This window comes from Paenibacillus sp. 4624 (assembly GCF_050435065.1).
GTDB lineage: Bacteria > Bacillota > Bacilli > Paenibacillales > Paenibacillaceae > Paenibacillus > Paenibacillus amylolyticus_D.
Genome location: NZ_JBNDJR010000008.1, coordinates 284,420 through 341,435, shown reverse-complemented (window position 1 = coordinate 341,435; position 57,016 = coordinate 284,420). Strand labels below are relative to the sequence as shown.

65 protein-coding genes and 1 pseudogene (2 of these 66 cut by a window edge) are annotated in these 57,016 nt (G+C 44.9%); 12 read left to right on the top strand and 54 right to left on the bottom strand.

Translation table 11 applies throughout. The annotated features are described in order from the left end of the window. From ABIE27_RS19980 to ABIE27_RS19870, 23 genes are all read right to left on the bottom strand, one after another. Positions 1-1,460, bottom strand: partial view of a terminase large subunit gene (locus ABIE27_RS19980; RefSeq protein ID WP_429351334.1) — the 5' portion only. 247 nt of this gene lie to the left of the window's left edge; only the first 1,460 of its 1,707 coding nucleotides appear in the window; the start codon lies at positions 1,458-1,460; its stop codon lies off the left edge, out of view. Positions 1,461-1,486: 26 nt separating this feature from the next. Next, complete coding sequence (locus ABIE27_RS19975) at positions 1,487-1,840, bottom strand: P27 family phage terminase small subunit (RefSeq protein WP_429351296.1); 354 nt, start codon at positions 1,838-1,840, stop codon at positions 1,487-1,489. Positions 1,841-1,956: 116 nt separating this feature from the next. After that, a complete protein-coding gene (locus tag ABIE27_RS19970) occupies positions 1,957-2,265 on the bottom strand; it encodes an HNH endonuclease (RefSeq protein ID WP_221786579.1) in 309 nt (102 codons plus the stop codon). Between the two features lie 257 nt (positions 2,266-2,522). Further along, positions 2,523-3,068, bottom strand: coding sequence for a tyrosine-type recombinase/integrase (locus tag ABIE27_RS19965; RefSeq protein ID WP_429351295.1), 546 nt, complete (start codon positions 3,066-3,068; stop codon positions 2,523-2,525). Positions 3,069-3,112: 44 nt separating this feature from the next. Beyond that, entirely contained in the window at positions 3,113-3,412 is a 300-nt protein-coding gene (locus ABIE27_RS19960) for a hypothetical protein (RefSeq protein WP_429351294.1), read from the bottom strand. Positions 3,413-3,435: 23 nt separating this feature from the next. Continuing rightward, positions 3,436-3,573, bottom strand: coding sequence for a hypothetical protein (locus ABIE27_RS19955; protein WP_247901735.1), 138 nt, complete (start codon positions 3,571-3,573; stop codon positions 3,436-3,438). Between the two features lie 145 nt (positions 3,574-3,718). Continuing rightward, the gene (locus tag ABIE27_RS19950) at positions 3,719-4,228 is read right to left on the bottom strand and encodes a sigma factor-like helix-turn-helix DNA-binding protein (RefSeq protein WP_429351293.1); all 510 of its coding nucleotides are present in this window, start codon (positions 4,226-4,228) and stop codon (positions 3,719-3,721) included. Between the two features lie 4 nt (positions 4,229-4,232). Next, positions 4,233-5,603 (bottom strand): replicative DNA helicase, encoded by a 1,371-nt coding sequence (dnaB, locus tag ABIE27_RS19945; RefSeq protein ID WP_429351292.1) that lies wholly within the window; start codon positions 5,601-5,603, stop codon positions 4,233-4,235. Continuing rightward, a complete protein-coding gene (locus ABIE27_RS19940; RefSeq protein ID WP_429351291.1) occupies positions 5,587-5,952 on the bottom strand; it encodes a hypothetical protein in 366 nt (121 codons plus the stop codon). The genes dnaB and ABIE27_RS19940 overlap by 17 nt, the downstream gene beginning before the upstream one ends. Further along, a complete protein-coding gene (locus ABIE27_RS19935; protein WP_429351290.1) occupies positions 5,949-6,671 on the bottom strand; it encodes a DnaD domain protein in 723 nt (240 codons plus the stop codon). Before ABIE27_RS19935 ends, ABIE27_RS19940 begins: the two co-directional genes overlap by 4 nt. Beyond that, on the bottom strand, positions 6,668-6,946 hold the full coding sequence (locus ABIE27_RS19930) for a hypothetical protein (RefSeq protein ID WP_429351289.1): 279 nt from the start codon (positions 6,944-6,946) through the stop codon (positions 6,668-6,670). The genes ABIE27_RS19935 and ABIE27_RS19930 overlap by 4 nt, the downstream gene beginning before the upstream one ends. Positions 6,947-6,960: 14 nt before the next feature. After that, positions 6,961-7,488 carry a hypothetical protein gene (locus ABIE27_RS19925; protein ID WP_429351288.1) on the bottom strand — a complete coding sequence of 176 codons (528 nt, stop codon included), beginning with the start codon at positions 7,486-7,488 and terminating at the stop codon, positions 6,961-6,963. A gap of 32 nt (positions 7,489-7,520) precedes the next feature. Further along, positions 7,521-7,811, bottom strand: coding sequence for a hypothetical protein (locus tag ABIE27_RS19920; protein WP_429351287.1), 291 nt, complete (start codon positions 7,809-7,811; stop codon positions 7,521-7,523). 6 nt (positions 7,812-7,817) lie between these two features. Further along, a complete protein-coding gene (locus ABIE27_RS19915) occupies positions 7,818-8,834 on the bottom strand; it encodes a DUF3102 domain-containing protein (protein WP_429351286.1) in 1,017 nt (338 codons plus the stop codon). Next, on the bottom strand, positions 8,831-10,354 hold the full coding sequence (locus ABIE27_RS19910; RefSeq protein WP_429351285.1) for a PcfJ domain-containing protein: 1,524 nt from the start codon (positions 10,352-10,354) through the stop codon (positions 8,831-8,833). The genes ABIE27_RS19915 and ABIE27_RS19910 overlap by 4 nt, the downstream gene beginning before the upstream one ends. A 15-nt stretch (positions 10,355-10,369) precedes the next feature. Then, the gene (locus ABIE27_RS19905; protein WP_429351284.1) at positions 10,370-10,699 is read right to left on the bottom strand and encodes a hypothetical protein; all 330 of its coding nucleotides are present in this window, start codon (positions 10,697-10,699) and stop codon (positions 10,370-10,372) included. Positions 10,700-10,760: 61 nt separating this feature from the next. Continuing rightward, positions 10,761-11,468: a hypothetical protein gene (locus ABIE27_RS19900; RefSeq protein WP_429351283.1), complete on the bottom strand. Its 708-nt coding sequence runs from the start codon at positions 11,466-11,468 to the stop codon at positions 10,761-10,763. A gap of 31 nt (positions 11,469-11,499) precedes the next feature. Continuing rightward, positions 11,500-11,877, bottom strand: a complete 378-nt coding sequence (locus ABIE27_RS19895) for a replication terminator protein (protein ID WP_429351282.1) — start codon at positions 11,875-11,877, stop codon at positions 11,500-11,502. Positions 11,878-11,882: 5 nt separating this feature from the next. Further along, positions 11,883-12,071 carry a hypothetical protein gene (locus tag ABIE27_RS19890; protein WP_429351281.1) on the bottom strand — a complete coding sequence of 63 codons (189 nt, stop codon included), beginning with the start codon at positions 12,069-12,071 and terminating at the stop codon, positions 11,883-11,885. Between the two features lie 110 nt (positions 12,072-12,181). Continuing rightward, the gene (locus ABIE27_RS19885; RefSeq protein ID WP_429351280.1) at positions 12,182-12,496 is read right to left on the bottom strand and encodes a hypothetical protein; all 315 of its coding nucleotides are present in this window, start codon (positions 12,494-12,496) and stop codon (positions 12,182-12,184) included. Then, positions 12,483-12,653, bottom strand: a complete 171-nt coding sequence (locus tag ABIE27_RS19880) for a hypothetical protein (RefSeq protein WP_429351279.1) — start codon at positions 12,651-12,653, stop codon at positions 12,483-12,485. The genes ABIE27_RS19885 and ABIE27_RS19880 overlap by 14 nt, the downstream gene beginning before the upstream one ends. 120 nt (positions 12,654-12,773) lie before the next feature. Continuing rightward, complete coding sequence (locus ABIE27_RS19875; protein WP_429351278.1) at positions 12,774-12,944, bottom strand: hypothetical protein; 171 nt, start codon at positions 12,942-12,944, stop codon at positions 12,774-12,776. A gap of 56 nt (positions 12,945-13,000) precedes the next feature. Further along, positions 13,001-13,231, bottom strand: coding sequence for a hypothetical protein (locus ABIE27_RS19870; RefSeq protein ID WP_429351277.1), 231 nt, complete (start codon positions 13,229-13,231; stop codon positions 13,001-13,003). A gap of 172 nt (positions 13,232-13,403) precedes the next feature. Between ABIE27_RS19870 and ABIE27_RS19865 the strand changes: the two genes are divergently transcribed. Together ABIE27_RS19865 and ABIE27_RS19860 are read left to right on the top strand one after the other, a co-directional pair. Further along, positions 13,404-14,012, top strand: a complete 609-nt coding sequence (locus tag ABIE27_RS19865; RefSeq protein ID WP_429351333.1) for a LexA family protein — start codon at positions 13,404-13,406, stop codon at positions 14,010-14,012. A gap of 17 nt (positions 14,013-14,029) precedes the next feature. After that, positions 14,030-15,469: a recombinase family protein gene (locus ABIE27_RS19860; RefSeq protein ID WP_429351276.1), complete on the top strand. Its 1,440-nt coding sequence runs from the start codon at positions 14,030-14,032 to the stop codon at positions 15,467-15,469. Between the two features lie 20 nt (positions 15,470-15,489). Here ABIE27_RS19860 and ABIE27_RS19855 read toward each other — a convergent pair. The 7 genes and pseudogenes from ABIE27_RS19855 to ABIE27_RS19825 all read right to left on the bottom strand — a co-directional run. Then, positions 15,490-15,864, bottom strand: a pseudogene (locus ABIE27_RS19855) (manganese catalase family protein); the annotation flags it as partial. Positions 15,865-15,886: 22 nt separating this feature from the next. After that, positions 15,887-16,162, bottom strand: a complete 276-nt coding sequence (locus ABIE27_RS19850) for a spore coat protein CotJB (RefSeq protein WP_123064982.1) — start codon at positions 16,160-16,162, stop codon at positions 15,887-15,889. Next, entirely contained in the window at positions 16,134-16,424 is a 291-nt protein-coding gene (locus ABIE27_RS19845) for a spore coat associated protein CotJA (RefSeq protein WP_090920510.1), read from the bottom strand. Before ABIE27_RS19845 ends, ABIE27_RS19850 begins: the two co-directional genes overlap by 29 nt. A gap of 270 nt (positions 16,425-16,694) precedes the next feature. Continuing rightward, positions 16,695-18,041 carry a hemolysin family protein gene (locus ABIE27_RS19840; protein ID WP_123064983.1) on the bottom strand — a complete coding sequence of 449 codons (1,347 nt, stop codon included), beginning with the start codon at positions 18,039-18,041 and terminating at the stop codon, positions 16,695-16,697. A 46-nt stretch (positions 18,042-18,087) separates the two neighbouring features. After that, positions 18,088-19,224 (bottom strand): radical SAM/CxCxxxxC motif protein YfkAB, encoded by a 1,137-nt coding sequence (yfkAB, locus tag ABIE27_RS19835; RefSeq protein WP_429351275.1) that lies wholly within the window; start codon positions 19,222-19,224, stop codon positions 18,088-18,090. Between the two features lie 228 nt (positions 19,225-19,452). Continuing rightward, positions 19,453-20,574: an HD-GYP domain-containing protein gene (locus ABIE27_RS19830; RefSeq protein WP_123064985.1), complete on the bottom strand. Its 1,122-nt coding sequence runs from the start codon at positions 20,572-20,574 to the stop codon at positions 19,453-19,455. 76 nt (positions 20,575-20,650) lie between these two features. After that, on the bottom strand, positions 20,651-22,081 hold the full coding sequence (locus ABIE27_RS19825; RefSeq protein WP_429351274.1) for a bifunctional metallophosphatase/5'-nucleotidase: 1,431 nt from the start codon (positions 22,079-22,081) through the stop codon (positions 20,651-20,653). A gap of 118 nt (positions 22,082-22,199) precedes the next feature. On the opposite strand from ABIE27_RS19825, the gene ABIE27_RS19820 reads away from it, so the two are divergent. Further along, positions 22,200-22,940, top strand: a complete 741-nt coding sequence (locus ABIE27_RS19820) for a molybdenum cofactor biosynthesis protein (RefSeq protein ID WP_429351273.1) — start codon at positions 22,200-22,202, stop codon at positions 22,938-22,940. Between the two features lie 126 nt (positions 22,941-23,066). Continuing rightward, the gene (locus tag ABIE27_RS19815; RefSeq protein ID WP_429351272.1) at positions 23,067-24,113 is read left to right on the top strand and encodes an HD-GYP domain-containing protein; all 1,047 of its coding nucleotides are present in this window, start codon (positions 23,067-23,069) and stop codon (positions 24,111-24,113) included. 86 nt (positions 24,114-24,199) lie between these two features. On the opposite strand, the gene ABIE27_RS19810 is transcribed toward ABIE27_RS19815, so the two are convergent. The 10 genes from ABIE27_RS19810 to ABIE27_RS19765 form a co-directional block, all read right to left on the bottom strand. Beyond that, a complete protein-coding gene (locus ABIE27_RS19810) occupies positions 24,200-24,340 on the bottom strand; it encodes a hypothetical protein (protein ID WP_167375722.1) in 141 nt (46 codons plus the stop codon). Between the two features lie 147 nt (positions 24,341-24,487). Further along, entirely contained in the window at positions 24,488-25,201 is a 714-nt protein-coding gene (locus ABIE27_RS19805; RefSeq protein ID WP_429351271.1) for a M23 family metallopeptidase, read from the bottom strand. A gap of 222 nt (positions 25,202-25,423) precedes the next feature. Next, entirely contained in the window at positions 25,424-26,398 is a 975-nt protein-coding gene (locus tag ABIE27_RS19800) for an acyltransferase family protein (protein ID WP_429351270.1), read from the bottom strand. Between the two features lie 343 nt (positions 26,399-26,741). Beyond that, complete coding sequence (gene sufB / locus ABIE27_RS19795; RefSeq protein ID WP_090920114.1) at positions 26,742-28,139, bottom strand: Fe-S cluster assembly protein SufB; 1,398 nt, start codon at positions 28,137-28,139, stop codon at positions 26,742-26,744. 20 nt (positions 28,140-28,159) lie between these two features. Next, positions 28,160-28,591 (bottom strand): Fe-S cluster assembly sulfur transfer protein SufU, encoded by a 432-nt coding sequence (gene sufU / locus ABIE27_RS19790; protein WP_090920111.1) that lies wholly within the window; start codon positions 28,589-28,591, stop codon positions 28,160-28,162. Further along, entirely contained in the window at positions 28,581-29,801 is a 1,221-nt protein-coding gene (locus ABIE27_RS19785; RefSeq protein ID WP_123064990.1) for a cysteine desulfurase, read from the bottom strand. The genes sufU and ABIE27_RS19785 overlap by 11 nt, the downstream gene beginning before the upstream one ends. Next, complete coding sequence (gene sufD, locus ABIE27_RS19780; RefSeq protein WP_123064991.1) at positions 29,798-31,102, bottom strand: Fe-S cluster assembly protein SufD; 1,305 nt, start codon at positions 31,100-31,102, stop codon at positions 29,798-29,800. Before sufD ends, ABIE27_RS19785 begins: the two co-directional genes overlap by 4 nt. A 24-nt stretch (positions 31,103-31,126) precedes the next feature. Further along, positions 31,127-31,909, bottom strand: a complete 783-nt coding sequence (gene sufC, locus ABIE27_RS19775; RefSeq protein ID WP_090920103.1) for a Fe-S cluster assembly ATPase SufC — start codon at positions 31,907-31,909, stop codon at positions 31,127-31,129. A 444-nt stretch (positions 31,910-32,353) separates the two neighbouring features. Beyond that, positions 32,354-32,932, bottom strand: coding sequence for a DUF1802 family protein (locus ABIE27_RS19770; RefSeq protein ID WP_123064992.1), 579 nt, complete (start codon positions 32,930-32,932; stop codon positions 32,354-32,356). Positions 32,933-33,085: 153 nt separating this feature from the next. Then, positions 33,086-33,547 (bottom strand): Dps family protein, encoded by a 462-nt coding sequence (locus tag ABIE27_RS19765; protein WP_090920097.1) that lies wholly within the window; start codon positions 33,545-33,547, stop codon positions 33,086-33,088. A gap of 298 nt (positions 33,548-33,845) precedes the next feature. Here ABIE27_RS19765 and mtnK point away from each other — a divergent pair, with 298 nt between their 5' ends. After that, the gene (gene mtnK, locus ABIE27_RS19760) at positions 33,846-35,063 is read left to right on the top strand and encodes an S-methyl-5-thioribose kinase (RefSeq protein WP_123064993.1); all 1,218 of its coding nucleotides are present in this window, start codon (positions 33,846-33,848) and stop codon (positions 35,061-35,063) included. A 23-nt stretch (positions 35,064-35,086) separates the two neighbouring features. Further along, on the top strand, positions 35,087-36,151 hold the full coding sequence (gene mtnA / locus ABIE27_RS19755) for an S-methyl-5-thioribose-1-phosphate isomerase (RefSeq protein ID WP_123064994.1): 1,065 nt from the start codon (positions 35,087-35,089) through the stop codon (positions 36,149-36,151). Positions 36,152-36,380: 229 nt separating this feature from the next. Here mtnA and ABIE27_RS19750 read toward each other — a convergent pair whose 3' ends face one another. Beyond that, positions 36,381-36,683 carry a YunC family protein gene (locus ABIE27_RS19750; RefSeq protein WP_123064995.1) on the bottom strand — a complete coding sequence of 101 codons (303 nt, stop codon included), beginning with the start codon at positions 36,681-36,683 and terminating at the stop codon, positions 36,381-36,383. A 276-nt stretch (positions 36,684-36,959) separates the two neighbouring features. Here ABIE27_RS19750 and ABIE27_RS19745 point away from each other — a divergent pair, with 276 nt between their 5' ends. Then, complete coding sequence (locus ABIE27_RS19745) at positions 36,960-37,559, top strand: hypothetical protein (protein ID WP_123064996.1); 600 nt, start codon at positions 36,960-36,962, stop codon at positions 37,557-37,559. A 153-nt stretch (positions 37,560-37,712) separates the two neighbouring features. Here ABIE27_RS19745 and ABIE27_RS19740 read toward each other — a convergent pair whose 3' ends face one another. Continuing rightward, on the bottom strand, positions 37,713-38,099 hold the full coding sequence (locus ABIE27_RS19740; RefSeq protein ID WP_123064997.1) for a DUF423 domain-containing protein: 387 nt from the start codon (positions 38,097-38,099) through the stop codon (positions 37,713-37,715). A gap of 183 nt (positions 38,100-38,282) precedes the next feature. On the opposite strand from ABIE27_RS19740, the gene ABIE27_RS19735 reads away from it, so the two are divergent. Together ABIE27_RS19735 and ABIE27_RS19730 are read left to right on the top strand one after the other, a co-directional pair. Beyond that, a complete protein-coding gene (locus ABIE27_RS19735) occupies positions 38,283-38,759 on the top strand; it encodes a hypothetical protein (protein WP_123064998.1) in 477 nt (158 codons plus the stop codon). Positions 38,760-38,870: 111 nt separating this feature from the next. Beyond that, a complete protein-coding gene (locus ABIE27_RS19730) occupies positions 38,871-39,719 on the top strand; it encodes a DegV family protein (protein WP_429351269.1) in 849 nt (282 codons plus the stop codon). A 142-nt stretch (positions 39,720-39,861) separates the two neighbouring features. Here ABIE27_RS19730 and pdaA read toward each other — a convergent pair whose 3' ends face one another. After that, a complete protein-coding gene (gene pdaA / locus ABIE27_RS19725; protein WP_123065000.1) occupies positions 39,862-40,641 on the bottom strand; it encodes a delta-lactam-biosynthetic de-N-acetylase in 780 nt (259 codons plus the stop codon). A 100-nt stretch (positions 40,642-40,741) separates the two neighbouring features. After that, positions 40,742-41,149 (bottom strand): hypothetical protein, encoded by a 408-nt coding sequence (locus tag ABIE27_RS19720; RefSeq protein WP_123065001.1) that lies wholly within the window; start codon positions 41,147-41,149, stop codon positions 40,742-40,744. A gap of 148 nt (positions 41,150-41,297) precedes the next feature. On the opposite strand from ABIE27_RS19720, the gene cysC reads away from it, so the two are divergent. Continuing rightward, positions 41,298-41,936 carry an adenylyl-sulfate kinase gene (cysC, locus tag ABIE27_RS19715; protein WP_123065002.1) on the top strand — a complete coding sequence of 213 codons (639 nt, stop codon included), beginning with the start codon at positions 41,298-41,300 and terminating at the stop codon, positions 41,934-41,936. Positions 41,937-42,047: 111 nt separating this feature from the next. Here the strand turns inward: cysC and ABIE27_RS19710 are convergent, their stop codons facing one another. From ABIE27_RS19710 to ABIE27_RS19670, 9 genes are all read right to left on the bottom strand, one after another. Continuing rightward, on the bottom strand, positions 42,048-43,853 hold the full coding sequence (locus ABIE27_RS19710; protein ID WP_240036915.1) for an ABC transporter ATP-binding protein: 1,806 nt from the start codon (positions 43,851-43,853) through the stop codon (positions 42,048-42,050). Positions 43,854-43,873: 20 nt separating this feature from the next. Next, positions 43,874-45,070 (bottom strand): nucleotidyltransferase domain-containing protein, encoded by a 1,197-nt coding sequence (locus ABIE27_RS19705; RefSeq protein ID WP_429351268.1) that lies wholly within the window; start codon positions 45,068-45,070, stop codon positions 43,874-43,876. Continuing rightward, the gene (locus ABIE27_RS19700; RefSeq protein WP_123065005.1) at positions 45,060-45,542 is read right to left on the bottom strand and encodes a lasso peptide biosynthesis B2 protein; all 483 of its coding nucleotides are present in this window, start codon (positions 45,540-45,542) and stop codon (positions 45,060-45,062) included. The genes ABIE27_RS19705 and ABIE27_RS19700 overlap by 11 nt, the downstream gene beginning before the upstream one ends. A gap of 4 nt (positions 45,543-45,546) precedes the next feature. After that, the gene (locus ABIE27_RS19695) at positions 45,547-45,846 is read right to left on the bottom strand and encodes a lasso peptide biosynthesis PqqD family chaperone (RefSeq protein WP_123065006.1); all 300 of its coding nucleotides are present in this window, start codon (positions 45,844-45,846) and stop codon (positions 45,547-45,549) included. Then, positions 45,815-46,789 (bottom strand): aldolase, encoded by a 975-nt coding sequence (locus ABIE27_RS19690; protein ID WP_123065007.1) that lies wholly within the window; start codon positions 46,787-46,789, stop codon positions 45,815-45,817. Before ABIE27_RS19690 ends, ABIE27_RS19695 begins: the two co-directional genes overlap by 32 nt. Positions 46,790-46,930: 141 nt before the next feature. Beyond that, positions 46,931-47,068 carry a paeninodin family lasso peptide gene (locus ABIE27_RS19685; RefSeq protein WP_123065008.1) on the bottom strand — a complete coding sequence of 46 codons (138 nt, stop codon included), beginning with the start codon at positions 47,066-47,068 and terminating at the stop codon, positions 46,931-46,933. 41 nt (positions 47,069-47,109) lie between these two features. After that, entirely contained in the window at positions 47,110-49,041 is a 1,932-nt protein-coding gene (locus ABIE27_RS19680; protein ID WP_123065009.1) for an asparagine synthase-related protein, read from the bottom strand. Then, positions 49,038-50,306, bottom strand: a complete 1,269-nt coding sequence (locus tag ABIE27_RS19675; protein WP_429351267.1) for a sulfotransferase family protein — start codon at positions 50,304-50,306, stop codon at positions 49,038-49,040. Before ABIE27_RS19675 ends, ABIE27_RS19680 begins: the two co-directional genes overlap by 4 nt. A 358-nt stretch (positions 50,307-50,664) precedes the next feature. Then, the gene (locus ABIE27_RS19670; protein WP_429351266.1) at positions 50,665-52,005 is read right to left on the bottom strand and encodes an MFS transporter; all 1,341 of its coding nucleotides are present in this window, start codon (positions 52,003-52,005) and stop codon (positions 50,665-50,667) included. Positions 52,006-52,261: 256 nt separating this feature from the next. Between ABIE27_RS19670 and yhbH the strand changes: the two genes are divergently transcribed. Further along, positions 52,262-53,428 carry a sporulation protein YhbH gene (gene yhbH / locus ABIE27_RS19665; protein ID WP_123065012.1) on the top strand — a complete coding sequence of 389 codons (1,167 nt, stop codon included), beginning with the start codon at positions 52,262-52,264 and terminating at the stop codon, positions 53,426-53,428. Then, complete coding sequence (locus tag ABIE27_RS19660; RefSeq protein WP_123065013.1) at positions 53,425-54,861, top strand: SpoVR family protein; 1,437 nt, start codon at positions 53,425-53,427, stop codon at positions 54,859-54,861. The genes yhbH and ABIE27_RS19660 overlap by 4 nt, the downstream gene beginning before the upstream one ends. An 87-nt stretch (positions 54,862-54,948) precedes the next feature. Here ABIE27_RS19660 and ABIE27_RS19655 read toward each other — a convergent pair whose 3' ends face one another. After that, a protein-coding gene (locus ABIE27_RS19655; RefSeq protein WP_123065014.1) for a bifunctional diguanylate cyclase/phosphodiesterase crosses the window boundary here: on the bottom strand, positions 54,949-57,016 show its 3' portion. It continues 416 nt past the right edge of the window; 2,068 of the gene's 2,484 nt are visible here — the last part of the coding sequence; its start codon lies off the right edge, out of view; its stop codon occupies positions 54,949-54,951.

Here is a 57,016-nt window from a genome sequence, read left to right as displayed (position 1 = left end):
CGGAATCCCTGCGATTTACGCCAGAAGTATTGCGGCTCATCAATCATCTTGAATCCAGCCTTCCGCATACCTGTGAAAAACTCTCGGCTGAACTTTCGGTCAAATCCAACCTGTTTAATGTTGAATCCAAGCTTCTTCATATCGATAAACCAATTGACGATATCCGCATGGTTAACAACGGGGCTATTGCACATATCCAACCACCCATCATCCTGCCAGCCAAACAGCGGAATATTGTCTTCCTCCGCTTTTGATGTCGCGGCGACAATCGGGAACCAAGCATGTGTGATAATGATGTCCACATCACCATACGTCCCGTATAACGCAGAAGCAGTCAAGTCATGGAATTTGGATAAGTCAGCGCCGCCGTACCATTCAATCGGCAGTTTAGCCAGTTCTTCCATTGTCCATTTGTACTTCCGATTCGATGATTTGAACTCATCAATGTTGAAGTATGCCTTCATGGCTGCTGTATACACGTTCAATGACTTGGCGAAGAAGTCTTTCCGCTGCTGCGGATCGTTCTGCGCCTGAAGAGCATCGTTCAAAATGTCTTCTGGACGAATGGAAACGCCATAAGCCGGATTAGCCATTTGATGAATCAACGGATTCGTATAATCCACTTCACCCGTTTCAGGGTCTTGGTCGGCTTTAGAGATGAACACAAAATAAGCCTCGTCTTTCACCGTCCCGTCCAGTATCTTCTTGCAATACTGGAGACGCTGATAACAGAAGCTTGTCATGTTGTCGCCTGCCGTGGTGATCCCAATCATAAGCTTGTTGGTGTATGCCTTCATGGCTTCCTTGATGATGTTATATTGCTTCGGCGACTTATATGCGTGAATCTCATCTGCTATCGCAATGTTACAGTTCAAGGAGTCCTGACGATCCGGGTTAGCGGCCAATGCCTGAATGTACAGTGAACCATCTGCAAAGTCACCTTGAATGCTATGCTCCTGGTTGTTGTCTATCACACGGAAGTTATCCTTCTCTCCCATCGCGTCCAAGTTGTAATTGATGAAATTGAAACTCTCCAAGGATTGTTTCAGTGCCGCGGCAACAATATACACCTTGCTCCCGCTTCGGCGATTGAGCAGCCCAAGCGCCCACGCTAAACCTGCGGCGAAACTAGTCTTAATGTTCTTCCTCGGAATAAAAATGAATGCTTCCTTATACCGCCTGATCTTCGTCCCTGTTTGATAGAACCCTAACAGGTTGTACACCATGAATTTATGGAACGGTTCCAACAAAAAGGGCATCCCCCGCAACGGCGTGCCATCCAGCATTTCACCTTGGGCATGAACAAACGTACTTTCGATGATATCAATGACGAACTCAGCATCATCGGGGTTAAACTCATACGCTGGATTATCCAGATCACGAAAAAACCTCTCTACACCCTGAATCAATTCCCTGCACGCAATTCTGTGACCGTCCCGGATATTTTTGGCATAGTCCATGACCACTTCATAATTGGGGTGTTGGATCACCTACGACCACCCAGCATTCCTGCCAGTTTCGATTGTCCTTTCTTGTTATCGGTTGTCACCGTCTCAATGGATTTCGGATTAAGACAGAGCCGATCCGAATAGGTCAAAATATCTTTACGCAACGTTTCCAACGTGGCGACAATCGGCGCTTTCTTCGCTCCCCCTTGGGCAGTGATCACTTCAAACTTATAACCACTTTCCTCAAAGTCGCGGTTCAGCTTTTCATATTGCGCGACCAGCTCCGCGTAAATTTCGATTACACGACCATATTCCTTTTTGTACACGCCGAGCTTCTTCATTTCGGCTACAGTCTTCCGTTTAATCTTTTCTTTTTCGGTTGCCTCCGCCACGTCCTCACCTCCCCAAAAAAACTTTTGGAGACCCGCTCTATTGGAAAAGGCTCCCCTGCCCGGTCCCTGGGCTGCCGGAAACTAATCCTCCGGGTGGGGGGGATATCTCAAAAATATTAATTTCCCTTTCCTTGCCATTCCTCGAACTTGTCTCTCACTCGCTCTTGCCAAGCAAGACCAAGCGCTGTTAGCTCATGGGTCACCCTGTCATGCATGGCGTTATGTTGCTTGTCAGAGAGCGATACCAAATTCCAGTTAACCAGCGCCAGCTCTGGGTAAAACTCGATTGGGTAAATGTGATGTACCGTGGTAGCCGGTTCGGTCTTACCGTACCTTCTGCTCTCTTGGCACACGTATTCATCCCTACGTAAAATGACCGCCCGCTTCCTCTTCCACTTGGTGGATTTATAGAACCAACTGTTCATAATCCCTCCATGCATAAATATTCGTTAGATTTTGTTATTAACTTTCAGCCGTTAAGCCGCATCACTGAGGCAATCTTTCTGCTGAAATCAATAGAATCTCTGCTTCTGAAACCCTGATTTTATTCATTTTCTGTATAAAAGTGAATTACCCTTATCTTAAATTGTGGGGAACTCGTCAACGCCCAACAAACCCTTATGCACCAAGGCTTTCCGGCTTCGGTCATTTACCAGTTCCACACCCTCATTTTATGGGTAACTCACAGTCTGAACTTCCTTGTTGACAAGTTGATTGTGTCTTGTGTAATTCCAATGTAACGAAGTGTTACGTTCGGATCAGAGTGGTTGAAAATCTTCTGCAACTCTGCCACATCCTTAGTTTCTTTATAAAAATGATATCCGTAGGTTTTTCTAAGAGTATGGTTCCCGATCCCTTCAAGCCCATAATCCTTTGTGATTTCTCTCATGATCTTGTAGGTCATGGATCGGCCAAGCGGCTTATTGATCCCTTCCCTACTCTTAATCAAGAATTCATCATCGGGTCGGTCACCAATCAACCTTAGCAATTCACGCCTAACTGTGTGATTCATCTCATATTCCTTTTGCTTCCGCGTCTTCTTCTCCGTAATGTAGATCAACGGTTTCTTTAGATCACGAACACGTAGCGGAAGTATATCCGATATTCGGAAGCCGATATTGATCCCGATCACAAACAGAATGTAGTCTCGCTTGTTTTCCTTCTGGATCAGTTTACGTTTGATATCTTCAATGACTGCCCTATCTCGGATGGGTTGAACATATTTCATATCACCACCTCACAAAATCCCAAGCGTTTGGGAATACGGTCAGATTAACAACTACTCCTTGCAACTGCTCGCATCGGCTTGCGATTCAGAACTTGATGCTTCATTGGCAACGCTGGTAGTGACGCTGGCAATTGAAGCGGCTCTGTCTCAAATGGATCTTCACCCAGTTCATTGAGTTCCTTAAATTGCTCCGCCAGATCAACGAACCTTTGGGTATCCAAACTAAAATTAATGAAGGCATTGATTACCTCGCGCAGCTCATCGCTAAATCGATTTATGATTGACATAATAGATTGCAGCTGTGCTTCAGATACCAAACTGAATCTCTCATCAGTACGATTCATTTAACGCAACCTCCCTAGCCAAACTACTTCCTGCATTCAGGTGTCAAACACAATTGAACATTCCCTGTCCACGTACCCCACACACACCCACGGCACTTATCTGGTTGCAATTCTGACTTCACTGGAATAGGTGGAGGACGCTTCACTGCTTTGATCGCCATAGGATTACCTCCCGACTGGTACAACAAAAAGGACATCGATTGTCGATGCCCTTTTGCGTGATTGTTCCAAACTATTAACAACTCCTTTTTTATAGTTCTTACCTATAGGTGGCTTTCGCGGGACAAATTTCACCGCTTTTAGCGGCTATCGGATCAAAAACAGGCTGCTCTCCAAATCTTTTGATATTTTCTTTTGTGCGCGGTCAATGTATTCGGTAACGGAATCTTTCGTTATGTATAGCATGTCGGCTATGGTGCTGTGAGAAAAACATTCCCCATGTGCCAGTACATAACACTCACGTTCCCGATCACTCAAACGGGACAGTGCATCTTCTATCTGAAACCTTTGCCAGTCCGTTAAGTTGCTTGGGCTGCCCGCTTTGGAATTACTGACGTAAGCCTGCATTTTAAGTGGATCAACAAGCACTTCTCGTTGATAAGCGGCAAGCCGCTCAACACCACGCTTGTTTCCTGGTCTTCTTCCTGTTGAAAGCCACTCTTCAACAAATTCACACTCGCTGATGATGTCAGAGATGATTTTTTTATCATCAGCGTCAGCACGCTTGTACAAACGTCTGGCAATTCGAATCGCCCTGCGGCAACTCTTTGGAGTTGTTTCGCCTAAATCGTACAGCTTACCCATATATTCTTTCATTTGATCACCCCTGTCTGTACATATCTGGTATGTCTTGCTTGTAATTTGTAGTAAGTGCTTGTGGAGTTCTTTCATAATTAGCAAATTTGTTGAACTGTTTCAGGAAGACCAGTTCCACTGTTCCGACAGGGCCATTGCGCTGCTTGGCAATAATGACTTCTATAATGTTCTTTTTCTCAGTCTCGGCATCGTAGTAATCTTCACGGTGCAAAAATGCAACGATGTCGGCATCCTGTTCAATCGCTCCTGATTCCCTCAAATCTGACATCATCGGCCGTTTGTCTTGGCGTTGCTCCACTCCCCGGTTAAGCTGAGACAAAGCAATGACTGGAATGTGCAGCTCGCGCGCTAATTGCTTCAACTTGCGTGAAATGTCGGTTACCTCTTGCTGTCGATTTTCCTTCCCTTTATCCCCACTGATCAATTGAAGATAATCAATCACAACCATGTCCAAGCCAAACTTTTGTTTGAGTCTTCTACATTTGTTGATGATGCCTTGGGCCGTTAGCGAAGCAGAATCATCAATGAATAAGTTCGTTTCTCCTAAAACCCCTATCGCTCTTGTGGCCTTATCCCAATCCTCTGCGCGAAGGAATCCTGTTCGGATACGGTTTGCATCTACATTTTCCTCTGCACTGATCATACGAAGTGCGAGCTGAGAAGAAGACATTTCTAAGCTGAACACGGCCACCTTCTTCTTCCCTTCGTTTGCTGCATGTTGAGCAATGTTTAGTGCAAAAGCCGTCTTACCAACCGATGGACGCGCGGCCACAATGATTAAGTCGCTATTTTGAAAGCCGGATGTCATTCTATCCAGATCAATGTATCCTGATCGTATACCCGTTACTTCGTCACCTGAGTTCGCAAATCGCTGTTCCATAATGTCGAAGGCTTCCATGAAAACTTCACGAGCTGTCCGAAACTCTTTACCTTTCACAGCTTTATCCGATAGATTGGTAGCTGCCGTTTGGACAGCGGATAAAGCCATCATGCCATTGTCAGATTTCCAAGCATTACGAAGTTGTTCCTCCAGCGATAGGATGGTTGTCCTATGCAAGTATCTGTCATGCATAATTTCCGCATGGTGCGTTATGTCCGCTGCCGTTGGAACGCTTCTCGACAGCTTTGCAAGATAGGTTACGCCTCCGACACTCTCCAATTCCCCTTTTTCTTGTAACTTTGCAGTCACGGTTACAAGGTCGATTGTTTTCCCTTCATCGGACAATTCCTTAATCGTTTTATACGCCTTCTCATGTTGACTCGCGTAAAAATGGTCTGGCGACAACACTTCTGCCACGTTCAAGTAGGAAGATGAATCAAGCAATATCGCACCAAGTACCGCCTGTTCTGCTTGTAGGTTATGAGGTAGTTCCATTTCGTTTTTCAAGCAAATCACGTACCTTTCTGCGCTGTTCTGCTGACGGGCCAACTGCGTCTTTGCTAAGTTGTTTGTTCTCTTCAAGTATCCGTTGGCCAGACTGTTTAAGCCCTGAATGGTAACGATCACTTTCCGTGGTAACTGGCCTTTTTGCTAATGCTCCTGGATGTGGCGGATACTTGTTGTCTGGATCGGCAGCGTATGCTTTCAGATTATTTTGAGCAAGTTGAAACGAGATATCTTTCAGAGCTTCATTCCAGCTCTGGAGCTTCGAAGGATTGCCTGTAAAGGCCGGGTAAAACTCTATGATTTTGTCGAATAACATACCAACTTCGCTGATTTTCATTCTTCCATCCCTTCCGCCATTTCAGCAAAGCTCACCTTTGTGTCAGGCTTTGTTCTCGTTTTACTCTTCCGATTATCGAAATCCCGATCTATTGCAATTGCCTGTTCCAACGTGCGGACACCACCGACAAAATAATCGTTTAAAATCTTGGTAATAAGCTTGAAGTTATAACCTTTGGATGCCATTCCTGCACGTTCAATGGCTCGTACAACAACCTCTTCTGCCATGCCGTCATTGTCAATGTAATCTCCAAGCTGTTGTGCTTGAAGTGGGTTACATTCAACGCCAAACACTCGCTTGTGAGCTGTATAAAATGATTCGTACTCAGAAGTAGTAGAAGCAGAAGAATTAATATCTTTAGATAATCCTGAACCCTTTACTCCGTCATTTACTGCACCTTTTACTCCCTCTTTTACCGCACCTTTTACTGTATTATTTACAGTAAGGTGCACTAATTGATATTTCCCAGCTTGTTGCTTGCCTTGATTCTTATATATAAGTCGTCCTTTTTGGATGAGTGCGTTTCGATGCTTAATTAGTGACTTTTCAGAAACGCCTGTCTTAGCCATCAGTGTCAGATTTGCTACAGTAAACCACTCTGGGCATCCGCTCTTATTTGCTATCACCAATAGGTGAAACCACAAAGTTTGTGCGGATGGCTCCAATGGGTTTGTTTCGAGCCAATCTGTGAAGGCTGTCATTTCTGCAATGTAGTTCATGACTTTTCACCTTTTCCTTGCTTATACTCACTGACCCAAGCAAATCCTCTACGCTTTCGCCATGGGTCTTCTATGATGTATGATTTTCCTAGTGGTACAAATGGATCTGATTCGATCCGTAAGGGGCCGAATTTAGTCTGTATTTCCTTCGTCACTCCCAATGGAGACGAAGGAGAAACGACCATTTTCAAGTGCTTGATCCGGCTGCCGTATCGTATTACACGGTAAAGAGCATTTTCGATCATCATCTGAGCTTTATCAGATATTCGGATCATAACAATGCCCCTCCTTAGTCAATAGGTACAATTAATGGTGTCCAGTACGTATGATATCCGGGCCAATCCAAATCTAATGGTGTTCCACAATAAGGAGGCTCATTTACAGGCATTTGCCACCAAAGTACGTCACCGTCATCCTCATGCCATTCAAAAATTGATCTTGGCTTTCCATAGGTCAACAATTTTGATGTGATCTGTCTCATTTCTTCCAATTCGTTTTTCAGGGCATCTTGTTTCACTGGGCCTTCGGATACTTTCAATCGTGTTTCAAATATTAAGTGATTAATCGCTTGGGCATTTGATGATAAATCATCTGTTAAAAGTTGCTCAATTCGATTAAGTGAGTCTGAAAGAAGTTCAATCTGAGAATTTGTTTCCTTCAACGTATCAAGAACATCGTCAATGATCGTCTCTGCATCAACTGTGAGAGGCATACCCTCGCTGCTGATCCGCTGGAACAACACTCGATCTTCTGGAGAACGTAACACTTCTGTTCCGTCTACTAAACGAAAAACATCGTATCCTTTAGGCGTTTCCATATGAGCATCATCCTATCTTCGGAATTGGTAGACTATAGCCACATCCGAGAACGGCGGTAGGTTAATCCCCATCCACCATCCTGGAGTGGAATTTCATTTGTAACCTCAAGTTCATCAGGAGAGTAAGGCATTGTTACGCACGCCGGATCAAACTCTATGACTTGTTCTCCTTTGCGATTGATTCGATATTTAACTGGCTTATTCTCATAGCACCAAAGCATTTCGAAATGAACCTGATGGGCTACGACAAGTTTCCCTTCGTCTCGTCCACTGATCACACGACAGACCGTGCCGCGCTTGATTTCAAAGAAAAAGAAGAACATCTTTCATCACAACTTCGATTTCATCTCATCGCACAGCTTGGAAATACGCTCTGAAATGGCTTTCTTCTGTTCCTCGTTCTCTAATTCAAAAACCGATCCTATTAAGCTATTGAAATTACTGAGTAGCGATTCGAAGTGTACCTTGACCTTGATCGCGGCCGTATTGTTGTTTTTGCGCAACTGCTCTTGCAGTTCGGCGACTTGTTTTGCTGAGTCCTCTTCACGTTTACGTGCCTGCTCTGCCAGCTCCTGTTCTCTTTCCTTAATCGCTGCGTTGACCTTGGCCGCAACCTCTTCTTCCTTTGCTTTCATTTCGGCTTCCATCGTCGCTACTCGCTGCTGTGATTCCGAGAGAGCTTTTTCCGCCTTGCGAAGTTCTGTCTTGGTCTTTGCATCCGTGCCTGTTGCCTTTCCTGGCTTTTTCGCTTCTTCCTGAGCGGTGGCTAAATCATTCTCCAGTTTCTGACGTTCTTCGAGCAATTTCTGATACTCAACACGAAGGATTTCACGCTGACGCTCTTCCTCTAACCTAGCAACCTCATGAAGCTTTGCACGTTCTTGTTCCTCGGCAAGCAGGCGTTCCGCTTCCTTCTTCTCTTTGATGGCCGCTTGAAGTTCACGAGCTGACATTTCAGCAGCATTGTTTTCTTCCACGAATGACTCCCGTTCTTCCGCAGGAACAGAGAGCAGAGCAACCGCCTGACTGTATGACAAAGTACTTAGCGTTTGAGAATTAGCATATTCCACAGATATTTTCATGAAGTTATTGGCCGATGATTGACTGTAATTCACATGCTCTTTCAGCCACGTTCCCCATTCTCCGTGCGCAACCAGTTCCTTCGCTTCGGTCAACCTCTGGCCGATCTCGATTGCTGACTGTAAAACATACTGACGGGCTTGCTGATCGATACTACGAATCTCAGCAGCGATGATTTCTGCTGTTCGGTTTGAAATGATTGCTTCCTTTGCTGGCACGATCTCGCTTACAACCTCTTCTTTTTTCGTGCTTTTACGGGTTGTCATATCGCAACAACTTCCTTTCTACTCTTTTTTTTCTTAGCTAACACCGAACGTTTGTAGTGATCGATAAAATCTCTTACTTCATCAGTCATAGGATCGTTATCCCATCCTCTACACTGAACAATTTGTTTCTTTTTGATCTCAACCGTGTAAAAAGGTTTTTCAGGCAGTTCAATCTTCCGAATAAGAAAAATATCTGATTCACCTTTGGCGTATCTCTCGGCGTAACCACCGACACAATGAATTAAAGATTTTCCTTCTTCAAAAAGATCGAATGATGATTCCGCTGGTCGTATCATTAAATCCTTCCACATGAAAGTAAGCTCTTGCAGGGAAGGGAGCCTTGACTTGATCAATTCGTCCAACTCTTTGTTTTCTATAATCTTAATTTTCTTTGTTGTTTTCATATGAGCTTCGTGTAGATCGTTAGGGAACAGATATCGTTCTTCCTTCAAGTCCATTCCAAGTTCGTTACATTGTTTTCTATAATCTCGCCAGTCAGATAGGACTGAATAAACTCCCATTTTGGAATAACGATCCTTTCTTAGCTGCTTAAGAAGGTACTTGATAACAATATGTTCTGGAGCAAGTTTCAAAGCTTGCTGATAATATGTTTGGGATATCCCGTTCCGAACGTCTGCTAGAATGCATGCTTGACTGAGGGTTACTCCCTTATCTCTGTTAAGTTGATAAAATCGAAGCTGATTTGGAGACATCGACAAATCGTTCGTTTTAATCTCTTTGAGTTCCGACTTGCTGAGACGTAACACCTTGAGAAGAGAAGAACCGCGCCAGTTAATTGCTCCATGCGTTGATTCACCCTTGAGTTTCGCCCAAATCATATTTCCGAATCCTGATTTGGTTAAGTATTCGATGCAAGGATATCGTGCTGCTAAATCGAAGAAATCAGTCATGTCGGTGGCATTGTAATAACCACGTTTGACATACTTTTCCCAAGTGGAATATTGAAAAAAAGTTCCTTTGACCGCCTTCCGTATGTTGCTTTCGGACATGTACTTTCTCCATGATCCATTCCCAAAGCTTATTTCGAAAGCCGAGTAAACCGTTTTGGCTTTCCTCTGTGCACCTGTATAAAAAGTGCTTCGTCCTGGTTCAAACAAGTACATGTCAGAACAGTTATACATGGTCGTTACATTTCTAAAGTCCTCTCCATATGAACGATAAACGGAAATGACTCTGGCCGTAATTGCTTGCGGATTTATGAGGGATTTCTCATACCAGACAAGAACAGCTTTGTCTTCCATGTACTTCCGGCTCATCCCCGCTGCTCTTGCCTCGCACTTGGATTTACAATGAGGACAGACAACCTCTTTCAGCTTGTGTTCCAACTTTTTCTTGGAGTTATGTGTCTTATTGCAGTGTGTGCAATAAGCTTGTTGTACACCAGCGACTGTTTTATAAAATAAATATCTACTCCGTAGCAATACAGTGTTGGTCACATATTTTTCAAGGGCAGCGCTAATTTTAGACGGGAAATGTAATTCAAATTCTGAATAATCCATAACGTCCCCTCCGTTTTAAAGCAAATCGTCTAGCGAGGCATTTAAAATCGAAGGAGCCTCGTTTGATTTTTCTTCTTGTACAGGAACACCGAAATACTTCAACGCAATTTCAAAACCTTGCTGATCTGTGAGGACACCAACACCATTAGACTGCTTCTTTTTCGCTTCTTCCTTCATAGCGTTTAAACTTCCTGCAATGTTCTTCCCGTCCGTCAGTACAAAGGCCGCATGTTCCGGGTGACTTCTTACATAACTAGTTAAAAAAGAACCGACATGCTGAACATAATCGTCTTTTGCATTCTCGCCCATTTCCTTTTGTAGCTTTTGCAATGCTTGCTGGATCACTGCCATTCCTCCTATGAATAACCGGGAGGCTTGTCCTCCCGGCATATGTGTTATGAAAAACCTAACCGATAATTACAACCTTGCCTTCTTTAATCAAATCTTCAAGACGTTCGTCCAAGTAAAGTTTGATATCAGCTATTGCGCGCAGTTTCCATTCGCCACCATCTGCCTCAAAGAGTGCAGCAGATGGCCCATCTTTCATGCGGAATACAAAAGCTGATTCGGGTTGCGGAACCTCCACGAAGGTACGGAATGGTTTCAGGTGAACCGGGTTTGGTAGCTGAACATTCTCAAATGTAGCGACACCTGTTTTAGCCGTAACCTGTTGGCTTGTCCCATTGTCACCATAGCTAGTTACCTGCTCGTCCTTTACATTACCTACAATTGCCAACATCGCGTCTCGTGCGGTTGTAGGTACAAAACAGCTTTGAAGCAGAATGTTGAAGCTCTCAACATCGTAATACCGACCGTAGCTAATATCCGGCAACAAGGCATTTGCCTCAAGAAGTAAATTCCGTTGCAGATCACGGTTATACCCTGTGACTACGCTGACTTGCGTAGGTGACTGGATATGCACAATCACCGGGAATTTATCGTCGAAATTACTATCGATATAGTCCACAATACCTTGAAGATTTCGAACCTTCATTGTTTCGGTAGTCGCTTCGCTTACACGACGCAAGTCAGAGCTGGTAAAAACCTGATCTCCGATCTTCTCTGTCTGAACTCCGGCTAAACTCAAAATTTTATCAATGGCTTCTCTGATCATGTAACATCCTCCGCTATTCAATTTTCATAGATCACTTGTACAGTCCAACTACTTTTGGATTAGGGCTTGTCCCTGTTCCGTCAACGACATCGCCTGCATCGTTCATTGCCATCTGGTTTTTATCGTTACTCAGGTTTAATTCCTTCATGACGGCTTTGCCTTCTTTATCAAAGTCAAAGACGAATTGAGTCGGTACGCCTTTGGCTGGAGCCAATGACGATTTAACCTCGATATCCGTTTGACCCATTTGACGAGCTTCGTTCGGCTTGATCTTGAGTGTAATGGTCACTGTACGAACGGCCTCGGCCTTCGTGTTCGGGTCCATTACGTTCTCCGCAACTTTCGCCAGCTCACGGTTGATCCGTTCGGCCATTGCGCCGCCTGCCAGATTGTTAATGTCCACTTTCATACATATCACCTCCTCTCCCGTGGTGATTTCTTAGGACGTTTCACAATCTCAGTTACATCTGATTCAAAAGCGAGAATAGGTTTGGAGTCTTTCGGAAGAATGCGGATTGACGTTCTAGCCGCTCCCCAAACTTCGGTTACTTCTCCAACCTCACCAGATGAGAGCTTGACAGTATCGCCTTTTAGTACAATCATGCGTGTGCCCCCTTATCAGAAGGCGGAATATGTGTTATACTGAGCACGAATATTTTTTTCAACACCTGAAATCGTCCGGCTCCTAACCCGGATGATTTCTTTTTTTGTGTTCATATGCTAAAGCGCAACTTTATTGCTTCAATTGCAATCGCTTTGTTGTTGGCATCCAAGTAATCCATATCCGACAAATCAATTTTGGCAGATAATCCATGAAGGTGCAGAGCCAGATTGAGCATGAACTTCTCCGATTGTGACCATGGTTTAGAAATCTTTTTTAATCCAGCGGAATTAATTACACCTTCCTCTAAATCAACATAAGGTGCAGCCGCGTATTTTAACTTTTCATTTTTCAAAAAAATATGAATCGTTCCACGCCAATGACGATCTTGCATGAGATGAGCTGGGACAGTTTTAGGTTGATTCATTCATAGTTCCTCCAATAACTGGTTTTTGAAGATCGTTAATTTCTTTATCTAACCAATCTTTAGCAGCTTCAAGGATCAACCCGCTTTTCCGAAACCTTATCAATTCCTCCAAATGCACATAAGCACAACAGTTATTTACTAAAATTTGAAGTTTCATTTTAGCCCTCCGTTCAAAAACAATTCTCACACATTCCAATACAGCGTTTCTCATAGTTCCAATACAATGTTGCTCTGATACTTGTCTAAATCACGACCCGATGTAACTGGGATTTAGTTTTCAAATAATTTTTACCAACGAACAGGTTTGACCAGTAACAATCTCGGAAACAATGAGTTTGCAACGATCAGGTAAATCGGTGTTAAAGGGATCAATTTTAACTTTGACCCCATCAACCAGCCTATAATGACCAACAACCTGTAACTTTGGCCGTTTTTCCTTTTTGCTCATCATCTCCCCCCCTTAGTTCATGATATTCAAGTAGGTTTGTCCGACTTGACATTTGTTTACTTGTTTGAAACCTTTTTTTGGGGCTGGACTTCTCCAAACGAGAAAAGATAATTAGCGCTTGAATCCGGGAAATATTCTTCACGAATAGCAATCATTTCAGAACGCGTAAACTCTGTTCTGCCTTTCAATTTATTATTTAATGATCGCTCTGAAACCCCAATTCTCTCCGCCATTTTCTTCTTAACTAACCCATTTCGTATAATCTCAGCCTGCAAGTTTGGAAACAACGTAATCACCCCCTCTCGATTTACGTTGCAGGGTAACTAACGCAAATATTATACCCCAAAAGGTAATAAGTCAACACTTTTCGGCAAAATTTTACGTTGCAACGGAAATATATTTCGTCTATAATGATGCTCATATGAAGTAAAAGAAACGGAGGTCACATTTACTGTGGATATGCTTGAGAAGATAGATTTATTGATGAAGAAAAAAGGGATACATAGTAAGAATGAACTTTCCAAAAGAGCGGATATCCCTTACACCACAATTGATGGAATGTATAAAAAGGGAACTGAAAATACAAAGCGTTCAACTCTAGCAAAGCTAGCGAGCTTTTTTGAGTGTAGCCTTGACTACTTAATTGATGACAGTATGGAAGTTGATCTTCCGCGAATTGATCCAGACTCTTTTTCTTACATCCCTGTAGTTGGGAAAATAAGTTGTGGAAATGGTGTTGTTGCTTTTGAGGACATATCAGGGTACGAACCTGTACCTAAAGAGTGGGTAACCGGCGGTGAACATTTATTCCTACACGCAAAGGGCGATAGTATGAGCGGCGTTAGAATAAATGATGGAGACATGCTTCTGATTAGAAAGCAACCAGACGTAGAAAACGGAGAAATTGCGGCTGTTCTTGTTAACGATGAAGCAGTCTTGAAGCGAGTATTTAAAAATGGCGATCAGATGGTTTTGCAATCTGAAAACCCCAACTACCCTCCAATTTTCGCTCCCCCGGCAGAGGTTGTGATTGTTGGAAAGCTTAAGATGAATCTTATTAAGTATTAAACCAGGGGGGAATACCAATGAATGTCGCTGCCTATATTCGTGTATCAACTGATGAACAAGCTGACAAGGGGAATTCTTTGACAGAACAAATGGAGAGACTTAAAGCTTATTGCGTATCTATGGGATGGAATGAACCGAAATTCTACATTGATGATGGTTATAGTGCTAAGGATCTTCGTCGTCCTGCTATCAAAAAAATGTTAAACGATGTGACTCAAGGAAAAATTCAAGTTGTTTTAACCACTAAAATTGACAGGTTCTGTAGAAATATGCTCGATTTATTAAGTACAGTAGATTTGCTCTCTAAACATGATTGCAGTTATATATCGTCTACTGAACGGTTTGATACCTCAACTGCTCATGGTAGAATGACATTGAACTTGTTAGGCACATTCGCCGAGTTCGAGCGTGACCGAACATCAGAGCGTGTTAAGGATAATATGTTGTCAATTGCTAAAAATTCAGATCGTGCAATTAGTGGCCCATGTTTCGGTTACGACATTGTAGATAAAAAATATGCTATCAATGAAGAGGAAGCTAAAATAGTTAAATATATGTTTGATTTAGCTTTAAATGGTGATGGCCCTCGTATGATAGCAAAAAAATTAAATGATCGAGGAATAACGACAAAAAGAAATAAACAATGGGATCAAACTAATGTGAAAAGACTCATCAAGAACCGAAAGCTTACAGGAACACTAGAATATAATAAGCGCGAAACCTCAGGAGTAAAAACTACCTTTAGAGATGAATCAGAATGGATTATTAAGGAGAACAATCACCCCGCAATCATCTCCGAAGAAATATTTGATAAAGTTAAAGAAATACTGTATTCAAGAGCCAGGTCGTCTAAACATGCTGACAGTGAAACCTATCTACTAACTGGTATAGTTAAATGCGGCCATTGCGGTAGGAATATGAAAGGCAATACAGCCAGAAATAAAAATAAATACAACGAATATACCTACTATCGTTATGTATGTGCGTCTTATGTTCAAGGATATGGATGCAAATATCACGCAGTACATCGTGAAGATTTAGAAACTATCATAATTGATCAGGTTAAGGGATTGGCTTCTGCCTCTGTCAAAGAATTAGATATAAAAATATCTCCTAGATTATCGGCCATTGAAGAAATTCAGGATTTAAAGAATCAGCTCAGCAAAGTGGACAAAAGAATCCAGAAGCAAATCGAAGCTTATGAGAATGATTTGATCTCTGCCGATGATTTGAAAACTGCAAGTGAGCGAATAAGAAAGAATCGGGAAGAATTAAACGCCCGAATTAAAGAGCTTGAGTCCTCAACGCGTGAGGCTGCCAGCGTACAAGAAATAGCTGTTGAGTTTTTACCTGATATTTTAGGTGAAGACAGGCTGAAAGCAAAAAATGCTCTTCGCCTATTAATCGAAGAGGTTGTTGTTACTGATGGGGAATTTATTGATATTACTTGGAAGTGATTTATTGTGCCTCAGTGTATAATCGGATCACCCTTAGCTTGAATATAGGTGGCCGTGAAGGGTACTCCCGCAGCGTTGTTATAAAAGAGAGCGCGATCATGTGCCGCATAATGAGCATCCAACCCGGCCAGCTCCAGTTGCTCCATCGTAGCATCCTTGGTGAGTTTGTAGATCATCGTTGCAATCATCTCTAAGTGGGAAAATTCCTCAGTCGCAATGTCGTTCAATAGACCGATAATTTTGTCGGGAATGGTATAACGTTGATTCAGATAGCGTAAGGCTGCTGCGAGCTCTCCGTCTGCACCGCCATATTGTTCCATCAACAGCTTCGCCATATGCGGATCACATTTACTCACCCGAACTGGATATTGCAATTTTTTCTCATATACCCACATGCACAGGACGCCTCCTTCGATTTTATACTTGCCAAGGCCAAGGGGTCTGGGACCACTCCCACGGATATTTGGAAAAGGCATGACCAAAATTCGTCAGCGGACCATATAACTGCTGAAACTCATGCGCAACGCGCATCCGTTCCTGGCTGAACTTGTTATACTGTTCGATACTTTGAAAATCTCCCGGATGTGTATCCAAATACAAATTCAGCTCAACCAGGACAAAATCCAGCGCCTGTAGTTCCTCCAGCAGTTCGTAATATTGGGCGTCACAGGCTTTCGGCTGTTCCTTCTCCATCGTTCACCACCGCCCTTTCCTTCGTTTTTTTCGAGGTATACGGACTGTACAGCGCTGGCCACAATGTGCCGAGCCTTAAAGCTTCTGCCGGACTGTATTGCGGCCAGCCCATCGGCTGAAAAGGAATAAATAATTGCGGTGGAACCAGATACGTACGAATACCTAGAGGTTTACACGGATCAAATGGACCCACAAAAGGAACATATGCCCGAACCTGAGGATCTTTCAGAGGATCTTTCAATCGAAACGCCTCCTTTATCATGCAATTACATGCATTCCGGCATTGCTTCACAAGGCATACAGTACATTCCCATCATTTCCTGTCCTTATAACAATATGTCGAGATGATCAAGATAATCACTTTTTACAGAAACTATAAGAAGGATCTTGCCATTGCAGAGCAAGCTTACTTATTCCTACCACGCAAAAAAAACCTTCAAAGGGTGCCAGAACACCACTTCAAAGGTCTTACTTAAAGGTCTTGCTTATCCGCTATTGTTCACATCGATCATCATCTTGAGACAACAGAAGATCACTGCTCATCTTCCGAGATTTCATCTTGTTCTTTTACTTGCTTGTACACTTTGACCCGGTTAATACGTAGACGTGTAGACTCTTCGACTTCGAAGATATAACCGTTCCGCTCACGTGTTTTCCCCTTGGCCGGACTGCCTTCCAGTTCTTTGAATAGCCAGCCGCCAATGGTATCTACCTCTTCATCCTCAATGATCGCTCCGGTCCATTCATGCACTTCCTCGATCAACGAACGTCCATCGATCGAAAAGGCTTCACCGATTCGTTCCATATGTGGCCGCTCATCCTCGAACTCATCATACAGATCCCCAACGATTTCTTCCAAAATCTCTTCAGCCGTCAGCAATCCTGCAGTCCCCCCATATTCGTCGACTACAAGCGTCATCTGGGAGTGCTTTTTCTGCATTAAACGTAACACATGGCTGATCTCCATCGACTCGGGAACGTTCAGAATCGGACGCACCATTGAAGCCAGATCCTGTTGTTGCTCCGGTTCCGCCAGCAACAGGTCCGTGATATGGATAAATCCGATAATCTCGTCCTTATCCTCTACGGCAACCGGGTAACGGGAATGCTTCGTTGCGTTGATGATCTTTAGATTTTCCTCCAGCGACAGATGGGTATACAGACAGTCCATATCTGTACGAGGCAACATAACCTCACGAGCCAGCATGTCTGAGAAATCAAAGATATTATCCATCAGCTTGATCTCATCCTTATCGATGACCCCGCTTTTGGCACTCTGTTTCATCAGGATGCGAAGCTCATCTTCGGAATGGGCCTCACTTTCACTCGCGGGTTCAATACCAGCCAAACGTAATAAAGCATTCGCTGATGCATTAAGAACCCAGATGAACGGGAAGAAAATTTTATAAAATAATAGTAACGGTGCGGATAAAAGCAACGCCACTCCATCTGTTTTTTGAATCGCCAATGATTTGGGTGCCAGCTCACCAAGTACGATATGCAAGAACGTAATGATACAAAAACCGATAACGACCGATACCGTCGTAATCAGGCCCGTATCGGAAACGCCCAGCTTAAACATTAGCGGTTCCACGAGCAGTTTGGAGATTGCAGGTTCTCCTAACCATCCGAGTCCAAGAGATGTCAGTGTAATTCCAAACTGTGTTGCCGACAGATAGGCATCCAGTTTACCGTTCACCTTCAACGCATAACCAGCCAGACGGTTTCCCTCACTCTGCAATTGTGTCAGGCGTGTCTGTCTTACTTTGACGAGAGAAAACTCCGCTGCGACAAATACGCCATTCAAAAATACGAGCAAAAAGACACAGACCAAATTAAATACCAGCTGTCCAAGATGAAATTCGGTGTGAATGTCCAAGATGTAACTCCCCTTCTCTGTCTATTTCAGGAATGCACCTGGAATATTAACGTAAAATAGCTTTTCTAGATTTGAAGTCCATGCCTTTATAATACATATCAGCCACGAGCAGATTTGGCCCGCAACAGGATGCAGCATCACAATGGCAGTTTACCGTCTGATTGAGCGGATGCTCCGCAGACCATTCGTGGAATACGTCATCCAGCTTTCGGTCATGGATGTTGCCAAATGCAGGGATATCCGCGAAATCAGTCACGTATACGTTGCCGGTAAACATGTTGACGTTAACACGGTTGCGCCCGTCCGGATCATTACGAACCGTTACATTAGGTTCGCTGTACAAGCGATTAATCAGTTCACGATCCTGCTCGGCTGCACTGCATGCGAAGAACGGCAGTGTTCCGAAAAGCATCCACATGTCTTTATCACGGACATCAAGCAACCGATGAATGGCCTCTCTCATGTGATCCAGTGATAACACTGGAAGAGAAGATGCAAAATTAGAGCTGTACATCGGATGCACTTCGTGCCGTACACAACCCATTTCCCGAATCAACTGGTGAATGCCCTCCAGCTTATCATGCGTTCGATAATTAATCATCGATTCTGCAGAGATAAACATACCGGCCTCACTGAGCTTGCGAGAGTTTTCAATCATCTTTTCATACATTTTCACGGCGACTTCACGTTTTACCTGTCTACCGCTGTTGGCGAATCCCACCTGATGGAAATCATCTGCATTCAAATAATTAAATGAGATGTGCATCACATCCAAGTAGGGGAGTAGCTTTTCATAACGGCTGATATCCAGCGTCAAATTGGAATTAATCTGGGAGCGAATCCCGCGTTCTTTGGCATATTTAAGCAGTGGAATGATCATCTCATCTACTGTCTTTTGGCTAAAGCTGGGTTCACCGCCTGTCAGACTGATCGTCTGCAGATGCTCCACCTCATCCAGTCGTTTCAACATTAATGAGAGTGGTAGCGCAGGTGCCTCTTGCATCGTAAGCATATCCCCTACGGCACAATGTTCACATCGCATATTGCACAGATGTGTCACTGTCATTTCTACACTGGTCAGCACATGCCGGCCATATGTACGCAGAGACCCAATTGGATCCCACGGATCATTCGTTGGGGATAATGGCATCGGTTGTACCGATCCTGAGTTTAGCATGGTCATTGTTCTTCACCTTATTCCTTTTATTAACCTAAAAAGTTTTATTTACATCATATCCGAGAATACTTTTTTGGGAGTTATCTTTTATCATAGCACAATCACGAACCTTCCTGCACAGCCAAACCCTGACCATTACATGACAAAAAACGCTCATGAATCATAGGGAACTCGCTTCACGTTCCCGATATGACCACCTGAGCGCCTGCTCTGCTTGCTCTATACTTCCTTAGCTCAACTATGCAACTGTTCCTGCTTCGGAAGTATAGCAGTATCTTCCGCACCCTCTACCCCTGTAATCATGACTGAAAGCTGCGTAGCAAGATTTATTTCGTAGGGTGCACTAAGGACCTGCCCTTCTGCATCCTTGATCACACGAATCAATGGCCGCTGTGGCACGCGAGGTTGAATTGCAGCGACTACGCCAACTTCTCCAGTACTCAGTTTAACGGAAATTCCTACGGGATAGATCGCTACACAATCCCTAAATTTTTCAAGCATCCACTGTTCATAAAGCGTTCCAGAACCTGTATATAGTACTTCTACGGCTTGATGCGGCAATAAAGCTTGACGATAGACCCGATTGGTCGTCATGGCATCATACGAATCGGCAAGAGCAATCCATTTCGCATATTCATGGATTTCATTGCCTTTCAAACCTAGAGGGTAGCCACTGCCATCAATTCGCTCATGATGCTGCAGTGCACAGTGTGCTGCAAGAAGAGGGATGCCGGGTTCATCCTTGAGAATGCGATGTCCATACGTCGTATGCTGTTGAATAATCTTGTATTCCTCATCACTCAGACGTGAAGGTTTATGTAAAATATCGGAGGAAATCTGCGTTTTTCCAATATCATGAAGCAGAGCACCTAGACCAATCTCCATAAGTTGCTGACGTGTATAACCTGATGCCACACCAAGCACCAGAGTATACACACAAACATTCAATGAGTGAGTATATAGGTCAAAATCGCTGGAGTTCATGTCCATTAACATGATCATCGCTTCCTTTTGACCACCGATATCCTCCAGAATGCTGTTCATTACACCACTAAGCGCTTTACCAAAATGTGTGATCTGATTTTTACTTTTGAAGCCGGACATATGTTGAAATTGCTGTTTGATCTCCACAAGTGCTCTTCGCTTGGTCTCTTCCTGTAACATATCAGGCACGATAATATCTTCTGTCGCAGCATCCTGAATGTACACATATCCAATCCCGAGATCTTTCAACCGTCCGATTAACCGGCTCGTCAGTTCTACGTCCTCACTGAGTAAAACCAGACCTTCCTCACTAAAAATTCGTTTCCCCAGCTTCATGCCAGGCTGCAATAAGTTTATATGTACTAAACGCACAGCCTATCCTCTCCCGCTCCTTAGATGTAATGAACACTAGCCGCCGCATCAGCAGAAGGCAGTCTTGTTCCAGCTTCTAACTTTGGTACCAGCGATGACGCAAACTCTCCTCCAGCGCCCCTGGTCGTTTTAATTCCTCTTCCAGCAAATCCCTTATAAATTCCGGAAGATAATATTGTACATTACTTCCTTGAGCCAAAGAAGGATACCCCACATTAAACGTAAACATATCAAGCGTTCCAACCACATATTCACGCTTCCCATCCATAGGTATACCGTTCACATGAATGAATTGGATCTTATCATAGGCTGGCGCATTAGGATCGTAACGAATTTCCATTCCATCCACGCATAAAATGCCGAGAATACGTCCCCGAAAGCCATATCCCACGATAGGTTTAGAGAAGAATTCCTCCAACAGTGACTGTTCAAGCGCTTCACGAATTTGATCACCTTTCAAACATATTGTACAAGCATTTATTGGAGATGGACATAGGGAATGTAACATTCCTTTCGTAATGTTCCCTTGTGGTAGGTTTCCGAGTAACTGGCCCGCATTTACAAGCGATATTTCTGCTTTTGTAAAGTGCCGCACAGCTTGTGCAAGTAAAATAGCAAAAGGCGATTCCCGCTCATAATACACGGGCAAGGTTTGATCCGTGATCACGGCCGTCTGATCCAGCAATCGTTCAGCTTCCGTACGGTTCGTAGCAATTGCCAGAGACACCTGTTCTTCCAGCATGCCGCTCTGCACTGGCACACAACCGCTGCTCACCAGTTGCACAGGCTCTGCTTGGCCTGCTCTTTCCAGCACAACTCTCCCGATCCATTGTCCGAATTTACCCGCCGCCCCCAGAACGGTATTGCCAATCAGCAACGGTTCCTCCAGTACATGATGAGTGTGTCCGCCTAGGACAACATCAATGCCCTCAACCTGTTCCGCCAGTCTTTTGTCCGTTGAAAGACCCAGATGAGATAAAACAACGATCACGTCCACTTGTTCACGCAGTACCTTAACCTGATCTCTTAAGGTTTGTACAGGGTCCGTCACTTGCCAGCCCAGCAGTTCATAGAAGGTGTTAAACGGGGCTGTTGCTCCTAGCAGACCAATGCGAAATGGTCCCTTTTCGACAATAACCGAAGGTTTCATCCAGGCTGGAGGATGTCCTGTACCCTGTTCTATCACATTGCCGCACACAATCGGACAAAGGAGCCCCGTATAAGACTGAGCGAGTTGCTCTGGCGTAAAGGTTAGCCCCTCATTATTTCCTATCGTAATAGCATCATAACCTGTCAGATTAAGCACATCTACGTTGGCCATTCCGAGTGTGCCTTCCGTTTCAACAGCCATTCGATCCATATGGTCGCCAATATCAAGGACAAGCAGATGTCCACCTTGGGCACGTTCCTCATTGATCATAGCAGCGATCGCACTCATGGAGCCGAAATGACTGTGTATATCATTAGTGTGCAGAATGGTTAATGTTTGCTTCTCGCTGCTGCGCATTACACTGCCTCCCCTGCGTTCATTAAACGTACATTCTTCTAATGGATAAGCATAACATTTTCTACGTCGTTATGATATATTTATAGGGTTTAGAGATCAAAAAGGAGCGAGTTATTCCATGAAATTTACAATTCAACTATTTGCAGGTATTGCAGAACGTTTAAATACATCCCAACTTGAATTTGAATATGACGGTGATATGCTTACAGCTACTATGCTTAAAGAACAGTTAAGTCAAACTTACCCTGAAGCTGCCTCACAGATTCGTTCATCATTTTTAGCAGTAAACCAGAGATATGCTCCTGCCGATACAATACTTAAGGCGAATGATGAACTGGCTTTGATCCCTCCTGTATCCGGAGGCGACGGTACGGCGAACCAGAGTATGGATCACCCTCATACACAAGAGCATCGCACAGAAGATGGTATGTTTCTAATTACTACTGCTCCCTTGTCCGTTGAGGCAACGACTGACTTGGTCATTACCGCCAATCATGGTGCTGCATTAACTTTTGTAGGAACGACACGGGAAATGACTGGTGAACAACGCACTGTTTATCTGGAATACGAAGCATACGTACCTATGGCGCTGTCCCATATGGCGGCGATCGGCACGGAGATAGCAGAACGCTGGCCAGGTGTGCGCTGTGCGATCAGTCATCGAATTGGCAAAGTTGACGTTGCCGAAATCAGTGTCGTTATCGCGGTATCCTCGCCTCATCGCAGCGACTGTTACGATGCAAGTCGTTACTCCATTGAAAGACTGAAACAAACGGTACCGATTTGGAAAAAAGAAATCTGGGAGGACGGTTCCGAGTGGAAAGGCCATCAACTAGGACCCTGGAACCCCATGGACTAGAAAAAAATGAGTCTATTCGCTGTTTACAGAGGTGTTTGAACAGTAAATAAGTCGTTGTCAACCCATTTTTTTCTTGTTATTATAATGATATGTGTCGATATTAGTCGAGGAAAAGGTGGTTTATACGTGAGAGTGCATGTTACAGATCTTAAACCCGGCGACCTGCTAAAAAATGATATCTACAATACTTCAGGTCTCCACATGCTGATGAAAGGTTCCGTTCTCAGCGAAGATGATATATCTAAGCTGTTGCAGCATGGAATTGATTTCGCAGATGTAGAACAATCATCCAACCTTCACTCTAATGAACAAAACTTGCCTTCCGATCAGACCCGTCTGTTAACCAATCTGTTTAACGACACGATCAAAGGCACAGAATCTCTGTTCCAAGAAGCCCTAGAAAAAGGCTTTATTGATGAATCACAGGTTGACGAGATTGTAAGCACCTTAACAGGACAGCTCGAAAAACAAAAAGATGTTGTCTCCCTGCTGCTTATGCTAGATGGAGACATTGACTACACCTACAACCATTCCTTGCAGGTTGGCATGCTTGCTTTTTATATTGCTGGCTGGATGGGTTATAGCCCAGAGGAATGTCTTACAGTAGCCAAAGCAGGATATCTTCATGATATTGGCAAGTCCAAAATTCCTTCTGAAATATTACATAAACCAGGCAAACTAACAACAGAAGAATTCGCAGAAATGAAAAAACATACCTTTTACGGTTACGATATTATCAAAGCTTCAACAGAGGACGAAGTCATCGCCATGGTCGCTCTTCAACATCATGAGCGTGAGGATGGCAGTGGTTATCCGTATGGTTTGCGAGGAGATGAGATTCATCCCTATGCTCGTATCACTGCTGTAGCCGACGTCTACAGCGCAATGACAACGAATCGGGTGTATCAAACCAAACAAGAGTTAATTTCTGTTCTGTGCGAGTTGTACAGCCTCAGTTTTGGTCAGTTGAATGGCGAAGCAACCCAAGAGCTGATCAAACATATGCTTCCGAATTTTATTGGTAAAAAAGTACTGCTCACCACAGGACAAACTGGTGTCATTGTCATGAACAATCCAGCTGATTACTTCCGCCCACTTGTTCAGACCTCTACGGCCTTTATCGATTTAGCGAAAGAAAGAGATATTGCCATTGTTGAAATTTACGTCCAATAAATCACGCTTGCAGAGAAAAGAGGGATCAAAAGGAAGCCCGTTTGAGCTTCCCTTTGATCCCTTTTGCTTCTATTCAGTCGAAGGAGTTACACACAGAATGCTTTTGTGATGATAACCAACAGGATGAACAGTACCAAGATCGCGCCGACCGACGTACATGGATTGTATCCACCTACACCGCCTACACCACCAACGTTGCCTTTACAGCCATAACCTACTTCGCTCATGTGATTGCCTCCTCTTTATCAGGTATACCCTAACATATGACGCTCCCCCGTTGGAGGAACTGGGCGAAACGGCATTCTTCGCAATTTGGTTCATAGCCCATAGGAGATAAGTGGTTTTCTCTTATACTGCCCTTTGCTCTTAAGGCTTCAATCCTTTTTTGGTACCTGTATTCCCATTTCCTTCCGATACATGATTACAAGTATTCTCCAAAAGTCATAACTTCCTGTGTCATCTATAATATAGGGATGATAATAAGCTAATGCCTCCTGCGCCCAGTCAGGGCAGCTCATGTTGGATAATCGCTTCTGTTCTTGAATCCAGCCACCTTGAAGCTCCAATTGCTTCTGCATAAGCGTGAACAATTGCTTTTCCTGACTTGTCATTGGCGGGCCCTCCTCTTCCTGAGAGATCGTTCCGTATTCGTTTAACAAATACGCTGTTGGCTCAACAACGCCATCTTCACTTGCCGTATATCCGTACGAAGGCGAGCTTGTTTTTCGAATCTCATAATGGACATGGGGACCCGTGCTCTGTCCTGTACTCCCTTGATAACCGATTAGCTGCCCTTTCCTCACTCGCTGACCAACATTAACGGCAATGCGTGAGAGATGACCGTAACAATGTAAGTATCCACGATGATCCTCAAGCGCCACAGTAAGCCCGTATCCTCCAAAACCGGAGCCTGTGCGTCCTTCAGCTGCAAAACGTACCGTCCCTTCAAGAAAAGCAGATACAGGCCCATTCCAAGGTTCAGTGACCAGATCTACCCCTCGATGAAACGTCTGGCCTCCATGTATAGGATGAATTCGATAACCGAATGAACTTGTAATCCGATACCCTTCGAAAGGGTTTGCATTCATAGCATCACATCCTTTTTCTATCATTAAATGCTTAACTCTATGAATTGGCCTGTGCTATTAGTCTTATTTTTAAATTTTCAATCAAAGATTAATCTCTTTATGGCAAAAGAAAAAGACGAACCATGACAGTTCGTCTTCTTCCGAATTTGCTAGCTTAACCGATGATGATTTCCATCTAGAAAGATGTTGTATTGTATTTGAAGATAACATCAAAGTAGGAAATTAACTTTTATAAACTCTTCTTTGTAAAGATTGATTCATTAAACCGACCACTTTGTGTAGAATAAACGCTGATAATATTAGCAATATCAAAAAATCTAAGATTTTTATCCATAGCACATTAGATAAATCTGGTAAATTATAGATAAACAAAATTTTTCCTTCAATTAAATATATTTCATAAGATATTGAACCCAAAAAAATCAGAACTTTAGATTGATGTTTTATCAGTGTTAAAAAACATAGTATACCTAACGTTAATAAAATACTACTGATGGATAATTCATTAATAAAAGTCAAATTGTATACTTTGAAGAGGTAATACAAAGAAACACGCAAACATATTATGGTTGCTACTAATAACGAAAATTTCACAACAAATGATTGTAAATTTAGCCTCTTAACTTTTGAAAAAACGAACGCAACAATAACTCCAAAGGGGAATGCAAATGTATAGAAATTCCAATCATAAATAATATTGAAATCCGAAATTTTTAATGCTATTGAAAATGATATGATAAGAATTACTTTCAACAAATTATTTATAGGAATAATAAATATAATAAAGAATATAATGTACCACATACCTATATATGTTATATACCACATTGTCGGATCTACGGAATATTTAAAATCCAAAGAAAATAAATATTTGATTAGTTGATAGTTGTTATGATTAATATGAAAAATAAACTTGTCCAATATCACCCACACCAAGGTTATTACTACATAAGGAACCCATACTTTATTTAAACGTTTATATAAGAAGCTTAACTTAATACCCTTATTTAAATAAGAACTCATAAGCCCATATCCAGACATCATAAGAAAAATTGTAACTCCCCATACTCCAGCATACTCAAATATTGTTGATGGCATCGTGATGATACCAAGTAAGCATAGATGGCCTAACACTACGAAAAGTATAGCTATACCTTTTAATTGATTAGACACATCTCTTTTTATCTCTAAATGCATTTTTTTCCCCCAGATAGTTTTATATAGTGGTATCTCTGATATTACTATATAAACATTTGAATAACTACTATTTTTTATAAATAAGCGTACTACATAAGAAATAGTACATATCAATTAATTGTTCAAGCTGATACACTCTTTATATCTTTAAATTAGACCATTACAATAAGAAGTTCAATATATTCAGAATGGTCATAGACGCAAAATCCTAAATCTTTCCCCCATATAACCCGGATGCTTTTTTTTCTGTCCGTTTCACGCACTCAACTGGTCAAAACCATTAAATAAAAGGAGACGAACTCAAAAGTTCGTCTCCTTTTATTTAATGCTACATTTCTCAAAATTAGCCTATGCTACCTTCCATCTCGAACTTGATGAGACGATTCATCTCAACCGCATACTCCATTGGCAATTCTTTCGTGAACGGCTCAATGAAGCCCATGATGATCATCTGCGTTGCTTCAGCTTCGGTCAGACCACGACTCATCAGGTAGAAGAGTTGATCCTCAGACACTTTGGATACCGTTGCTTCATGCTCCAGCATGATGTTATCATTCATGATTTCGTTGTAAGGAATTGTATCCGATGTGGACTCATTATCGAGAATGAGAGTATCACATTTGATGTTGGATTTCGCGCCTTCAGCTTGGCGTCCAAAGGAAGCCAAACCACGGTACGTTACTTTACCACCGTGTTTACTGATCGACTTAGATACAATTGTTGACGTTGTATCGGGAGCCAAGTGAATCATTTTCGCGCCTGCATCCTGGTGCTGGTTTTTACCTGCAACAGCGATGGACAGAACGGAACCTTTAGCTCCACGGCCTTTCAGTACAACCGCAGGATATTTCATCGTCAGTTTGGAACCGATGTTACCATCGACCCATTCCATCGTTGCATTCTCTTCAGCAACCGCACGTTTGGTAACGAGGTTGTAGATGTTTGGTGCCCAGTTTTGGATCGTTGTGTAACGAACGCGGGCATTTTTCTTACAGATGATCTCAACTACCGCACTGTGCAGGGAATTTGTGCTGTAAATTGGAGCAGTACAGCCCTCTACATAGTGAACGAAGCTGTCTTCGTCTGCAATAATCAATGTACGCTCGAATTGACCCATATTTTCGGAGTTAATCCGGAAATATGCTTGCAGAGGCACTTCACATTTTACGCCTTTTGGTACGTAGATGAAGCTTCCTCCAGACCATACCGCACTGTTCAAGGCAGCAAATTTGTTATCTGCTGGCGGAATAACGGTAGCGAAATATTCACGCAGGATTTCCGGGTGCTCTCTCAGTGCCGTATCGGTATCCATGAAGATTACGCCTTGGTCTTCCAGTTCCTTTTGCATATTGTGGTATACAACCTCGGACTCATACTGAGCCGATACCCCTGCGAGGAATTTTTGCTCCGCTTCTGGAATTCCCAGTTTATCAAACGTTTCTTTGATTTCGGAAGGAACTTCTTCCCATGTTTTCCCTTGCTTTTCCGAAGGACGAACATAGTATTGAATATCGTTAAAGTCAAGTCCATCCAGATCGCCGCCCCATTTAGGCATAGCCATCTTCTCGAACTGTTTCAAGGATTTCAAACGGAATTCCAGCATCCACTCCGGTTCGTTCTTGATTTTAGAAATTTCCGTTACAACTTCCGCTGTCAGACCTTTGCCGGTTTGAAAGATGGATTTATGCTCATCGCGAAAACCATATTTATACTCTTCCATTTCTGGTGCTTTTTTAGCCATCTTGCTCGACCTCCCTATCGTTATTGTACATTGTCCTCTTCGTCAATTCCTTTGCGTAATGCATTCCAGGCCAGAGTGGCACATTTGATGCGTGCAGGGAACTTGTTCACACCGGATAGGGCTTCGAGATCTTCATAATCGTCGAAATCGACTTCTTCCCCTTGCATCAATGAGGAGAAACGGTTAGCCAAATCGAGCGCCTGCTCAATCGTCTTGCCTTTGACAGCCTCGGTCATCATCGATGCCGAAGACATGCTGATCGAACAACCTTCTCCCGTATACTTGGCCTCCTGAACGATTCCGTCATTCAGCATCAGCTGTAGTGAAATCCGGTCGCCGCACGTTGGATTGTTTAAATTCACCGTGACGACGTCATTGTCAAACGTTCCGCGGTTACGCGGGTTTTTGTAATGGTCCATTATAACACGTCGGTACAGATCATCAAGTTGCATCGCCGAAATACTCCTTTGTCTGGATTAAGGCGCTGACAAGCCGATCTACATCTTGTTCGTTATTGTATAGATAAAAGCTCGCACGAGCCGTTGAGCTTACTTCAAGCCAGCGCATCAGCGGCTGACAGCAGTGGTGTCCTGCACGAATCGCTATACCGCTCGCATCCAGCACAGTTGCTACATCATGGGGATGAACATCTCCCAAGTTAAAGGTCACTACACCAACGTGACGTTTAGCCGGACCATAGATCGTTAGGCCATCAATCTCAGCGAGACGTTCTGTGGCATAAGCAGCGAGTACACCTTCATGGTGAGCAATCTCATCCATACCAATCTGTTCAAGAAAATCAATGGCAGCACCCAAACCTACTGCTCCCGCAATAATCGGGGTACCACCTTCAAATTTCCACGGCAGTTCTTTCCAGTTGGAGTCGTACAGTCCTACGTCATTAATCATCTCACCGCCAAATTCAATCGGTTCCATGGACTCCAGCAGCGCCTTTTTGCCGTAGAGTGCACCGATACCGGTTGGCCCGCACATTTTGTGACCGGACAGTGCGTAGAAATCACAGTCCAGATCCTGCACGTCTACCTTCATATGAGGCGTGCTCTGTGCACCATCCACAACGATAACTGCACCATTGCGATGGGCTATTTCAGCGATCTGTTTAACGGGATGTACGAGTCCCATTACATTGGATACATAAGCAATCGCGACAACTTTAGTTTTGTTCGTGATTGTTTGCTCCACATCAGACAACTCAATATGGCCGTCTGGTTGTAGCGGAATGTATTTCAATGTGGCGCCTGTCTCCTTGGCCACTTGCTGCCAAGGGATCAGGTTACTATGATGCTCCATCTGTGTAAGGACAATTTCATCGCCTTCTTTACAGTTGGCGCGAGCATAGGACGAAGCCACCAAATTCAGGGCCGTCGTTGTGCCGCGTGTAAAGATGATCTCTTGTGTGCGACGAGCATTGATAAATTTGGCAACCTTCTCACGAGCGCCTTCATAAGCGTCCGTTGCCCGGCTTCCGAGTGTATGCACACCGCGATGCACATTGGAGTTTTCATATTCATAATAATGTTTAACCGCGTCAATCACAGCACGAGGCTTTTGCGAAGTCGCGGCACTGTCTAGATATACGAGCGGGTGTCCATTGATTTCCTGGTGGAGGATCGGGAACTGCTCGCGAATGGATGGGTTCATTGTCCCAGCTTCTTCTCAATCAGGGACTGCAATTGGGTACGCAGTGCTTCCAAAGGAATATCCGCCACCACCGGTGCAAGGAAGCCATAAATGATCAGGCGCTCCGCATCCGTACGGTTAATCCCGCGAGACATCAAGTAATGGATTTGCTCTGCGTTCACTTGACCTACAGAAGCCGCGTGACCTGCTGTTACATCATCCTCATCAATCAGAAGGATCGGGTTGGCGTCTCCGCGTGCTTTAGGACTAAGCATCAATACTTTCTCGGTTTGCTGTCCATCCGCTCTTGTAGCGCCTTTCTCGATTTTCGTAATACCGTTGATGATTGCCGAAGCCTCTTCACGCATAACCGCACGTGTGATCATTTGGCTTGGTGTATTTTTACCGAAGTGACGTGCTTCAGTTGTATAGTTGATCTTCTGTGAACCGGAACCAACCGCAATCACTTTGGAATCCGAAGTGGACCCATTGCCTTTCAAGACACTCATCGTGTTGCTTGCCGTATCACCATTGTTCATTTCACCAACGATCCATTCAATGGAACCGTCATTTTCCAGAACAGCACGGCGGAAGGATACATCCGTTACGTTAACGTTCAGTTGGTGAACGGTTGCGAAGCGTACTTTAGCACCCGCTTTTACGAATACTTCCACAACTCCGTTATGGAATACCGGTGCAGAAAGCTCACCAGACACATAGTTGTCAACGTAAGTAACCGAGCTGTTTGCTTCAGCCACAACGAGTACGTGAGGCGCAAAAGTTGCAGATGCATCGTCTGTAAGCAACACCGCTTGCAGTGGAACCTCAATGTTCACATTTTTCGGAACGTACAGGAACACCCCGCCATTCCACAACGCTGCATGCAATGCGGCAATGGAATGTTCATCGGCTTTGACTGCTGTGTTCAGGTAAGGCTTGACCAGATCAGCATGTTCACGAACAGCTGTTGCCAGATCCGTGAAGATAACACCTTGCGCTGCCAGATCAGCAGACAACTTGGAATATACTGCTCCAGAGTTGCGCTGGATTACGAGGCTGCCTTCAGCTTGATCCTGAACCAGTTCTTTGATTGATGCAGGAACTTCATCCAGGGAAGAAATCGCTGCACCTGCTTTGTATGTTCCGTACTCGCTGATATTCCAGCGTTCAATTTTTTGTTTTTCCAGTTTGGGAAGCGCCAGCTCGCCCGCAAGCTTCAAAGCTTCGAGCCGCTGCTCAGTCAACCAGCCGGGTTCATTGTTACTTTCCGACAAGGCGCGAAGCGCTTCAGATTCAACCGGAAGAATTGTTTGTGTAGTCATTTATTATCCTCCTCCGTTTTGTCTTTACGCTTCTTGACCTACAGTTTCGTCTGTAATTCCCAGTTCCGCTTTTACCCAGTCATAACCTTCAGCTTCAAGACGTTGAGCCAGTTCAGGTCCGCCAGATTTCACGATGCGACCTTGCATCATTACGTGTACATAGTCTGGAGTGATGTAGTTAAGCAGGCGTTGATAGTGCGTGATGATTAAGAAGCCGCGATCTTCGCTTTTCATTGCATTTACACCTTCTGCGACAATTTTCAGAGCGTCGATGTCCAGACCGGAGTCGATCTCGTCAAGTACGACGATTTTAGGATCCAGCAGCATCATTTGCAGAATTTCATTCCGTTTTTTCTCACCACCGGAGAAACCTTCATTCAGGTAACGATGTGCAAACTCAGGGTTCATATCGAGTTCTTTCATTTTACCTTCCATTTGACGGATGAACTTGATCAGGGAAATCTCGTTACCTTCACCGCGACGAGCGTTGATGGCACTACGCAAGAAATCGGAGTTCGTAACACCCGCAATTTCGCTCGGGTATTGCATAGCCAGGAACAGACCAGCACGTGCACGCTCATCTACAGCCATATCCAGTACATCTTCACCATCGAGAGTGACTGTACCATCTGTTACTTCATATTTAGGGTGTCCCATCAGAGCAGAAGCCAACGTGGATTTACCTGTTCCGTTCGGTCCCATGATCGCGTGGATTTCTCCACCTTTCATTTCCAGGTTGATGCCTTTCAGGATTTCTTTACCTTCAATGGTCGCTTTCAGACCTTCAATGACGAAATTCGTAGTCATGTGTATTGTTTCCCTCCATTGATTAAATTGATGTTTGCTGTCGAAAACGAAAAAGCGCCTATTGTATCTGAACAGGGCTTCCCCTGACTTTCTCTGTTTCATCCTACATCTGTAAAGCAATTTCTTCTTGCCACTCTCCACATACTTTCTTCACATGCTGTAGAGCAACAATCACTTTAGAATAATTCTAAACTGATTCTCAATGATTATCAAGTCATTTCCTATCAATTCTTGTCCTTCTCAGGAAACTTCGTTCCTTATGATTCTATAATAAATGACTGTTTGAATCAAATGAGAAAACAACTTCCCGCATGCAGGACAGTGATATAAATCACAAAATTCACAGTTTATTCAGCTTCCATACTGAATAAAAAAGAACTTATCCATTTCTGGATAAGTCCTTTAATTACACCTTATCAAAATAAGTTTTCGCAGATAAACCAATTACATTCTGAGTGTCTCGTTAATCTTCTGTACCTGGTCTGCAAAATCCGCAACGTCCAGCACCGGCGTCATTTCGCGCGGCACCAGACCATTCGGAATGGAAATCCATGAACGGCAGCCATTATACTCGGGCAAAACGGGAATCTCCACCGGTTCCTGCAAACGGTACACACGTAGAATCAAAACGTGGAGCGGATCTTTCTTTTTCCACTTCAAACGGGATTCGGCAAAATCAGCTGTCCACATATGATATTCCAGAAGTCGATCCAGCATCTCCTGATCTCGAATCTCCAAATCCTGCGTTACTTCAGCATACGATGTAATACGGACGGTTGAAGCTTCAGGCACCCATTCGGCCAGCGACTCTTCAACATAGGATTGATCCGAGGACTTGATCAGTTCTTTACGCTGATGCTCATAAGTCGGATACAGGTAAAACGCTGGACTTTTCAACTCAAAATGTTTCGTTTCCTCCACAATCCCGCCTTTGCGCATCACCATAATCTGGCGACCGTTTTCCAGCGCTTGGATTGCAGAAGCCCATTCTTTTAACGCCGGTACCGCTCTTGTGTCTACCATTGTGCTCGCCCTCCCCTGTCACTCTTGACAGCAGTATAGACGCTCAGGCACTTATCTGACAACTTTAGCAGGCAACACCGAACACTTTACGGATGAACTTATCAGCCACGAATGGGATACAGACAGACGGCTCTGTGTCCGCCTTAAAACGGTTTATCCCAGGTATGCACGAAGCATCCACATATGTTTCTCCAGATCTGCTTTGAAGCCTGTCAGCATATCAGCAGTCGGCTGATCTTCAGCCGCATCGGCCAGATCAATACCCTCCTGATACTCATTGGAAAGTGTAGCGAAGTCTTCAATCAGGTTCTGTACCATAGCGTTCGCATCTTCTTTGCCGGAAGCTTCTTGGATCGAAGCCATCTCGAGATACTCTTTCATCGTTGCTGCCGGGCTGCCTTTCAGTGTAAGCAAACGCTCGGCGATTTCATCCATTTGTACTGTGATTTCGTTATAGAACTCTTCAAACTTCACATGCAGTGTGAAAAAGTTCGGGCCTTTTACATACCAGTGATAGTTATGGATTTTGACATACAGCACGTTCAGGTTAGCCACCTGACGGTTAAGTACTTGTTCAACGGATTTTGCTTGATCTGTTTTGTTTTTTGTAGCCATATTCAATCCCATCCTTTAATTTAAAATTTTAGTCTGTCCAAGTCATCTCAGGTTCCCCTGCATGCAAGACAGAGGGTTCAAGTTCAGAGCCCGCCAAGTTCGCGGAAGTATTATGCCGCGCGGTTTTATTCAACCGTCCAGCCTATTCATTTTTACCCGTGAGCCTGATCTTCGAATCACCACAACCCAGACTTGTCTCAAAAAAAAGTTCAAAAAACGTGCTTTATCCGATATACTGTCATAAACCAAGCAAAGAAGTGGGTTTTCCTGTTTCTTCATATATATGGAGGTGGCACCTTTGACTCAATATCATCCTTTAACCCCACAAGAAGCGATCGAATTAGCCAAAACTTTACCGGGTCCATTTGCGGCAGATGCGAATCTGGATTGTCATGAGATCGGTGACGGCAACCTGAATCTCGTTTTCCATATCACGGATCAGAGCTCCGATAAAAGTATCATTATCAAACAGGCGCTTCCTTATGCGAAAGTGGTTGGCGAATCCTGGCCGCTTTCCCTTGTACGTGCTCGCATTGAACGTGAAATTCTGCAGGAAGAATATCGTCTGTGCCCTGGAATGGTGCCTGAAGTGTATCATTATGACGATGATCTCGCATTAACGGTCATGGAGGATTTAAGTGACCATGTTATTATGCGCAAGGGTCTGATTGACGGAGCTTCCTACCCTCTTTTCGCCCAGCATATTGGGGAGTTTATGGCGAGAACCCTCTTCTTCACTTCAGACCTCGGCATGAACCAACAACAGAAGAAAGAACAGCAGGGACGATTCGTAAACCCTGACCAATGTAAAATAACAGAAGACCTGATCTTTGATGAACCGTATCGGATTGCACCAAATAACAACTATGAAGCAGCGATCGACGATGAAGCCGAAGCGCTTCGTACAGACGAAGCACTGCATTTGGAGATTGCCTTGCTCAGGGAAAAATTCCTGACCCACGGACAAGCACTTCTTCATGGTGACTTGCATACAGGCAGTATTTTTGTTACACCTGAGTCGACCAAAGTCATTGATCCCGAGTTTGCTTTCTATGGGCCGATGGGTTTTGACGTAGGCGCCGTGCTGGCGAACCTGCTGCTTCATTATGTTTCACTGTCAGGCCGAATTTCAGAGCACTCTGCCCGGAAAGAACGTGAAACAGAGTTACTGGACATGGTACGTGATGTCTGGACTGAATTCGAAACTCGTTTCCGTGCACTTTGGGCTTCCGACCTCATGGACCCGATGGCTAAAACACCAGGTTATCAAAACCTGTATGTACAACAGCTATTTAGAGATACGATTGGTTTCACCGGAGCAAAAATGGTACGTCGCATCGTAGGACTTGCCCACGTCGCTGACATCGACACCATTACGGATGCTGCTGAACGTGAACATGCACAGCGAAAGGCACTGGCCGTCGGTAAAGCCTTGATTAAGAACAATCGTCACGTAAATACAATCGGTGAGATTCTAGATCTGGTATCTTCTGCTCTCACAACGGTTAAAGTCTAACATTATTGAACGGAGGAACATCCATGACAACCCCTGAACATCAGCCTCTGTCTTCGCTAAACTGGAAAAAGGACAAGCTTGAAATGCTCGATCAGCGTCTGCTGCCCGAAACGATTCTTATGCTGAAACTGTACACTCCCGAGGAAGTATGGGAGTCCATCCATTCCATGAAAGTACGCGGTGCACCTGCCATTGGTATCGCAGCAGCCTTCGGCGTAGTGCTCGGAGCCAAAGCTTATGATGGCATCGCTATTCAAGGCTGGCTGGATCATGTCAAATCCGTCTGTGCACATTTGGCAACATCACGTCCAACAGCGGTTAATCTTTTTTGGGCATTAGATCGCATGATGCAAAAGGCTAACCAAGTTGTAGAAGCTGGTCTAAGTCTGGATGAAAGCACAGATGCGCTTGAAGCAGAAGCATTGTTGATTCAGAAGGAAGACGAAGAAGTGTGCCGCATGATCGGTGAACATGCCCTGCCTTTATTTGAGGATGGAATGGGTGTACTTACACACTGTAACGCAGGAGGTCTGGCGACAGCGAAATACGGTACAGCAACCGCTCCGATGTATCTAGCTCAAGAGCGTGGCATTCATCTGAAAGTATTTGCTGACGAGACACGTCCCGTCCTGCAGGGCGCTCGTTTAACTGCATTTGAGCTACAACAGGCCGGAATTGACGTAACGTTACTCTGTGACAACATGGCGGGTATGGTCATGTCCAAAGGGTGGGTACAAGCTGTCATTGTGGGTACGGATCGGGTCGCAGCAAACGGTGATGTCGCCAACAAAATTGGTACATACAGCCTGGCAGTGCTCGCCAAAGCGCATAATATTCCTTTTTATGTAGCAAGTCCACTATCAACCATTGACTTGTCCACAACGTCCGGCGATCTGATTCCAATCGAAGAGCGTGCTGCTGAGGAAGTGACCGAAGGATTTGGCAAGCGTACTGCACCGCAGGGCGTTAAGGTGTTTAATCCAGCCTTTGACGTAACCCCGAACGAATATGTTACCGCAATTATTACGGAAAAAGGTATTGTTCGTGCGCCTTTCCAGGAGAACCTCGCGGCTTTATTTGCAGAATGAAAAATGGTGAGCATGTAGCAACATGAGAAGATTTCGAACATGCAGAACTTTGTTGAGGTCTTTGTATCAACTACCTTCGAGGAATAATTGAGAATGGAAATATATATGACAACCCATATAGCAACCATTGCTATGGGTCTGTAAAGAGAAGGGACAAGACGAATACATCCGTCTTCGTCCCCTTTTTCTGTTCTATTTCTATGGTGCAAAATGAAAACCGACACGTGCTTCAGATCATCTTTAACAATGCTTCTACACCTGTCATACCTACTGTAATCCCCAAAGCCTCTGCCTCGGTCGTCACCGATTCCATTGGTGCATGAAGCAGCTGCTCCAGTGTTCGCACGCCTACAGCCCGTGCGGCCACAATCTTGCGATCGCCCAGCTTCTCATTCAATAACCCCACATCAAGAGCACCGCACATGATATACCCTTTGGATGTATTAATCGTTAACAGTGTCGTTTTGGGAAGTTTCACTTCTACCCCAACGAGCACGTGTTCTCCCACCACAATCGGCTCCATCGTCACCATAATTTCACGATCCACCTCCTCTTCAACAGATCACGATAATTGTATGCCTCTTGGTGAATCGCCGTGTGGACACCTGCCGTGATGAACAAAAAGTGGGTAATCAAGATGTGGGTAACGCTCTCCGTCAGAACGTAGGAAAGGAACGAGCAAAGGATAATTCTAAGTTTTAAAATTAACCGATTTCTGAGCCTTTGGTACTATGATTTCCATCATATTAGTGCTATAGTATATTAGAGTACATACGTGCTTATACATTATTTAACGGGGCTGGGATGAATGAAACAAACCTTATCCAATCAAGATGACGTCGGCTATCTATTTAATGTCGATATACTTATTAAGAGCCGTTCAAATGCATTGGCACTGCAGTCCCTGATCGAGTTCATAAACAAAGAAGAACAAATTGCGGACTATCGGATTCACTCCGGAATTGAGCTTGGTCAAATCATTGAAGCTATGACTCAGGATAGAACAAATTCTACTGACTCTAATCAAAATTTCCTGGAGTCACCAATATCATCTAATGAACAGTTAACCTCCATCAAGTCAGACCAGATCGTTAATTCGGTTTCGTCCAAATCACAACCACAAGAATCAGTTGCCAAGGAATCAAATTCAAAAGCTGACAAGAAAAAATCTACTGCAGACACTTCCCATGTCGCTGATTCGAATTCGTTTGATGCCTGGATTGAATCCTTAATTAAAGAAAATCGCCTCACCCGGATTGTCGTAAACAACAAACATGGCAAACATCAAAGCATTCCTTGTCGAATACTTAATTTTGACCGGGATAACAATGTCGTTAGCATTTACCATGTGGATGAAAAACAAGTCTACACATTTAGAACAAACGAAATTGATGAATTCTTGTTATAACCTTGAAGATTTAAGCAAATACTTAGCACAAACTTAATTCAAAGTAGATTTTCACCCACAACGTCCAAACCAAAAAGCAACCTGATCTGGAATGAGATAAACATTCAGGCACAGGTTGCTTTTATTATACGATCATTCTTGTAACAAGGACTGTTACAAACTGGTCTTGCCCCGTTGCCAGACATCCATTGCAAACAGTAACCAGCCAGCAATAAAAGCTACGCCACCGATCGGTGTGATCGCTCCTAAAATTTTGATACCCGATATGCTAAGTACGTACAGGCTTCCTGAAAAAATGATGATACCCGCGAACAGCAAACGCGCTGCCCATTTCAGCTTCGTTGATGCTCCGAGCTGCCCAGCCGTTAATCCGACAATTAGTAAAGCAAGCGCATGAATCATGTGGTATTGTACCCCTGTTTCGTATGTAGCAATTGCACTTGCACCAATTTTGTCCTTAAGCATATGTGCACCGAATGCACCAATAGCCACCGACAGCATCGTTAATATGGCTCCAAGCATCATCCATCTCCGTTGCATATCCACTCTCTCCCTTGATTCGTTTCAAACGCTTTGACTCCATATATTGTAGCGAATTCAAGCTCTAAAGTAAAAGAAATGCCTTATGAATATCGAATCCGGAATCGCTGACACTATACAGGGTAATAAACATTCAGTATTCTATATAAATTATGATATCTTTTAAGGGGGCAGCGTGTTCTAATGAATAATTACAATTCACCAAACTCAGATAACCATAACACCTCATCGTATCCTAACGACTCGAATCCCTATAATACAAGTGCCGATGGCTATACACTCCCGCCAAAATCAGCAGAAATCAATGAAACACATCTTAAACATTCAGGGCCGGGGATCGCGAGTTTTGTTGTTGGATTGGTTGGTTTTCTAGGGCATCTCGTGACATTTGCGCTGATGTCTCTTGTACTGAATAACACCATTGAACTGCTGGGATCGTCAATCAGCCGGGAAGAACTCGCTATTCATCCGGCATTCGTTCTAGGTTCTTTCGCTTTCCTTGTCTGCCTGATTCTTAATTTCATCGGTCTTATTCTTGGAATTATTGGATTAGCGCTCAAAAATCGTAGGAAAGTCTTTGCCATCATTGGCACGATTTTGAGTGGTCTACTTATTTTGTTTTTCACAGTGCTTGTACTTGGCGGTATATACTTGACGTAATGCTTTCCTTGAGTGTCCCGGTTCTTTATAATTAAGCTAAGCCGCTTAACCTTTGCCCCGTTATACTCAACATATGAAAGACCAAATATTTGAATTCTAAAGGAGATTGACATGCCACGAATTAAAATTTTTGCGGACAGCACCAGCGATCTGGCTCCTGAGTGGATCCAGCAGTACGAAATCGGCATCATTCCTTTGTATGTGGTGTTTGGTGAAGAATCCCTGAAGGACGGAGAAGAGATCAAACCAGAGCAATTGTACGAACGTGTACGTCGCCATGGTTCTCTGCCCAAAACTGCAGCACCTTCACCCGCTGATTTCATGACCGCATTTCAACCTTACATAGAAGAAGGCGACGATATTTTTTACATCTCCTTATCTTCTGAGCTTTCTTCAACCTATCAGAACGCTCTGCTCGCCAGTTCTGAATTTCCAGAGGGACGCATCTCCGTAGTGGATTCCAAAAATCTCTCCTCAGGCATTGGCTTGATGGTGATGAAAGCTGTGCATGCAGCAGAACAAGGACAAACTTTGGCCCAGATTACTCAACAGATTGAAGCCATGAAATCAACGGTGCGTACAGAGTTTGTTATTGATACACTCGAATACTTGTATAAAGGCGGACGCTGCTCCGGTATGCAAAATCTGATTGGCAGCTTACTTAAAATCCGTCCCGTTATTCGGGTAACCGATGGTAAAATGTCACCCGCCTACAAAGTACGCGGTAAACGAGAAAAAGCGCTGGATCAAATGTTGCAAAATACGCTCAGTAATAAAGATCAGATTGATCGGGATTTAATGATTGTCGTTCATACCATGGCTGAGGAAGATGCGATAAACCTGAAAAAGACGCTGCAGGAGCAAACCGGAGCGCGCGTAGAATTAACTACGGCGGGTTGTGTCATTTGCAGTCATTGCGGGCCCAAAACGACCGGAATAATCTATAACACAATTCATTAGCACGAATGGAAACAATAATTTAAGGGCATGCTCAGCAGATCGCTAGGCATGCCCTTTATTTGTTTCGGATGACAACTAAGCAAGTTTTATTACTTTGATACTCAACTAACGTAATCCATGCTCGTCTTGCCCAACTCCTTCATTAATAGGTTCTGGTTTTTAGATCATCCAGACTTTTGAATGCGTAACCTTGCTTGCGTGCCTCATCAATGATTGCTCCAAGCGCCTCCGTATTGTCTTTCGACACGGAATGCAGCAAGATGACAGCCCCTGGATGAAGCTGTTTCAGCACTTGTTGTTGAGCATATTGTGCGCCACGCTGTACATTCGTATCCCAATCCTTATAAGCTATAGACCAAAACACATTGACATATCCCTGAGCATAACTCTCAGCAAGTGTACGATTGTTGAAAATACCGCGAGGTGGACGCAAAAATGTAGCCTGTTGCCCCGTGAGACGGTGCACTTCAGATTTCACTTTTTCCAGTTCCTCTTTAATTTGTGTGTTGGAAATTCGAGTCATATCCGGATGGCTCCATGAATGGTTCCCAACAATGTGCCCTTCGGCTGCCATACGTTTGACAAGATCCGGCTGATCCTTCAAATAATGACCAGTAACAAAGAAAGCTGCCGGAACCTTCTTCGCTCGCAATACATCCAGTATTGCAGGTGTGAACCCATTCTCATATCCATTATCAAAAGTCAGATACAGTTCCTTTTGTTTGGTATCCCCCAAGAAAATGGCATGATTATGCTCCAAAATAGACTTGAACCCTTCCTGATCAATGGAAGGCAGTTCGCCATTCTGACTTTTCTTAAAGCCAAAGTGGTATGCTCCGTTAATGGGAGATGCTTCTGCCTGTGATGCCAGCATGTTAATGGTGAACAAGCCGAGCAGCAGATATAGCACCGTTCGCTTCATGTTATCCGCTCCTGTCCCTGAAATTTCAGTTTGTTTAATGGTCCACAAACACCTTCAGGTAATATGCCGCAAGAGCGTCTATATTATGTAATCATTAGCGCTATATCCGTTTATTTTCGCGTGAGGACGGCGTTGGTTGATGGAAAAGCTCAAGCAAAGTCTGAGGTTTGCCGCTGGTAGCCAGCCATTCCTTTACTGTCTGGATCGCACGAGTCTGACCGTCCCCCTGATCGCGCCAGGTTAGAAGTTCTATCACTTTGATGATGAGTGCGGACATGTTATGATTGTCCTTTTCAGAGCGCTCTGCACGCAATTTATGATATAGAGCCTCCTGCTCCCAATCCAGCAAAATTTCATCTCCGATCGTCGGTTTCATGAGTGTATAAGCCCGATTGCAACCTTCGCAGCGAACCGTGTTCACTTGTTGTTGCATAAAATAGGTGTTCACTTCCTGCCCGCAATCAGGGCATACGAACCCTACCTGAATATTTTGAATGTTGTCACTCATGATCTTGTCCTCCTGCTCTCTGTGTATAACATCTATACCCGATATACAGACGGTTCACGCTTCTGTGATAGATAATTTTCATGGTCTATAATCTAGCAAATATGTTAAAATATTATGCATAGGATCAGTTGAAATGAGGTGGGATAACATGTCGAAGGAAGATCGTCATATTACTTGGCAAGCATCGAGTTTAAATCGGCAGGATCGGGAGAATAACAACGGACATCGTAGTCGCACGATATGGTTTACAGGTTTATCCGGGGCAGGTAAGTCCTCCATAGCCTTTGCACTAGAGAGAACCCTCCATGAACAAGGTGTTCGCTGTTATGTGCTTGATGGTGATAATGTAAGGCATGGATTAAATCGGGATCTCGGTTTCACCGCAGCAGATCGGCAGGAAAACCTGCGTCGCATCGGGGAAGTAAGCAAGTTAATGGTAGATGCGGGACTGCTTGTGCTTTCGGCATTTATTTCTCCCTACGCACAGGATCGGGAGATGGTCAGGCAGCTGTTTGAACCGGAAGATTTCATTGAGGTCTATGTTCGTTGTTCTATTGAAGAATGTGAGCGGCGTGATCCAAAGGGACTTTACAAAAAAGCTCGCAAAGGTGAAATCCCTCATTTTACTGGCATCTCTGCTCCCTATGATATCCCAACTTCTCCTTCATTCGTCATTGATACCGAACAATGCAGCATTGAGGAAGCTGTTCAAGAGATTGTGCAGCATCTGCAGCGAATCGGTGCCCTACATCTTCCTGTACAGACCAACTCATCCCTGACTTATTAATTAAATAATAAAGATGAAAGGCGTCCCTTTGCGGCACGCCTTTTTTGCATTCTATTCCTTTCTAGTAGCGCTTGCTTCACTATAATCCGTTATAGGGACACAACTTATCGTTTACTGTCCGGCAGCGCCAGCTTGCATATGAAGCAGTTTGCTGAAAGTGCCTGACGAATCCATAGATAATTGCTGATAGCCGCCTTCCTGGATGACCCGTCCTTCTTCCAAAACAATGACACGGTCTGCGGTTCGGATCGTAGAGAGTCGATGTGCAATGACAATAATTGTGACATGTCCTTTTAATCGTTCGAGCGCTTCATGAATCTGCTGTTCATTTTCACTGTCGAGTGCACTCGTTGCTTCATCCAATACCAGTACCGAGGGATTGCGAAGCATGGTCCGTGCCAGCACAAGACGCTGACGCTCTCCACCCGACAGGCGTATACCGCGATCACCTATAATGGTGTCCAGGCCTTGGGGAAGCTTGCGAACGAATGAAGCGGAGGAAGAAAATTGAAGTGCCCGCCACATCTGTTCTTCACTTGCATCCGGATCAACCAGACGTAAGTTTTCACGAATGCTGGTATGGAACAAAAAAGGATCTTGTGAGACATACCCGATCGAACTTCTCCAGTTCAGTAACTGTTCCTCAGTCAAAGGTATTCCGTCTATCAGAATACGACCACTCTCAGACTTCACCAGACCCATGATCAGATCAATCAATGTGCTTTTCCCCGCCCCCGATTTCCCAACAATAGCAGTCATACCTTGAGCCGGAATAAACGCTTGCACGTTCTTTAATGCATACGTGTCACTTCCCTCATAACGATAATTCACACCCTCACACATGATGCCGTCCACCAAATCGATTGGAGCAATAGGCTGGGAAGTAGATGTACTTGTCTCTTGCACCAAAGAGATTTGTTCACGGATCTCGCAGTTTTTCTCCGTCTGATCCTGCAACTCTCTCACCATCCGAAATGCGGGCAGCATCGAGCCGATGTACTCCAGATTAGACTGAATCGCAGTAAACCTTGGCCATAATCGTGAGAAAATCAAAATAATCAATAACAGGTTGGCTGGAGGCACCGACATCACCTGTAAAGAAAGGTAAATAAACGAAGCAATGATCATCGCCGCTGATACCCGGTGAATGAGCTGTGTACCTGTATTTAGCTGACTAAACTGCACCACATTACGCTCAATCTGCCTGCATATGCGTTCAAACCAATGGATATGGGAGCTCTCCAGCATATTGCTTTTAATATCCTTGATCCCGTTAAAATGCTCCGTGATGCCATAATAATAGCTTTGGGAGAATTCGGAAGTCTGATCTCCAATCTGTTTGGCACGCCTAACAAACTTTCTTAGTAGTACAAATAACAACAAACCACTGACAAGTACAAGCGATGTGAGCTTTGCGGATAACCAGAAAGCCAGCCCGATCTGAATCGCTGTAAAAATCAGCGAGGCTGCCATCTGCAAGACTAGACTTGTTCCCTGACTTACCCTGGCAAGTTCTGTGGTTAATATATGGTTGAAATCGGATTTTCGTTTTTGGAGAAAAAAAGACCACCGTGCCCGAAGTAGTGCACTGTAGGTTTCCAGGCGCAGCGTTCGTATGAATTGCTGCTGAATACGGGTATTGCGAATCGTCTGAAGACGCTGCATCCATGCCTGTCCCGAGAGGATAAATACAAAAGCCAGTAGAACAAGTAGCAATTGACCATTTTCCGAGAATCGGTGGAGTAGCTCCGTTAACCAGGGGATATGTATACCAGAAGAGCCCATCTCAAAAACACCAATTAAACTTAGCATAGGAACAAGCATGTAGATGCCGATTCCTTCCATTAAACCAATCAAGATCATAGCTAGCAGATTCCAATATAAAACAGGCCCAGAAATATGATGCAGTTTTCGCATGAAATAGTTTAACTCGGAGATCATACCTTTCCCCTCTCTGCCATCGTGCTTTTTTTGAAGCGCCGCCAGAACCAGAGAAATGGACGTAACGGAAAATACAGAAAAAACAGAGAACGTGGTAGCGGGAATTGATGCACGTCCCAAGTACTTGGATATAACCGCTCAATAAAGAAAAACCATTTTTGCCTCGTACTACGAAGAGAGAATAAATAAGATGGATAGTTGTGCAGCTCTTCTGGACTACCTAACATTTCGTTCATAAACATCGCGCCTTCTCTCGCCAGTCGCTTTCCCGTGCGCTCACGCGTAGCCATAATCGATAAATACGGATCGCCCAGTGGGGTATTTAGCAGATCCGAAACGAGATGTAGTGTCTGGGAACCGATGGATAAACGCCCCTCTGCTTTCAAACGACGTTCTACCTTTTTCATATCGAGCGGCATCGTACGAATCATCTGATCGATATCCAGTAACCACCGCAGTCTGAACCAGCCATGTCTTGCACCATGCGTCACTAAATAAACCCATAAATCCTCTCTTTCCAGCATACGTACAGGTGTCTGGGTATACGAACTGAATCGGCTTCGTTTCCACAACAGTTCAAACTCCGTTTCCCGGCCAGAATCAGGATTAAGCCTCCAATGGATCTCCACTTGAGTGCGCTTGACGGGATGAACATAACAGATATGGTGCTCCCGCCACTTCCAGCTACGAACGGTAAGCGCCCTTTCCCCTTCTTTGCACTGGTAACCAAGGTCGACAAGAATACGCCCAGCTTCCTCCACATTCTGAACCGGAATCAAAATATCCAGGTCTTTCGAAGTCCGCATGGACACATCGCCGTACAAATCATGAGCCAGAGCAGGCCCTTTCAGTGTAATCGTGCGAATTCCACGCTCCCGAAATGCTCCGCACACTTGCTCCATCTCGGCTGTTAAATGTAACATACGGAAGGTATTGATCGTGTACTGCTGTTTTAGGCTCTCTACAACCGCTTCGGGAATTGACGGCAGATCCAGCATTTTTAATTTCACATAAATGACAGAATACAGACGATGATGGACCACAAGCTGTAAAAAAAGTGGCCAATCTATCTCGTGCAGCCGGCCCCTGATCTCCTCGGAAGTTAGATCTGCCAGATCATCTCTAAGCAGGCTCAAGATTAGCTTGAGCTCCTTCGGAAACCCTGTGGAATACAGTTCAGTTTCATGTGTCATAGACAATCTCCCCAGATCCCTTCTCAGGACATCGTTTGCCAAACACGCCGACGACCGTATATTGATCCATCGTATCTGCTCCAGTCACGATCAGCTTCCCACTTCGCAGCCAGGCGTGTGCCATCAGTTGTCCTTGCTTATTCCGTGCAGTGCCCATATATAACGTACTTGCGATATTACGTCGTTCCAGCATTTTCATTGCAGCTATGGCCATGACAAGACATTGGCTTTCCCATAACGTATACTTACTGGCAAGCAAAATAGCTTTTGATATGTTCCTTATTTCAGTCACTTGGGTGCGATTCAATCCAGTTACAGGTGTTTCGACCATAGGTGTACCCAGCCCCGGAGCAATTTTAGCAAACGGCCTTGCCTTTTGCATTCTCGCCCATGCCAGCAGGATATAAGCTTCCCATACCAAACGCCTTATCGTACCTGGAAGCGAGAAATACGACTTCACTTTACGAAACATGTTCTTACACTCCGCGGGAAATATGGATTAAACCTTCACGTGAGAGATGCTCCAAAAAAGCCACAACCTGTTCACGGCATTGTTCCGCCTGAATGTCATATTCTGAAGCAAGCGTCTCGATCAAGTCATTCAGCGTTCTCTCTTCTGCAATCAGTTCCCAGATTCGTCCGCCTGTACTTCCCAGATTGTAATATTTCCCGGAACTGATGCTCATCATCACCTTTTCGCCACCCATATCACTGACTAAGTTGCCATCCTTCCGGGTTACGACGTCATTCGCATCGATAGGTGTAATTGCTGTCATATTCTATATGCACTCCTTTGCGTATATGATTAATGATCCGATCCACCATTTCAAATGCTGTAAAATGGTGCCCCGTTCTGCTAATCCTGTTAATCTCCACACTGGCTGAAAGTCTTGATGCTGTTTCAAACAACCATTGGGCGAGTCCTTGGCGATTCACCAGTCCACCTCGAAAGGTATGAGAGCAGAGCAAGTGCAGACGTTCCAGACCACTTACCTCCTGCAAATGCACAGAACCAGATTCCTGGTCCGGCTCAGGTACAAGTTCGTAGATTCCTCCAAGTGGAACAGCCCTCTCGTGGAAGTAGTGCTGAACCGGTATGGCGTATTTCGTAATTTCAGCATGCACCGTTGCATAATCCTGCTGCTTCATGCCGAATCCCTCCAGACTGGGCTGCCATAACTTCTGCTGCGGATACCCGGGCGATACGATGGCTCTTCCTCCAGCGTCCCAGGTCAAGGCTACCACATCATCGGTGAGGAGAGGATACCCACGTGAGGCCAGTGCTGCTGACAACGTAGACTTTCCTGCGCCAGAATGCCCAACGAACGCGTAAGCCCAACCATCAATAACAACTGCGCTTCCGTGCAGAGGAAGAATACCACGCTGCATCATAATCACGGACATGCATGTCCCGAGGATAAACAGCCTGACTTTTTTCGGATCGGCCCCAGACACTGTGGAGACAACGATTCTCTTGCCATGCTCCATTAAAAACAGACCCGTATCTTCGATTCTGAAAAAAAGACAACCGTCCCGCGCTACAAAATTGTCGCTGCCAACCTCCCAACTCTCCCACAACGCTGTCAGATCGAAAGACTCGATCTGCACATCAGCTACAACCTGCTTCGTTTCGACATCCATAGGTGCACGTTGCAACTCAGGCATCAGAATGTGACTCAACCAGCGTAAACCATAAGCTTCATAGTGCACAGGCAACACGAAAGCGTACCTCCTTCATTCATTTTATAGATATGAAAAAAAGCCCTGATATTCATAAGCTCAATATTAGGGCGGAGGCGAAAAGGCTGATCGGTTGCATTTCCGCCCTTTAAGTATGAACTAGCTGGGGAAACTACAAAATTAGGACGTTGGATCGTACATGTCGGCATCGTGGACAGTGATCCAGTCGATTTGTCTGTATCCTACCCCTGCCATCGTTTCATTCACGTCCAACACTTCAAGAACGGGTGCTTGCCATTCCTTTTTTTCGTTTTGCATCGTTTTCACCTCCTTTCAAGAGCATATACCTTTGCCTTGGATCAAAACTTCTGAATAAAGCGGTACACAATTAAACTGTGCATCATCAAACGCAAATCTGGATGGGATGCCAGTTCGGGCCTGGGACTTGGAAAATTAGCCAGAGCTGATTTAATCCGATCCGTGTTTAATATGCCGGCAACCTGACTGTCAGAACACAAGGTATGCAGTTCCGAGGTAAACGTCTGCCAGTCAGGCAAAATACGGTGTAGCCAGTCCGCAGGCTGTACGCCCCGTACACGCTGATTAAGCCTCACTTTGTCCGGCAATTCCGGTGATGTAGCTCGGCGAATGAGTGAACGATCCGTTCCCTGTCTTACATACTGCTCAATCGGTACGGAGAGACAAAATCGGATCACTCTTGGATCACTTGTGGGATCGCGTTCCCATGCCCGGTAACGAAGGGAACATTTGGTGGCGACGGCCCCATTTTTATTCGCGATCGCTAGATTGTTGAACTTGTCGGCTCGCACCTGTAGTGCATCGGCTCGGGCACCGCCCTGGAGTACAAGGATGGATTTAAGTCGCTCCAGCACGCCTGTTCTCCGGGCCAGATCTGGATGAATCAGTTGTGCTCCTGCAGGCTGAGCTGTCCCCTTGTTATTTCCTTTGAACCAGTCTGGGAACGCTTTACGGCCTGTGATCCGGGCGATGCGTGAGAATGCCATCCCTGTTCGTTCGCTGTACTGTTGCATCTCACGGAGCCAGCGGAAATATCGGCCACTTTTCAGTAGACTAGCGTAATAATCAAGTGCAGGTCCCCATGAGATCGTAAAATTGCCACGTGCGCCTGTCAGCAAAATGCCGGCATCCTGCTCACTCGCTTTTTCATAAAATCCACGGATCCAGAATGAATTTTCAAAGTATTTATAAGGCATCTCCATCATGTTCAGCCACGTATCCACTTCACTGAGAGGACTGCGTCCTTCAAAATCGAGATAGTTTTCCGAGATATTGCCTACGTGATTAATGGTGGAACGAATAAATGGTCGCTCGTCTGCTAGTAACGTTTTTGACGTGTAGTCCGTAAAATCCGGAACAGGCACGTAGCTGTAAGCTTGAAGCTGCTTCCCCTGACTCCGGAGCGTTCCGGAAGCAAAACCGGCAACAGCCCCTGAATCCAGTCCACCACTTAATGCCGCTGCAACCTGTCTATGCGTCCGTAAGCGCGAACCTACGGCTTGGCTAAACACCTCACGAAAAGCTTCTACATATTCATCATCCGATTTGAGTCGAAGCGGTTCTACATCATCCCAGCGATGATATTGCCTGAGTTCAATCTTCCCGTTTCGAAACGTCAGCGTATGCGCAGAGGGCAACTGATTCACTCCGCGATACACTGTGGAATGAATATCAGCCGAATCATGCATGTCAGGAATGGCCAAAAATTCGGATAACCAGTTTTCGTCGAGTGCCTTCTGTACCCCTCCCAGTTCAAGCAATGGCTTCATCAACGTACAGAAAGCAAATCGTGAACCGTCATGTCGGTAATAAAATGCCCGCATGCCCGTGATATCCCTGGCAGCAAACAACATGCGGCGGCGTTCATCCCAGATCGCAAATACAAAGTCCCCTAGTAGATAACTGGCTACATCTTCCCCCCAGCGCCGATACGCGCGCAGAATCAGTTCGCTGTCCGCCAGTCCAGCCAGCTCTGCTCGTGAAATCTGCAACTGATCGGCCAATTGCTCACGGTTATCCAAAATGGCATCTGAAGTGATGGTCAATTGACTTTCTTCATCATACAGAGGCAATTTCTCGTTCACGGACTCCAGCGTAATCCACTGAGCATGGCAACTGAGGAACGCCTCATCCCCTTTCCATACCCCCGTTGTATCTGCCGGGATATGCCCAAGACTTGCATAGAGTCGCCAGCTGTCCTCCCATAGCGCTTGCTGACCTTCTTTATGTACGATTCCAGCTATAGCGCTCATGACTTTCCTCCCCGAACGATTTTGCGCTGGGATGCCCAGGCGCTAATTCGATGACCAAATGGTATCCATGATTTAATTCGCTGCAATTTGCTGTGGGCAGCGTGCAGCTGTTTCTTCAATCGTTCCCGCTCCGTATACCCACGTTCCAGCCGCTGATCCGCTGCGCGAAGAGCTGCCTGTAACTGTCTGATCGTGGCCATAGCGGCTAGTGCAGGGTCCATCTTTGCGGTTTCGTGTCCCTCACTACCGCTACTCGCAGGAGACCAATCTTTGTCGCCATTCATCGGCGCTTCCATGCGGTAATTCGGTTGCCAACGACACTCCGTTGCCAGTACTAACTGTTGCTTGAGCCGCTCCAATATCTCCGCATCCGGCTCTGCCTGAAACTGGACTCCCGTCCAATCTTCAGCTTCCTGCAGCTGTTCGCTGTACCCCATCCGGTGGAACAGGTTCGCACCAAGTACACGGCAATACAGTTCAACTTCTCGCCGTTCGAGTATATTTTTCCAGTTGTTAACAGAATCCTGATGTGCCTCCTGATGTGATGAAAGGAAGGGGTCCCCGACGCCCATACTATAGAACATGTCAGCTTTCGTACTATCAACAAACTGACCATACCGCTCCATGCCTCGTTCATAAGTAATGCCTAGAAAAGCACATAACTTCTCCAGTTCTTCCTGTGGTTTCATGACAAGTTGCTCATACTTCAATTCGTAGGCCAAAGGATGAGCCTCTGCAAAATAATCATTTAATCGCGTTAGCCCAAGTGTCAGGTCTACGGCTTTCATATTGAGTTTTGAATGATTCAGACTCTGGATCAGATCAAAACCTTCGCCGGTATGGCGATTTACTTTTTTAAAGGATGCCGCTACAGAAAGGGGGTTACGCTGAAGATGAATGCGTCTGGACTGCGGAAACAACCGATCCAGCCATTCAAGCATATAATAATAACGCGGAGATTTATCAACGATGAAGTCTGCTCCGCTCCCTTCCAGAAATCCATTATATATTTCAAGAGCAAAGCTTCTGCACGCCTTTTCGAAAACATCTTCGGACACCATCGCTTGATAAAATTGACGGATGATGGAACTGCCACCGTAAGCGCGAGAGTCGGCTTTGGACAAATCGACGAGATTCATCAGAAACCACATCTCCTGTGTGGCAAATATACGACTATGATTTTGTAGCATAACAGTAGATAACGAACTGCCACTACGGGGAATGCATAATAAAAAGACAAGTCCGTTTCCTTGCGTATCTATCAATGGCAGCCTCTCCTCTGTAAATTTATAAAATATGCCGTGGGATCGGATCGACCGGATGATCATTTACCTTGGAAATGACAGGGGATTTCGACACTCTGAGATACAATATGTATTTATACCTTTACTCTATGATACAAAATGTATCATGTCAATCTTTTATTTTCACCTTTTCATACTTTATTCGCTTGCCCATGATCTAAGTACGTAACCATGCAAAAAGGCCTCCAGATCCTGTTATGAGATGAACAGAATCCAGAGACCGAGATAAAACAATAACAGATACGACACACATACCATACCAATCTAAATCTTACCTAACTAACCTAAGCAACTCTAACCTAAACAAATCTAACTAAACTCATCCGGTAAAGGTAACATCCTTTCCATTTCCAGCCGCCCCAATGCCTTGCAACCGTTCCAACTCTTCTTGGTCGGCTGACTGAGCATCTTGCATTCCTTTCTGTACCTTCACGGTTAATAATACCGCAATGCCTGCTACAAAAAAGAAAATCAGCGACAGAATACCCCAGCGGGTCGAACCTGTAATCTGGCCCACGTAACCAAATACAAATGGCCCAAAGATCGAAGCGAATTTCCCTGTAATGTTTACAAATCCAAAATACTCACCGGTTCGTGCAGCCGGCATCAGATTGCTAAACAGGGAACGCGCCGTCGATTGGCTAATCCCCTGCACAACGCCAACCAATCCTGCGAGCAGATAAAAGTGAAGAGCTTGGGTCATAAAGTAACCAAGTATAACGATACAAATATAGACACTTAAACTTACCAGTAACACCTGCTTTGCCCCCCATCGCTGCGCCCACGCACCCAGAAGCAGTGTACATGGAAAACCGATGAATTGCGTAATTAGCAGCGCCAACATCAAATCCGATGTGCCAATGCCAATGCTTGTCCCGTAGATTGTGGCCATCAGAATAATAGTATTAATGCCGTCATTGAAAAACCAGAATGCCACCAACATCCGAAGCAACTGTGGAAAACGCCGGATCTGCCCGAAGGTTTGCCGTAATCTGCGTACGCCAACCTTTGCATAACCTGTCACGGATGAAGGCAACTCCGGCGAGGCTGGCCTTCTAGGTGCATAGCGGAAGATGGGAAGGGAGAACAGCAACCACCACAGCGAAACCGAAATAAATGCTAGTCGCGTACCTGCAAGTGTACTCGGCATGCCGAACCATCCCGGTTGCTGAATCATTAACAGATTGACTGCAAGCAGTAACCCCCCTCCGATATATCCGTAGGCATAACCTTTGGAGGATACCGTATCTCTTCGTTCTGCAGGAACTAAATCGGGTAACATTGCATCATAGAACGTATTTCCGCCGGCAAAGCCAATCGTGGTTAACACCAGCAGGGTAGACGCAAGCAACCAGTCTCCTTCTCCGATCACGCTGAATCCGAGCGTTGCCACAATCCCTGTGATTGCAAATACTCGCAGGAATTCCCCTTTTCGTCCCGATAGATCAGCCAGTGTTCCTAGCAACGGGGTTAACAGCGCCACACACAACATTCCAATAGAGTGTGTATACGCAAGGTAAGAAGCTGCCGTATCCTTATCCAGTGTTGACGCAGCAACAGAAGCATAGAATACAGGAAGCACCGCCGCAAGCACGGTTGTTGCATAAGCTGAATTGGCCCAGTCATACATAATCCAGGCTTTTACTGCACGTTTATCCACACTTAATCCTTCCTTTACATGCATCAGGGTTCGATGCTCAGAATCAGACCTTTTTTCTATTGTAAAGGAAAGATATCACATATGTTCATGATTTTTGTAAAATCCAAACATGTACCCTGCTTCGGCCTCTCCTAAGCCAAGTGCAGCGTATTTCATTCATTTTAGTTGAGATCGCATCACATATCGTCCCCGCCCGTGAATATACTTAATTACCGACAGGCCAAACTGTGCCGCGTAATCAATGGGGGGTGCCTACATGTCAAATTCACACCAGCCTTACTCGTTCGTCGTATCCCGGGAAGATTGGTCGCTTCACCGCAAAGGGTACCAGGACCAGCAGCGCCATCAGCAAAAGGTGAAAGATGTCATTAAGCAAAATCTGCCTGATCTGATCACCGAAGAAAATATTATCATGTCCGATGGACAACAAATCATCAAGGTACCCATCCGGAGTCTGGATGAGTACCGCTTTGTGTATAACTACCAAAAGCAAAAGCATGTCGGTCAGGGGGACGGTGACAGCCAAGTTGGCGATGTCATTGGCCGTGATCCTGCATCACAGAAGCCGGGCAAGGGCGAGAAAGCTGGCGATCAACCGGGTCATGACATCGTGGAGGCTGAGGTCAGCATCGAGGAATTGGAAGATATTCTCTTCGCTGAACTGGAATTGCCGGATCTGAAACAAAAGGACAAAGATTTAATTGAGACACATACCGTGGTCTTCAACGATATCCGCAAAAAAGGCATGCAGTCCAACATCGATAAGAAACGAACCATACTGGAGAACCTGCGCCGCAACGCAACAACAGGCAATCCAGGCATTCATCACATCAGTCCGGATGATCTCCGTTACAAGACGTGGGAAGACAAAATTATTCCACAGTCCAATGCGGTCATTATCGCCATGATGGATACATCCGGGTCGATGGGATCATTTGAAAAATATTGTGCCCGCAGCTTTTTCTTCTGGATGACGCGTTTCCTTCGTCGTCAGTACGAGAAAGTCGAAATTGTGTTTCTGGCTCACCACACGGAAGCCAAAGAAGTAACGGAAGAGGAGTTTTTCACTCGCGGCGAGAGCGGCGGTACGATCTGCTCCTCTGTATATATGAAAGCACTGGATATTATCGATAAGCGTTATCCGCCTTCCAGCTACAACATCTACCCGTTCCATTTCTCGGATGGCGATAACCTAACCTCCGATAATGAGCGGTGTGTGAAGCTGATCGGCGAATTGATGAAGCGCAGCAACATGTTTGGTTACGGTGAGGTGAACCAGTACAACCGCAGCAGCACACTCATGTCCGCCTATCGCCATATTAAAATGGATCAGTTTATGTATTACGTCATCAAAGAAAAAGGCGAAGTGTACAAAGCACTCCGCAGCTTTTTTCAAAAAAGAGAAGGAGGCAGCCTGGGATGACCGATGAGATCCGCGAACTGGAATACGCCATTGCTGAAATTATGGAGATTGCCGATGGATTCGGCCTCGACTATTACCCGATGCGCTACGAGATCTGCCCGTCGGATATCATCTACACCTTTGGTGCTTACGGCATGCCAACAAGGTTCAGCCACTGGAGCTTTGGCAAAACGTTTCACAAGATGAAAATGCAATATGATTTTGGCCTGAGCAAAATTTATGAACTCGTTATCAACTCCAACCCCTGCTACGCCTTCCTGCTGGACGGCAACTCTCTGATTCAGAACAAATTAATCGTCGCTCACGTACTCGCACACTGCGACTTTTTCAAAAACAATGCCCGCTTCTCCAAATCCAATCGCAATATGGTCGAAAGTATGGCCGCCACGGCGGATCGGATCAGTAACTATGAGATGGAATATGGCACTGAAGCGGTTGAAGCCTTCATCGATGCAGTGATCGCTATTCAGGAGCATGTAGACCCACAGCTCATCAAACCGCGGCATCTAGACAAACAACGTTATATGGAGATGAAGATCCGCGAACAGCGTGGTGAAAAAGCGCCTAAACCGGAAGGTCAATATGACGACCTGTGGTCGCTCGATCATCTGCAGACCGAAGAAAAACCTACGGATAGTTTGCAGGTACATCATTTTCCACCGGAGCCGGAGAAGGATATTATGTGGTTCATCCAAGAGTTCTCCGAGGTGCTTACCGATTGGCAAAGGGATATTATGAGTATGATGCGAGAGGAAATGCTCTATTTCTGGCCTCAGATGGAAACGAAAATCATGAACGAAGGCTGGGCTTCGTATTGGCATCAACGCATTATACGCGAACTCGACCTGAGTAGTGAGGATACCATCGAATTTGCCAAGCTGAATTCTTCCGTCGTGCAGCCGTCCAAGCAAAGTTTGAACCCATATTACCTGGGACTGAAAATCTTTGAGGATATCGAACGCCGCTGGGATCACCCCACGCGCGAGGAACAGGAACGATGGGGACGTCAGCCTGGGCAGGGTCGGGCCAAAATGTTCGAGGTGCGCGAGTTCGACTCGGATACCTCGTTCATCCGTAACTACATGACCAAAAAGTTAACCGAGGATCTCGACCTCTACGTGTTCGAGAAAAAAGGCCCGGACTGGAAAATCACCGACAAGTCCTGGGAAAATATCCGCGACCAGCTTGTATTTTCCCGCATTAACGGCGGCTCTCCGTATTTGGTCGTACAGGATGCAGACTACCTGCGTACTGGCGAACTCGTGTTGAAGCATCAGTATGAGGGCATCGAGCTGGATCTGAAATACATGGAGCGCACGCTCCCGTATCTGTACCGTCTCTGGGGACGTACGGTGCACGTGGAGACCCGTGTGGAGGATAAACCGATCTGGTTCACCTATGACGGCAAAAAGCACCATCGCAAGTTTTTATAGGCGGGAGTGACGAAGTTCGGATATATCATGAAAAACGAAAAAAGAGGCAAGTTCCAGATACTACTCAGGAACTTGCCTCTTGGCCGTTTATACCGAATGAAACACCGTGTTACGTTCCCCCAGCAAACGCAGGGGTACAAAGAAATTGTTTTCCACTTCATTGGCTGGTAAGGGCCTGCTGAAATAGTAACCCTGAATCTCCCGACAATCATTTTGCATCAAAATATCGAGCTGGCCTTTGGTCTCAATACCTTCTGCGATCACTTCCATCTTAAGATTCTGGGCCATCGAGATAATTGTGGCTACGATCGCCTGATCGCTGTGGCTTTCGGTGATATCCGTAACAAACGAGCGGTCGATCTTGAGTTTGTGGATCGGGAAATGCTTCAGATAACTCAACGAGCTGTATCCCGTACCAAAGTCGTCCAGACTGATCTTCACACCTAAAGCGGACAGCTCGTTTAGAATCGCCGTGGACACCGCTGCATCCATCATCATGCTCTCTGTAATTTCCAGTTCCAGATATTTGGCTTCCAGACCTGTCTCAGTTAAAGCATTCTGCACCTGCTCCACCAGATTCGACTGGTGAAATTGCTGGCTGGACAAGTTCACTGACACCGGGATCAGAGGCCCGCCGCTAGCGTGCCAAAGCTTCATCTGTCTGCAGGCTTCACGAATCGTCCAGTTACCAATATCATAGATCATGCCGGTCTCTTCGGCCAGCGGGATAAATACATCGGGTGCAAGCAGCCCTTTAAGCGGATGTTGCCAGCGAATCAGAGCCTCTACCCCGATCATTCGGCTGTCCAGCGTACGAATCTGCGGCTGATAGTACAGTACCATCTCATTACGCTCCAGTGCTTTCCTTAAATAACCTTCGAGCTCAATCCGTTCATAAAGTTCAGAGTCGAGCTGAGCCGTATAGAACTGGTAACCGTTCTTGCCATTTTTCTTGACTTCGTACATGGCGGAGTCCGCATGTTTAATCAAAGCATCTGTTCCTGCCCCATGTTCAGGGTACATGGCAATACCGATACTTGCTGTAACGTAAAAATCATTTTCCTTCAAACGATAAGGTTGCTTAATCGCTTCCACAATTTTTTCTGCAAGTCGAACCACTTGTTTCTCATCCGCTTGTTCTCCAGTGACTACCATTGTAAACTCATCCCCGCCCATTCGGGCTAGCGTAACATTAGAGTTTGCCTGAGGATGAGAAGCTTCAATTACGGTTACAATTCGGCTACTCACTTCTTTCAGAAACACATCCCCGATGGAATGTCCCAGAGAGTCATTAATCATCTTAAACCGGTCAATGTCCATGACCAGTACAGCAAACTTATGCTGTTTTTGTTCACAGACTTGTATCGTAGAAGCCAGCACTTCATCCAGCTTACGTCGATTAGGCAACCCTGTAAGTGGATCATGCAGAGCTTGATGCCGAATATTTTGCTGTGCCTGGGTCTCTTCTGTAATATCTTTAATCAAGATATGGCTCCCGACATGGGTGTCATCAATGATGACTGGAATGACCGCAATACTCAGATCAAGAAGTTCATTTTGTGTATTTCTCATTTTCGCCATGTAATGCCGCTGTTGCAATTCCTGGTTGTCCCATGTGTGAGCGTTATCCTTACTCGAACACTGTACATTGATCTGCTCAATAATCTGATTAATTGGGCGGTCAATCACCCTTTTCTCAGGATATCCAGTAATTGTAGTGACTACAGCGTTAATGCCTTTAATGATACCTTCGCGATCCACGGAAACGATGGCATCCGAATGATTATGATACAGGGCATGATACCACTGTTCATTTTCACGAATACGTTGATCTTTCTGGATCATCCGTTGATTGATGAAATTACCGAATAATGTGAGACCAATTGTCACAAACGTTCCCGCTGCAATGAGGTAAGCAAGAACCTCTGACTCCACCTGCCTGTTTAAACTCTCAGGTATTACTTGAGCTTGATAAAAATGGGCTGCTGCCATTCCGGTGTAATGCATACCTGCAATCGCCAATCCCATGATCAGTCCGCTGCCTATTTTGTAGATCCAGTGATATTTAGATTCCGGACGATTGAAATAAAACATTAGCCACAGCGCCGCATAGGAAGCAAGAGCCGCAATCAGAACGGATAACACTACAAGAGTC

Bases quoted from the DNA above. Each gene is read 5' to 3' on its own strand.
- ABIE27_RS19970 (WP_221786579.1), bottom strand. From the start codon at position 2,265: ATGAACAGTTGGTTCTATAAATCCACCAAGTGGAAGAGGAAGCGGGCG.
- ABIE27_RS19965 (WP_429351295.1), bottom strand. From the start codon at position 3,068: ATGAAATATGTTCAACCCATCCGAGATAGGGCAGTCATTGAAGATATC.
- ABIE27_RS19960 (WP_429351294.1), bottom strand. From the start codon at position 3,412: ATGAATCGTACTGATGAGAGATTCAGTTTGGTATCTGAAGCACAGCTG.
- ABIE27_RS19955 (WP_247901735.1), bottom strand. From the start codon at position 3,573: ATGGCGATCAAAGCAGTGAAGCGTCCTCCACCTATTCCAGTGAAGTCA.
- ABIE27_RS19950 (WP_429351293.1), bottom strand. From the start codon at position 4,228: ATGAAAGAATATATGGGTAAGCTGTACGATTTAGGCGAAACAACTCCA.
- dnaB (WP_429351292.1), bottom strand. From the start codon at position 5,603: ATGGAACTACCTCATAACCTACAAGCAGAACAGGCGGTACTTGGTGCG.
- ABIE27_RS19940 (WP_429351291.1), bottom strand. From the start codon at position 5,952: ATGAAAATCAGCGAAGTTGGTATGTTATTCGACAAAATCATAGAGTTT.
- ABIE27_RS19935 (WP_429351290.1), bottom strand. From the start codon at position 6,671: ATGAACTACATTGCAGAAATGACAGCCTTCACAGATTGGCTCGAAACA.
- ABIE27_RS19930 (WP_429351289.1), bottom strand. From the start codon at position 6,946: ATGATCCGAATATCTGATAAAGCTCAGATGATGATCGAAAATGCTCTT.
- ABIE27_RS19925 (WP_429351288.1), bottom strand. From the start codon at position 7,488: ATGGAAACGCCTAAAGGATACGATGTTTTTCGTTTAGTAGACGGAACA.
- ABIE27_RS19920 (WP_429351287.1), bottom strand. From the start codon at position 7,811: ATGTTCTTCTTTTTCTTTGAAATCAAGCGCGGCACGGTCTGTCGTGTG.
- ABIE27_RS19915 (WP_429351286.1), bottom strand. From the start codon at position 8,834: ATGACAACCCGTAAAAGCACGAAAAAAGAAGAGGTTGTAAGCGAGATC.
- ABIE27_RS19910 (WP_429351285.1), bottom strand. From the start codon at position 10,354: ATGGATTATTCAGAATTTGAATTACATTTCCCGTCTAAAATTAGCGCT.
- ABIE27_RS19900 (WP_429351283.1), bottom strand. From the start codon at position 11,468: ATGATCAGAGAAGCCATTGATAAAATTTTGAGTTTAGCCGGAGTTCAG.
- ABIE27_RS19895 (WP_429351282.1), bottom strand. From the start codon at position 11,877: ATGAAAGTGGACATTAACAATCTGGCAGGCGGCGCAATGGCCGAACGG.
- ABIE27_RS19890 (WP_429351281.1), bottom strand. From the start codon at position 12,071: ATGATTGTACTAAAAGGCGATACTGTCAAGCTCTCATCTGGTGAGGTT.
- ABIE27_RS19885 (WP_429351280.1), bottom strand. From the start codon at position 12,496: ATGAATCAACCTAAAACTGTCCCAGCTCATCTCATGCAAGATCGTCAT.
- ABIE27_RS19880 (WP_429351279.1), bottom strand. From the start codon at position 12,653: ATGAAACTTCAAATTTTAGTAAATAACTGTTGTGCTTATGTGCATTTG.
- ABIE27_RS19875 (WP_429351278.1), bottom strand. From the start codon at position 12,944: ATGAGCAAAAAGGAAAAACGGCCAAAGTTACAGGTTGTTGGTCATTAT.
- ABIE27_RS19865 (WP_429351333.1), top strand. From the start codon at position 13,404: ATGCTTGAGAAGATAGATTTATTGATGAAGAAAAAAGGGATACATAGT.
- ABIE27_RS19860 (WP_429351276.1), top strand. From the start codon at position 14,030: ATGAATGTCGCTGCCTATATTCGTGTATCAACTGATGAACAAGCTGAC.
- ABIE27_RS19850 (WP_123064982.1), bottom strand. From the start codon at position 16,162: ATGGAGAAGGAACAGCCGAAAGCCTGTGACGCCCAATATTACGAACTG.
- ABIE27_RS19845 (WP_090920510.1), bottom strand. From the start codon at position 16,424: ATGATAAAGGAGGCGTTTCGATTGAAAGATCCTCTGAAAGATCCTCAG.
- yfkAB (WP_429351275.1), bottom strand. From the start codon at position 19,224: ATGACCATGCTAAACTCAGGATCGGTACAACCGATGCCATTATCCCCA.
- ABIE27_RS19825 (WP_429351274.1), bottom strand. From the start codon at position 22,081: ATGCGCAGCAGCGAGAAGCAAACATTAACCATTCTGCACACTAATGAT.
- ABIE27_RS19820 (WP_429351273.1), top strand. From the start codon at position 22,200: ATGAAATTTACAATTCAACTATTTGCAGGTATTGCAGAACGTTTAAAT.
- ABIE27_RS19810 (WP_167375722.1), bottom strand. From the start codon at position 24,340: ATGAGCGAAGTAGGTTATGGCTGTAAAGGCAACGTTGGTGGTGTAGGC.
- ABIE27_RS19805 (WP_429351271.1), bottom strand. From the start codon at position 25,201: ATGAATGCAAACCCTTTCGAAGGGTATCGGATTACAAGTTCATTCGGT.
- ABIE27_RS19800 (WP_429351270.1), bottom strand. From the start codon at position 26,398: ATGCATTTAGAGATAAAAAGAGATGTGTCTAATCAATTAAAAGGTATA.
- sufB (WP_090920114.1), bottom strand. From the start codon at position 28,139: ATGGCTAAAAAAGCACCAGAAATGGAAGAGTATAAATATGGTTTTCGC.
- sufU (WP_090920111.1), bottom strand. From the start codon at position 28,591: ATGCAACTTGATGATCTGTACCGACGTGTTATAATGGACCATTACAAA.
- ABIE27_RS19785 (WP_123064990.1), bottom strand. From the start codon at position 29,801: ATGAACCCATCCATTCGCGAGCAGTTCCCGATCCTCCACCAGGAAATC.
- sufD (WP_123064991.1), bottom strand. From the start codon at position 31,102: ATGACTACACAAACAATTCTTCCGGTTGAATCTGAAGCGCTTCGCGCC.
- sufC (WP_090920103.1), bottom strand. From the start codon at position 31,909: ATGACTACGAATTTCGTCATTGAAGGTCTGAAAGCGACCATTGAAGGT.
- ABIE27_RS19770 (WP_123064992.1), bottom strand. From the start codon at position 32,932: ATGGTAGACACAAGAGCGGTACCGGCGTTAAAAGAATGGGCTTCTGCA.
- ABIE27_RS19765 (WP_090920097.1), bottom strand. From the start codon at position 33,547: ATGGCTACAAAAAACAAAACAGATCAAGCAAAATCCGTTGAACAAGTA.
- mtnA (WP_123064994.1), top strand. From the start codon at position 35,087: ATGACAACCCCTGAACATCAGCCTCTGTCTTCGCTAAACTGGAAAAAG.
- ABIE27_RS19750 (WP_123064995.1), bottom strand. From the start codon at position 36,683: ATGGTGACGATGGAGCCGATTGTGGTGGGAGAACACGTGCTCGTTGGG.
- ABIE27_RS19745 (WP_123064996.1), top strand. From the start codon at position 36,960: ATGAAACAAACCTTATCCAATCAAGATGACGTCGGCTATCTATTTAAT.
- ABIE27_RS19740 (WP_123064997.1), bottom strand. From the start codon at position 38,099: ATGCAACGGAGATGGATGATGCTTGGAGCCATATTAACGATGCTGTCG.
- ABIE27_RS19735 (WP_123064998.1), top strand. From the start codon at position 38,283: ATGAATAATTACAATTCACCAAACTCAGATAACCATAACACCTCATCG.
- ABIE27_RS19730 (WP_429351269.1), top strand. From the start codon at position 38,871: ATGCCACGAATTAAAATTTTTGCGGACAGCACCAGCGATCTGGCTCCT.
- pdaA (WP_123065000.1), bottom strand. From the start codon at position 40,641: ATGAAGCGAACGGTGCTATATCTGCTGCTCGGCTTGTTCACCATTAAC.
- ABIE27_RS19720 (WP_123065001.1), bottom strand. From the start codon at position 41,149: ATGAGTGACAACATTCAAAATATTCAGGTAGGGTTCGTATGCCCTGAT.
- cysC (WP_123065002.1), top strand. From the start codon at position 41,298: ATGTCGAAGGAAGATCGTCATATTACTTGGCAAGCATCGAGTTTAAAT.
- ABIE27_RS19710 (WP_240036915.1), bottom strand. From the start codon at position 43,853: ATGCGAAAACTGCATCATATTTCTGGGCCTGTTTTATATTGGAATCTG.
- ABIE27_RS19705 (WP_429351268.1), bottom strand. From the start codon at position 45,070: ATGACACATGAAACTGAACTGTATTCCACAGGGTTTCCGAAGGAGCTC.
- ABIE27_RS19700 (WP_123065005.1), bottom strand. From the start codon at position 45,542: ATGTTTCGTAAAGTGAAGTCGTATTTCTCGCTTCCAGGTACGATAAGG.
- ABIE27_RS19695 (WP_123065006.1), bottom strand. From the start codon at position 45,846: ATGACAGCAATTACACCTATCGATGCGAATGACGTCGTAACCCGGAAG.
- ABIE27_RS19685 (WP_123065008.1), bottom strand. From the start codon at position 47,068: ATGCAAAACGAAAAAAAGGAATGGCAAGCACCCGTTCTTGAAGTGTTG.
- ABIE27_RS19680 (WP_123065009.1), bottom strand. From the start codon at position 49,041: ATGAGCGCTATAGCTGGAATCGTACATAAAGAAGGTCAGCAAGCGCTA.
- yhbH (WP_123065012.1), top strand. From the start codon at position 52,262: ATGTCAAATTCACACCAGCCTTACTCGTTCGTCGTATCCCGGGAAGAT.
- ABIE27_RS19660 (WP_123065013.1), top strand. From the start codon at position 53,425: ATGACCGATGAGATCCGCGAACTGGAATACGCCATTGCTGAAATTATG.